52 protein-coding genes and 1 pseudogene (2 of these 53 cut by a window edge) are annotated in these 56,226 nt (G+C 69.9%); 25 read left to right on the forward strand and 28 right to left on the reverse strand.

Going from position 1 to position 56,226, the window contains the following annotated elements; all coding sequences use genetic code 11:
- The 5 genes from EXE46_RS02755 to EXE46_RS02775 form a co-directional block, all read right to left on the reverse strand.
- Nucleotides 1–435, reverse strand: partial view of a metallophosphoesterase gene (locus tag EXE46_RS02755; RefSeq protein ID WP_137686966.1) — the 5' portion only. The gene continues 99 nt to the left of window position 1, outside the view; 435 of the gene's 534 nt are visible here — the first part of the coding sequence; it begins with the start codon at nt 433–435; the stop codon falls past the left edge of the window.
- A gap of 318 nt (nt 436–753) precedes the next feature.
- The gene (locus EXE46_RS02760) at nt 754–1,737 is read right to left on the reverse strand and encodes a replication factor C small subunit (RefSeq protein WP_137686967.1); all 984 of its coding nucleotides are present in this window, start codon (nt 1,735–1,737) and stop codon (nt 754–756) included.
- 290 nt (nt 1,738–2,027) lie between these two features.
- Nucleotides 2,028–2,975, reverse strand: coding sequence for an electron transfer flavoprotein subunit alpha/FixB family protein (locus EXE46_RS02765; RefSeq protein WP_137686968.1), 948 nt, complete (start codon nt 2,973–2,975; stop codon nt 2,028–2,030).
- Entirely contained in the window at nt 2,972–3,760 is a 789-nt protein-coding gene (locus tag EXE46_RS02770; RefSeq protein WP_137686969.1) for an electron transfer flavoprotein subunit beta/FixA family protein, read from the reverse strand. Before EXE46_RS02770 ends, EXE46_RS02765 begins: the two co-directional genes overlap by 4 nt.
- 121 nt (nt 3,761–3,881) lie before the next feature.
- Complete coding sequence (locus EXE46_RS02775) at nt 3,882–5,177, reverse strand: hypothetical protein (protein WP_137686970.1); 1,296 nt, start codon at nt 5,175–5,177, stop codon at nt 3,882–3,884.
- A gap of 188 nt (nt 5,178–5,365) precedes the next feature.
- On the opposite strand from EXE46_RS02775, the gene EXE46_RS02780 reads away from it, so the two are divergent.
- Nucleotides 5,366–6,751, forward strand: coding sequence for a hypothetical protein (locus tag EXE46_RS02780; protein ID WP_137686971.1), 1,386 nt, complete (start codon nt 5,366–5,368; stop codon nt 6,749–6,751).
- A gap of 98 nt (nt 6,752–6,849) precedes the next feature.
- Entirely contained in the window at nt 6,850–7,296 is a 447-nt protein-coding gene (locus tag EXE46_RS02785; protein ID WP_137687023.1) for a type IV pilin, read from the forward strand.
- Between the two features lie 59 nt (nt 7,297–7,355).
- On the opposite strand, the gene EXE46_RS02790 is transcribed toward EXE46_RS02785, so the two are convergent.
- Entirely contained in the window at nt 7,356–8,045 is a 690-nt protein-coding gene (locus EXE46_RS02790; RefSeq protein ID WP_137686972.1) for a methyltransferase domain-containing protein, read from the reverse strand.
- 122 nt (nt 8,046–8,167) lie between these two features.
- Here EXE46_RS02790 and EXE46_RS02795 point away from each other — a divergent pair, with 122 nt between their 5' ends.
- Entirely contained in the window at nt 8,168–9,049 is an 882-nt protein-coding gene (locus EXE46_RS02795; RefSeq protein WP_137686973.1) for a DUF6663 family protein, read from the forward strand.
- A gap of 24 nt (nt 9,050–9,073) precedes the next feature.
- Here the strand turns inward: EXE46_RS02795 and EXE46_RS02800 are convergent, their stop codons facing one another.
- Nucleotides 9,074–10,048, reverse strand: a complete 975-nt coding sequence (locus EXE46_RS02800) for a C-terminal binding protein (protein WP_137686974.1) — start codon at nt 10,046–10,048, stop codon at nt 9,074–9,076.
- 220 nt (nt 10,049–10,268) lie between these two features.
- Between EXE46_RS02800 and EXE46_RS02805 the strand changes: the two genes are divergently transcribed.
- Nucleotides 10,269–10,547 (forward strand): hypothetical protein, encoded by a 279-nt coding sequence (locus EXE46_RS02805; protein WP_137687024.1) that lies wholly within the window; start codon nt 10,269–10,271, stop codon nt 10,545–10,547.
- 91 nt (nt 10,548–10,638) lie between these two features.
- On the opposite strand, the gene EXE46_RS02810 is transcribed toward EXE46_RS02805, so the two are convergent.
- Nucleotides 10,639–10,920: a helix-turn-helix domain-containing protein gene (locus EXE46_RS02810; RefSeq protein WP_008443026.1), complete on the reverse strand. Its 282-nt coding sequence runs from the start codon at nt 10,918–10,920 to the stop codon at nt 10,639–10,641.
- A 281-nt stretch (nt 10,921–11,201) separates the two neighbouring features.
- Between EXE46_RS02810 and EXE46_RS02815 the strand changes: the two genes are divergently transcribed.
- From EXE46_RS02815 to EXE46_RS02825, 3 genes are all read left to right on the forward strand, one after another.
- Complete coding sequence (locus EXE46_RS02815) at nt 11,202–11,510, forward strand: hypothetical protein (RefSeq protein ID WP_137686975.1); 309 nt, start codon at nt 11,202–11,204, stop codon at nt 11,508–11,510.
- 1 nt (nt 11,511) lies between these two features.
- On the forward strand, nt 11,512–13,332 hold the full coding sequence (locus EXE46_RS02820; RefSeq protein WP_137686976.1) for a ribosome biogenesis/translation initiation ATPase RLI: 1,821 nt from the start codon (nt 11,512–11,514) through the stop codon (nt 13,330–13,332).
- 131 nt (nt 13,333–13,463) lie between these two features.
- Nucleotides 13,464–13,730 carry an HAH_0734 family protein gene (locus EXE46_RS02825; protein ID WP_137686977.1) on the forward strand — a complete coding sequence of 89 codons (267 nt, stop codon included), beginning with the start codon at nt 13,464–13,466 and terminating at the stop codon, nt 13,728–13,730.
- Nucleotides 13,731–13,757: 27 nt separating this feature from the next.
- Here EXE46_RS02825 and EXE46_RS02830 read toward each other — a convergent pair whose 3' ends face one another.
- The 3 genes and pseudogenes from EXE46_RS02830 to EXE46_RS02840 form a co-directional block, all read right to left on the reverse strand.
- On the reverse strand, nt 13,758–14,381 hold the full coding sequence (locus EXE46_RS02830; RefSeq protein ID WP_137686978.1) for an L-threonylcarbamoyladenylate synthase: 624 nt from the start codon (nt 14,379–14,381) through the stop codon (nt 13,758–13,760).
- A gap of 127 nt (nt 14,382–14,508) precedes the next feature.
- Nucleotides 14,509–15,018: a redoxin domain-containing protein gene (locus EXE46_RS02835; RefSeq protein WP_137686979.1), complete on the reverse strand. Its 510-nt coding sequence runs from the start codon at nt 15,016–15,018 to the stop codon at nt 14,509–14,511.
- A 115-nt stretch (nt 15,019–15,133) separates the two neighbouring features.
- Nucleotides 15,134–15,382: pseudogene (locus EXE46_RS02840) on the reverse strand (glutaredoxin family protein); the annotation flags it as partial.
- 180 nt (nt 15,383–15,562) lie between these two features.
- Between EXE46_RS02840 and EXE46_RS02845 the strand changes: the two are divergent.
- Nucleotides 15,563–16,993 (forward strand): hemolysin family protein, encoded by a 1,431-nt coding sequence (locus EXE46_RS02845; RefSeq protein WP_137686980.1) that lies wholly within the window; start codon nt 15,563–15,565, stop codon nt 16,991–16,993.
- Nucleotides 16,994–17,007: 14 nt separating this feature from the next.
- Here EXE46_RS02845 and EXE46_RS02850 read toward each other — a convergent pair whose 3' ends face one another.
- A complete protein-coding gene (locus EXE46_RS02850) occupies nt 17,008–17,739 on the reverse strand; it encodes a DUF5781 family protein (protein WP_137686981.1) in 732 nt (243 codons plus the stop codon).
- Nucleotides 17,740–17,875: 136 nt separating this feature from the next.
- On the opposite strand from EXE46_RS02850, the gene EXE46_RS02855 reads away from it, so the two are divergent.
- On the forward strand, nt 17,876–18,961 hold the full coding sequence (locus tag EXE46_RS02855) for a hypothetical protein (protein ID WP_137686982.1): 1,086 nt from the start codon (nt 17,876–17,878) through the stop codon (nt 18,959–18,961).
- 46 nt (nt 18,962–19,007) lie between these two features.
- On the opposite strand, the gene EXE46_RS02860 is transcribed toward EXE46_RS02855, so the two are convergent.
- The 5 genes from EXE46_RS02860 to EXE46_RS02880 all read right to left on the reverse strand — a co-directional run bounded on the left by EXE46_RS02860 (nt 19,008) and on the right by EXE46_RS02880 (nt 28,532).
- A complete protein-coding gene (locus EXE46_RS02860; protein ID WP_137686983.1) occupies nt 19,008–19,727 on the reverse strand; it encodes a queuosine precursor transporter in 720 nt (239 codons plus the stop codon).
- On the reverse strand, nt 19,720–19,935 hold the full coding sequence (locus EXE46_RS02865) for a type II toxin-antitoxin system ParD family antitoxin (protein WP_137686984.1): 216 nt from the start codon (nt 19,933–19,935) through the stop codon (nt 19,720–19,722). Before EXE46_RS02865 ends, EXE46_RS02860 begins: the two co-directional genes overlap by 8 nt.
- Nucleotides 19,936–20,095: 160 nt before the next feature.
- Nucleotides 20,096–24,118, reverse strand: a complete 4,023-nt coding sequence (locus EXE46_RS02870; protein ID WP_137686985.1) for a pentapeptide repeat-containing protein — start codon at nt 24,116–24,118, stop codon at nt 20,096–20,098.
- Nucleotides 24,119–24,269: 151 nt separating this feature from the next.
- Complete coding sequence (locus EXE46_RS02875) at nt 24,270–24,884, reverse strand: YqhA family protein (RefSeq protein WP_137686986.1); 615 nt, start codon at nt 24,882–24,884, stop codon at nt 24,270–24,272.
- A gap of 78 nt (nt 24,885–24,962) precedes the next feature.
- Entirely contained in the window at nt 24,963–28,532 is a 3,570-nt protein-coding gene (locus EXE46_RS02880; RefSeq protein ID WP_158413922.1) for a pentapeptide repeat-containing protein, read from the reverse strand.
- A 154-nt stretch (nt 28,533–28,686) separates the two neighbouring features.
- On the opposite strand from EXE46_RS02880, the gene EXE46_RS02885 reads away from it, so the two are divergent.
- From EXE46_RS02885 to EXE46_RS02900, 4 genes are all read left to right on the forward strand, one after another.
- Nucleotides 28,687–29,268, forward strand: coding sequence for a biotin transporter BioY (locus EXE46_RS02885; RefSeq protein WP_137686988.1), 582 nt, complete (start codon nt 28,687–28,689; stop codon nt 29,266–29,268).
- Between the two features lie 3 nt (nt 29,269–29,271).
- Nucleotides 29,272–30,081: an energy-coupling factor ABC transporter ATP-binding protein gene (locus tag EXE46_RS02890; protein WP_137686989.1), complete on the forward strand. Its 810-nt coding sequence runs from the start codon at nt 29,272–29,274 to the stop codon at nt 30,079–30,081.
- Nucleotides 30,078–30,791, forward strand: coding sequence for an energy-coupling factor transporter transmembrane protein EcfT (locus EXE46_RS02895; protein WP_137686990.1), 714 nt, complete (start codon nt 30,078–30,080; stop codon nt 30,789–30,791). The genes EXE46_RS02890 and EXE46_RS02895 overlap by 4 nt, the downstream gene beginning before the upstream one ends.
- Before the next feature lie 63 nt (nt 30,792–30,854).
- A complete protein-coding gene (locus EXE46_RS02900) occupies nt 30,855–33,041 on the forward strand; it encodes a (Fe-S)-binding protein (RefSeq protein ID WP_137686991.1) in 2,187 nt (728 codons plus the stop codon).
- Between the two features lie 32 nt (nt 33,042–33,073).
- Here EXE46_RS02900 and EXE46_RS02905 read toward each other — a convergent pair whose 3' ends face one another.
- Nucleotides 33,074–33,370 carry a hypothetical protein gene (locus EXE46_RS02905; RefSeq protein WP_137686992.1) on the reverse strand — a complete coding sequence of 99 codons (297 nt, stop codon included), beginning with the start codon at nt 33,368–33,370 and terminating at the stop codon, nt 33,074–33,076.
- Between the two features lie 214 nt (nt 33,371–33,584).
- Between EXE46_RS02905 and EXE46_RS02910 the strand changes: the two genes are divergently transcribed.
- The 6 genes from EXE46_RS02910 (at nt 33,585) to EXE46_RS02935 (ending at nt 40,091) form a co-directional block, all read left to right on the forward strand.
- Complete coding sequence (locus tag EXE46_RS02910) at nt 33,585–34,577, forward strand: PstS family phosphate ABC transporter substrate-binding protein (protein WP_137686993.1); 993 nt, start codon at nt 33,585–33,587, stop codon at nt 34,575–34,577.
- A 56-nt stretch (nt 34,578–34,633) separates the two neighbouring features.
- Complete coding sequence (gene pstC, locus EXE46_RS02915) at nt 34,634–35,608, forward strand: phosphate ABC transporter permease subunit PstC (protein ID WP_137686994.1); 975 nt, start codon at nt 34,634–34,636, stop codon at nt 35,606–35,608.
- Nucleotides 35,608–37,374: a phosphate ABC transporter permease PstA gene (gene pstA / locus EXE46_RS02920; protein ID WP_137686995.1), complete on the forward strand. Its 1,767-nt coding sequence runs from the start codon at nt 35,608–35,610 to the stop codon at nt 37,372–37,374. Before pstC ends, pstA begins: the two co-directional genes overlap by 1 nt.
- A gap of 1 nt (nt 37,375) precedes the next feature.
- Nucleotides 37,376–38,212 (forward strand): phosphate ABC transporter ATP-binding protein PstB, encoded by an 837-nt coding sequence (pstB, locus tag EXE46_RS02925; RefSeq protein ID WP_137686996.1) that lies wholly within the window; start codon nt 37,376–37,378, stop codon nt 38,210–38,212.
- On the forward strand, nt 38,213–38,929 hold the full coding sequence (locus EXE46_RS02930) for a PhoU domain-containing protein (protein ID WP_137686997.1): 717 nt from the start codon (nt 38,213–38,215) through the stop codon (nt 38,927–38,929). It abuts the gene before it with no gap.
- 109 nt (nt 38,930–39,038) lie between these two features.
- Complete coding sequence (locus EXE46_RS02935) at nt 39,039–40,091, forward strand: sodium:calcium antiporter (protein ID WP_137686998.1); 1,053 nt, start codon at nt 39,039–39,041, stop codon at nt 40,089–40,091.
- 39 nt (nt 40,092–40,130) lie between these two features.
- Here the strand turns inward: EXE46_RS02935 and EXE46_RS02940 are convergent, their stop codons facing one another.
- A complete protein-coding gene (locus EXE46_RS02940) occupies nt 40,131–41,009 on the reverse strand; it encodes a VOC family protein (RefSeq protein WP_137686999.1) in 879 nt (292 codons plus the stop codon).
- A gap of 120 nt (nt 41,010–41,129) precedes the next feature.
- Here EXE46_RS02940 and EXE46_RS02945 point away from each other — a divergent pair, with 120 nt between their 5' ends.
- The 3 genes from EXE46_RS02945 (at nt 41,130) to EXE46_RS02955 (ending at nt 43,791) form a co-directional block, all read left to right on the forward strand.
- The gene (locus tag EXE46_RS02945; protein WP_137687000.1) at nt 41,130–41,549 is read left to right on the forward strand and encodes a cobalamin B12-binding domain-containing protein; all 420 of its coding nucleotides are present in this window, start codon (nt 41,130–41,132) and stop codon (nt 41,547–41,549) included.
- Nucleotides 41,550–42,737 carry a methylmalonyl Co-A mutase-associated GTPase MeaB gene (gene meaB, locus EXE46_RS02950; protein WP_137687001.1) on the forward strand — a complete coding sequence of 396 codons (1,188 nt, stop codon included), beginning with the start codon at nt 41,550–41,552 and terminating at the stop codon, nt 42,735–42,737.
- A gap of 103 nt (nt 42,738–42,840) precedes the next feature.
- Nucleotides 42,841–43,791: an alpha/beta fold hydrolase gene (locus tag EXE46_RS02955; RefSeq protein ID WP_137687002.1), complete on the forward strand. Its 951-nt coding sequence runs from the start codon at nt 42,841–42,843 to the stop codon at nt 43,789–43,791.
- Between the two features lie 18 nt (nt 43,792–43,809).
- Here EXE46_RS02955 and EXE46_RS02960 read toward each other — a convergent pair whose 3' ends face one another.
- From EXE46_RS02960 to EXE46_RS02975, 4 genes are all read right to left on the reverse strand, one after another.
- Nucleotides 43,810–44,328 (reverse strand): DUF4442 domain-containing protein, encoded by a 519-nt coding sequence (locus tag EXE46_RS02960; RefSeq protein ID WP_137687003.1) that lies wholly within the window; start codon nt 44,326–44,328, stop codon nt 43,810–43,812.
- Between the two features lie 204 nt (nt 44,329–44,532).
- On the reverse strand, nt 44,533–45,525 hold the full coding sequence (locus tag EXE46_RS02965) for a ScpA family protein (RefSeq protein WP_137687004.1): 993 nt from the start codon (nt 45,523–45,525) through the stop codon (nt 44,533–44,535).
- Complete coding sequence (smc, locus tag EXE46_RS02970) at nt 45,518–49,102, reverse strand: chromosome segregation protein SMC (RefSeq protein ID WP_137687005.1); 3,585 nt, start codon at nt 49,100–49,102, stop codon at nt 45,518–45,520. The genes EXE46_RS02965 and smc overlap by 8 nt, the downstream gene beginning before the upstream one ends.
- A gap of 18 nt (nt 49,103–49,120) precedes the next feature.
- Complete coding sequence (locus EXE46_RS02975) at nt 49,121–49,552, reverse strand: bZIP transcription factor (protein ID WP_137687006.1); 432 nt, start codon at nt 49,550–49,552, stop codon at nt 49,121–49,123.
- Between the two features lie 180 nt (nt 49,553–49,732).
- Here EXE46_RS02975 and EXE46_RS02980 point away from each other — a divergent pair, with 180 nt between their 5' ends.
- The 3 genes from EXE46_RS02980 (at nt 49,733) to ftsZ (ending at nt 52,004) form a co-directional block, all read left to right on the forward strand.
- Nucleotides 49,733–50,356, forward strand: coding sequence for a zinc ribbon domain-containing protein (locus EXE46_RS02980; RefSeq protein ID WP_137687007.1), 624 nt, complete (start codon nt 49,733–49,735; stop codon nt 50,354–50,356).
- 216 nt (nt 50,357–50,572) lie between these two features.
- Nucleotides 50,573–50,752: a ribbon-helix-helix domain-containing protein gene (locus tag EXE46_RS02985; protein WP_004595187.1), complete on the forward strand. Its 180-nt coding sequence runs from the start codon at nt 50,573–50,575 to the stop codon at nt 50,750–50,752.
- Between the two features lie 4 nt (nt 50,753–50,756).
- Nucleotides 50,757–52,004 (forward strand): cell division protein FtsZ, encoded by a 1,248-nt coding sequence (gene ftsZ / locus EXE46_RS02990; RefSeq protein ID WP_137687008.1) that lies wholly within the window; start codon nt 50,757–50,759, stop codon nt 52,002–52,004.
- Nucleotides 52,005–52,081: 77 nt separating this feature from the next.
- Here the strand turns inward: ftsZ and EXE46_RS02995 are convergent, their stop codons facing one another.
- From EXE46_RS02995 to EXE46_RS03010, 5 genes are all read right to left on the reverse strand, one after another.
- Nucleotides 52,082–53,077 carry a TIGR00269 family protein gene (locus EXE46_RS02995; RefSeq protein WP_137687009.1) on the reverse strand — a complete coding sequence of 332 codons (996 nt, stop codon included), beginning with the start codon at nt 53,075–53,077 and terminating at the stop codon, nt 52,082–52,084.
- A 410-nt stretch (nt 53,078–53,487) separates the two neighbouring features.
- On the reverse strand, nt 53,488–54,354 hold the full coding sequence (gene mtnP, locus EXE46_RS03000; RefSeq protein WP_137687010.1) for an S-methyl-5'-thioadenosine phosphorylase: 867 nt from the start codon (nt 54,352–54,354) through the stop codon (nt 53,488–53,490).
- Between the two features lie 66 nt (nt 54,355–54,420).
- Nucleotides 54,421–55,419 carry a YeiH family protein gene (locus tag EXE46_RS03005; protein WP_137687011.1) on the reverse strand — a complete coding sequence of 333 codons (999 nt, stop codon included), beginning with the start codon at nt 55,417–55,419 and terminating at the stop codon, nt 54,421–54,423.
- On the reverse strand, nt 55,416–55,568 hold the full coding sequence (locus EXE46_RS17005) for a hypothetical protein (protein ID WP_199234101.1): 153 nt from the start codon (nt 55,566–55,568) through the stop codon (nt 55,416–55,418). Before EXE46_RS17005 ends, EXE46_RS03005 begins: the two co-directional genes overlap by 4 nt.
- A gap of 78 nt (nt 55,569–55,646) precedes the next feature.
- Nucleotides 55,647–56,226, reverse strand: the final stretch of a protein-coding gene (locus EXE46_RS03010; protein WP_137687012.1) for an FAD-dependent oxidoreductase. 824 nt of this gene lie beyond the right edge of the window; only the last 580 of its 1,404 coding nucleotides appear in the window; its start codon lies off the right edge, out of view — the gene reads right to left on this strand; it ends in the stop codon at nt 55,647–55,649.

The following is a 56,226-nucleotide window of genomic DNA, read 5'->3' on the forward strand; positions in this document are numbered from 1 at the left end:
CGGCGTCAGCTCCGCGTGCGCCGGGCGGTTCCCGCGCGGCTGGGCGTGGCTCCCCGGGTTCAGTATCGGGAGCCCGCCCGAGTCGTCGAACCGCGGGCGGTGGCTGTGGCCGCAGATCACGGCGTCGCCGTCGCGGCCGCGACCGAGCATGACGAGCCCCGCGTCGCCGCTGCGATGGCGGTGCGTAACCGCGAACCGAACCCCGGCGTACTCGACGGTCCGCACCTCGGGGACCCGGTCGCGGATCGCGGCGTCGTCGTTGTTGCCGTAGACCGCGCGGAGGCTCGCGGCGGCCGACCCAAACGCGTCCAACACCGGCTCGCGGTAGAAGTCGCCCGCGTGGATCACCAACTCCGCCTCGCGGACCGCTTCGGCGGTCCGCCCCTGGAGCCGCGACTCCTCGCGTGCGTGCGTGTCGGAGACGACGACGAGCATACCACTGCTCGGTGCCGGCGTGATTTAAAAAGCGCGTCCGCCGCGGTGGCGCGTGCCTGCGAGCGGCCGCCACCGGCGGCCGCGAGTCAGCACGCGCGAGGGAGTCGGCCGACCGGAGGGAGGCCGACGAGGCTGGGGAGGCGTGAGGTGCCGTGCGGTCGCGGTCGGGTGGGACTCAAAGGGGCAGTCACCGGCGGCGAAGCCGCCGGTTGCCCGTGACGCGTAGCGCCCTCGCGGCTGGGGTTTTGGCGGTGTTCGTCATCCGTCCGCGCCGACTGTATATAGAAGAACGAGCGGAGATCCGGTCCCAGTCTATTGCTATTCGTCCAATGAGAGCGCCGCGAGCAGCGACTCCAGTTGGACCTGCTCGTTGGCGCCCTCCGCGATCCGGTAGTCGGCCTCGCCGATGCGCTCCATGAGCCGCACCGCCTCGCGCTCGCTCAGCTCGAACTCCCAGACGGAGCGGTGGAGCTGGTCGATCACGTCCCCGCCCGCCATCCCGGTCTCCGTGAGCAGCGTGTCGAGCGTCGAGCGCGCCCGCGCGAAGTCACCGTTCAGCGCGTCGGTCACCATCGACTCGATCTCCTCCGGGCGGGCCGTCGCCGTGATCGCGTACACCGCCTCCTCGTCGACGACGTCGCCGGTCGTCGCCGCCGCCTGAAGCGAGTTGATCGCGCGGCGCATGTCGCCGTCGGCCGCGTACACCAAGGCGTCGACGCCCGCGTCGGTCACCTCGATCCCCTCCGCGGACGCGATCTCGCGGACCATCCCTCCGACCGCCTCGTCCGACAGCGGCGAGAACCGGAAGACGGCGCAGCGCGACTGGATCGGGTCGATGATCTTCGACGAGTAGTTACACGAGAGGATGAAGCGAGTGTTGTCGGAGAACTGCTCCATCGTCCGGCGGAGCGCAGCCTGTGCATCATCTGTGAGTGAGTCGGACTCGTCGAGAAACACGATCCGGAAGTCGCCGCCGAACGACGAGCGCGCGAACCCCTTGATCCGGTCGCGGACGACGTCGATCCCGCGCTGGTCGGAGGCGTTCAGTTCGAGGAAGTTACCGCGCCAGTTTTCTTCCCCGTAGATTTCACGGGCGATGGCGGTGGCCGCGGTGGTTTTCCCGACGCCTGCAGGCCCCGAAAAGAGCAGGTGGGGAACGTCGTCCTGCGCGATGTAGCTCTGGAGGCGCTCGACGATCTCTTCTTGCCCGTGGATGTCGTCGAGCGTCTGCGGCCGGTACTTCTCGATCCAGATCTCCCGACCGGTGGCGGTCGCGGCCTGCTGCTCGTCGGCCTCGCTCATTGCCGGATCGGAGGGTCGGTGGGGTGATAAACGAACCGAGACCCATCGCGGTCGCGGCGGGACGCGACGGAGTCCCCGGACTCGGTGACGAGCCCCGCCCGACGATCACTCGCTCCGCGAGACGCGCTGGAGTTCGTCGGCGAACACCCAGACGCCCATCAACACGCCGAGCGGAACGACCACCTCGGCGATCTCCCGCGACACCGGCAGCTCCGCGACGTCCGGGACGCAGGCCGTCGTCGGCGCGCGTCGCGCCGTCGCAGCCGCCGTCAGAGGACCCGTCGACGGGCTCAGGCGAACTCGTCGATGAGCTCGGGCACCACGTCGAAGAGGTCGCCGACGATCCCGTAGTCGGCGATGTCGAAGATCGGCGCGTTCGGATCGGTGTTGATCGCGACGATCGTGTCCGATCCCTTCATCCCGGCGACGTGCTGGACCGCACCGGAGATGCCGACCGCGATGTACACGTCCGGCGTGACGACCTTCCCCGACTGACCGACCTGTCGGTTCTTCGGTAGCCAGCCGTTGTCGACGATCGGCCGCGACGACGACAGCGTCGCGCCGAGCGCGTCCGCGAGATCCTCGACCAGTTCGAGGTTCTCCTCCTCCTCGATGCCGCGGCCGACCGAGACGAGCACGTCGGCGTCCGCGATGTCGACGTCGCCCCCGCCGACCTCTTCGAAGCCCGTGACGCGGGCGCCCGACTCGGGGATCTCGATCTCGGCGGTCTCGACGGTCGCGTCGCCGACACCCTCGGCGGGCGGCCACTCGCCGCCGCGGACCGTGAGGACGAACCGGTCGCCCGCCACGTCGACGGTTGTCTCGACCTTCGAGCCGTACATCTCGCGGGTGACGGTGAGCCCGTCGTCGTAGGCGATCCCGACCGCGTCGGTCACGATCGGCACGCCGAGTTCCTCGGCGAGCGCCGGGGCGTAGTCGAGGCCGTTGACGGAGTTCGGCGTGACGACCGCTCCGGCGTCGAGCCGGTCCGCGAGCGTCGAGACCGCCGCCTGGTACGCGTTGTGATCGAACTCCTCGCCGTCGGCGACGGCGTGGATCGCGTCGACGCCCTCCCGGTTCAGCTCCTCGGCGAACCGGTCGACGTCGCCCGCGACGACCGCCACGTGAAGGTCGGTGTCGCGCGCGTCGGCGAGCTCCCGACCGGCCGTGATCGCTTCGTACGACACCTCTCGAAGCTCCCCGCGGCGGTGTTCTGCGGCGACGAGCACGCTCATCACGCGCCCACCCCCTTATCCCGCAGGACCTCGGCAAGACGACTCGCGGACTCGCTCGCGTCGCCCTCGATGATCTCGGCGTCCGACTCGCTCTCCGGCTCGTACATCTCGGTGATCGTCAGCGCGCTCTCGACGTCGGCGGCCTCCAGCCCGAGGTCGGCCAGATCCTTCGCGGCGATCTCCTTGCGCTGCGCCTGTCGGATCCCGCGGAGGCTCGCGTACCGCGGCTCGTTGAGGCCGGTCTGGACCGTCAACACGGCCGGGAGGTCGACGTCGGTCAGCTCCTCGACGCCGCCCTCGAGCTCGCGGTGGACGTGCGCCACGCCCGCGTCCGCGTCGACGTCGAGGTCGTTGACGACCGCCGCGTGCTCGAAGCCGATCCGCTCTGCCAGCGCGACGCCGGTCGCGCCGAACCCGGTGTCCGCCGCCTGAACGCCGCCGAGGACGAGGTCTGGCGCCTCCTCGTCGACGACCGCCTCGAACAGGTCGACCTTCGAGGCGACGTCCGCGAACCCGCCGTCGAGCGCGTCGTCCCAGACGCGGACCGCTCGGTCCGCGCCCTTCGCGAGCGCCATCCGGATCGTCTCCTCGGCGCGCTCCGGGCCGACGGTGACGGTCACGACCTCGTCCGCGATCCCCGCCTCGGCGAGCTGGACGGCGGCCTCGACGGCGTAGTCGTCCCACTCGTTCAGGTCGTACTCGAGGTCGGACTCGGCGATGTCGGTCCCCTCGATCGCGAAGTCGTCGTCCGCCTCTGCGACCTCCTTGACGGTCACCAGAACTTTCATGATCGATACTCCGTCGCTCGCCCTGTAATGGTTTTCGGAACGGGCGAGGACGGACCAGCGGTTTCCGTTCGCCCCGGACGGTTACCGGTCCGGCAGCCGCCTTCGGTCGACGTCGATTTCGCTACTCGTCGGCGTCGCCGCGACCGTGCTCGTCATCGCCGTCCCCGTCCGCGTCGTCGGGCAGGGAGATGAGGTTCTCGCGGCCCAGTCGGAGCTTCTCGACGCGCTCCTCGTCGGCCATCGCCGAGAGCAGCTGCGACACCTTCGCGTCCGACCAGCCGGTCTCGGCGACGATGTCGGCCTGCCGCATCCGGCCGCCGTTCGCGTCGAGGAGCTGCTCGACGCGCTCCTCGTCCGAGAGCAGCGAGAGGTCCGGCTCGTCGCCGTCCGTCTCGTCACCCTCCTCGGCGCCGTCACCGGCGGCGTCGGATCTGGAGGGGGCGGCGGCGCTCGGGTCGCTTTCGGTGCCCCGATCGGCGCCGTTCGGCGACGATCCGTCGCCGTTCGTGTATACGTCGCCGTCTCCTCCGGAGTTGATCCGGCGGTACCCGACGACGCTCCCGGCGACGAGGGCCGCCGCAAGCACTATGGCGGCCATCAACATCGCCCACGGCGGACCGCCGACGCCCGCGGGGCCGTACACTATCACCACGGGCTCCCCCTCCTCGAACGTCTGGGGTCCCTCGACGATCACGTCGCCGTCAGAGAGCTGCGTCACGGCGCTGCTCGGCGTGCCGGTCACGGTGTATCCCTCCGGCGTCGCTACCTCCAGCGTCTGGGTCGATTCGAGGCTGCGGAGCCACGTCTCGTTGCCCGGCGTCGTCAACACGTCGCCGAGGACGAGGCTCTCGCCGTCCTGCGCGAGGAACGCCGTCCAAGTGAACCGCAGCCGGAGCTCGCCGACCGCGACAGCCTCCTCCCCGGCGACGTCGAACTCGCCCGGGTCCTCGTGGACGATGACCTCGCGGCCGACGTCTTCGATGGCCATCGACCGGTCGACGTTCCGGTTCGCCTCGCGGCGGAACCCCTCGAACAGCTCGGCGCTCGGGCCGACCTCACCGGCGCGGAAGCGGTCGCCGGCGGCCCTGAACGCCGCCGTCTCGTTCTCGTCCGCCAGCGAGTACCGCACCGAGACGGTCCAGTCGGCGCTGCGGTCGGGATTCAGCCCGATTCGGATCTGCGTCGCCGACGGCGACGTGACTCCGTCGCCCGTCTGTTGGCGAATCGCCGTCGAGACGTCCTCGATCGCGTCGCGGACCCGCGGGTCGTCGCCGACGGCCGACGCGTGGGCCGACGGGTCGTCCGCGGAGAGGGTGGAGGGGATCGTAGCCGCGCCGGCCGCCGCGCCGCCGGCGTTCGCGACCAGCGCGAACGCGACGAGGGCGATCAAGAGCGCGCGAAGGGCGGGGTTCCGCATACGTCTCGGGTCACTCGCGCGCCGGGCAAAACGCTTTCCATATGCTATTTTTTGACACGACGTCCGGCCGAATCTCCGCTCAGCCTCGCCCGCGGAATCGACGGGCAGGGCGGCGACGCCGTCGGGGCGACTCCGACGGCCGACCGCAGTGGGTGGATTTTTTGTATCGCGGGTCGAACCCGGAGACGATGAGAGCCCTCCCGATCGCCGTGGTCGCAGTGCTGCTGCTCGTGGCCCCGGTCGCCGGCGTCACCGCCCCGGGCGCCGTCTCCCCGTCTCCGGATGCCGTCTCCCCGTCTCCGGACGCCGTCTCCCCGTCCCCGGACCCGGTGCCGTCGGCCGATTCGATCGCTTCCACCGATTCCCACCCGTCTGCCGGTCAGGAGTCTGCCGGCAGTCCGACGCCGTCCTCGGAGTCGCCGTCGACCACCGCCGGGCAGACGACGCCGCAGATCGACGCGGCGAACCTCACGCTCCGAACGCTCTCGACGCCGCCCGGGGCGGAGACGCGCGTCAGCACGTACTCTCGCGGCCCCGACCTCGGTTCGTCGCTCGGGTTCGCGACCGCCGACACCGACGCCGCCGTCGAGACCGCCGCGGTCGTCGACCGGATCGAGCGCGCCGACCGGGGCGTCGAGCGACAACAGCAGATCCTCGCTGAGATCAACCGCGTCGAGCGCGCGGAGGTGGCGCTGAACAGCCGGCAGACGGACGCCTTCCGCGCGCACGCCGCCGGAGAGATCACCGACCGCCAGCTGGTCGACGAGCTCGTCCGCGTGGCCGCGACCGCCCGCGAGTACGACGAGCGGCTCGACGCGATAGACGAGCTCGCCGAGGCGACGGACGACTTCAGCTCCCCCGGCCGGCTCGACGAGCTTCAGGTGGCGCTTCAGGTGTACGAGGGACCGGTCCGAGATCACGCGCTCGCGCTCGCCCGCGGGCAGACCGGTTCGAACGCCATCTACGTCGAGTCGAGCCGAGGCGCGGTCGTACTGGCGACGATCGTCGACGGCGAGTACGTCCGCGAGGTGTTCCGCACCGACCGCTGGGACCGCGGCGGCGGCGACATCTCGAACGACGTCGCGATAGAGGCGACCGAGGCCGCCTACCCCGAGACGGCCGCGCTCCGCGAGCCCGACGCCTTCGGCGCGGGCGCCGTCCACCGGATCACTATCCCCCACGAGTTCGGCACCCTCCGGACGTTCGTCAGCGGCGGCACGGAGCAGGTGTTCGTCGAACACCAGCGGATCGACCTGTCGTCGTTCCCCGACAGCGACCCGGTCTCGGAGGCCGGGGACGGCTTCAACGTCACCGTCGAGCGGACCTACCCCGGCGGCCCGGTGACCGTCACCGTCCTCGACGAGGAGACCGGCGAACCGGTTCCGGACGTGACGGTCACCAAGTCCGTGGGCGACGGCGACAGTCAGGCGATCGGCGCGACGAACGACGCGGGGGTCGTCCGAACGCTCTCGCCGGCGGAGACGTACCGCATCACGGTCGTCGACGAGCCCCGGGTCGTCGTCGTCGGCGATATCGAGCCCCTCCCGGTCCCTCGGCCGGTCTTTTCGGTCTGACCGCGACGTCGGATTCGGATAGCCGGCGGACGCGACTTTTTCCCCGATGCCGCCGCAGCACCGCCGTGTCACCAGCCGTTCATCGCGCCGACCGAGGGATGGCGCCCGTCGCGGGCGTGCTGCTCATCGCGATCACGGTCGTGCTGGCCGGCGGCGTCGCGGCCGCCGCGCTCGGGCCGTCGAGCACGACGGTGCCGCCGTCGGCGGTGCTGTCGCTGTCGGCGACAGACGACCGGATCGCGATCGACCACCGCGGCGGCGACCCGATCGATGTCTCGACCGTGACGGTCCGCGTCAGCGTCGACGGCGAACCGCTCGACCGCCAGCCGCCGCTCCCGTTCTTCTCGGCTGCCGGGTTCCACCCCGGCCCCACCGGCGCGTTCAACGCCGCCGGCGACGACACGCTGCGCGCCGGCGAGACGGCGGCGTTCCGCGTCGCGGGAACCAACGACCCGACGCTCGAACCGGGCAGAACGGTCTCCGTCACGATCACCGCCGACGGAGGGCCGATCGCGTCGCTGGAGACGTCGGTCGGGTCGGGGTGAGAAACAGGGTCGGCCTCGGGCGCTGCTCGACCTCCGGGCCTTCGTCGATGTCGAAGCTACTACTCGGCGCCGGCCGCGGCCGGATCCGCGTCGCGGTCGGCCGACCGGGATCCGTCGTCGTCGTCCTCGCCGCCCGGGACCCGAGCGACGGTCGTGATGGCCCGCGGGCTCTGCGGGGTCGCCCGCTGGATGTGGTGTTCGAACTCCTCGTAGCCGGCCGCCTCGAACATCCGGTCGGCCTCGTCGGCGTCGTAGAACAGCATGATCGCGTCGGCCACCCGCTGGAGGATCGGGTTGTGCGGGTAGTCGGGCCCGACGACGAGCACCTGCCCGCCCGGCTTCGCGACGCGCCGGAGTTCGCGGAGCCCCTCGACGGGGTTCGGCCAGTACTCGATCGAGCCGGACGACCACACCACGTCGAAGCTGTCGTCGCGGAACGGGAGTCGCTCGGCGTCGCCGCGGTAGAAGTTCACGCGGTCGTGTTTCCCGAACTTCTCGAAGGCCTTCTCCATCTGGTGGACGCTCTGGTCGAGGCCGTGGACGTCGTCGGCGTGTTCGAGCAGTCCCTCGGTGCCGAACCCGGTGCCACAGCCCACGTCGAGCACCGTCGGGTCGTCGCCGAACTCCAGCCACGAGAGCGCCTCCGCGCGCATCTCCTCGTTCCAGTTGAAGCGGTTGATCCGGTCGTACACCTTCGAGAGGTACTTGTAGAAGAGCCGGGCGTTCGACTTGTCCTCGAGGATCCCCATTTACCGGTTCCTTGGACCGCCCGCCCCATAACGACACGGATCCGGGGACGGAGCCCGCCCCGCGTCCGCCCGAATCGGTCCGCTTCCGACCGGCTTTTCCGCCCGCCCGCCCACCGTGAGATATGGACCCGACGACGAGCGGCCGGTTCCGCGTTCACGACCGCCGCCGCCGACCGGACATCGACGACGGCGGGGACGCGGCCGATCCGGGCTCGGTCGCCCCCGACGCGAACGAGTCGGACGTGGCCGATCCGGACGCGACCGCCGCGGACGACGAACCCCCCGATGAGTTCGTCCTCGTCGAGCTCCCCGACGGACCGGTCGATCCGACCGACCCCGACGCCGCGGACCGGTACGACCCCCTCTACGCCACCGCCGAGGGGTACGAGGGCGACCTCGCGGACGCGGTCGACGCCCTCCGCCCCGGGTTCGTCGTCGACGCGACGCTGGCGTGGACCGACGGCTCCGCCCGCTTCCGCGACGTGGATGTCGTCCGCGAGACGCGGTTCCGCTTCGCGGACGACGTCGAGGGGATGTTCGAGGCGGCCGTCGACGCGTGGCAGCAGATCCGCGCGGCGGGCGAGCCGGTCGGTTCGATCACGACGCGGTCGAACGACGGCGACCCCAACGGCGCGCTGTACCTCTTCGCCGACGCGCCCGGCAGCGACGCGTTCGCGGAGCTTCGCGCGGGACGCCTCCCGATCGAACCGCTCGTCGCCCGCGTGAACGAGTCGCGGGGCGACGGCGACCCGCGGGAGGTGTTCGTGTTGCGCCCCGCGAACCACGAGTTCGTCGCCGTCTACGTCGTCTTCGACCGCGACGGCGTCCTCGCGCAGACCGTCCGCGACACCTACGACCTCGGGGCCGGGCTCGCGGCGGGGCTCGACGCGAGCTACCCGGGCGGCGGCGAGGGCGACGCGTCCGCCGCCGACGCCTCGGACGACTCGAACGGCGACGACCCCCTCGACGAGGACGACGACTTCGACGCGCTCGACCGCCTGTAGCTCGCCGTCGACGCGCTGGCGCGCTTACAGCCAGTCCGCCTCGGGATCGACCCGGCCGTCTGGCGTCTCGCCGTTGAGGACCGCCGCCACGTCGGCCGCGCCGCTCCGGTTCAACTCGTCTCTCGCCTCCTCGCTGTACCACGCCGCGTGCGGCGTGACGACCGTGTCGTCGCGCCCGACGAGCGGATCGTCCTCGGGCGGTTCCTCGGCGAACACGTCGAGGCCCGCCGCCTTGATCTCGTCCGCCTCCAGCGCGTCGAGCAGCGCGTCGGCGTCGACGACGGGGCCGCGGCTCACGTTGACGACGACCGAGTCCTCGCTCAGCCGTTCCAGCGCGTCCGCGTCGACGATCCCCCGCGTCGCGTCCGTGAGCGGCGCGTAGACGCCGACGTGGTCGGCGCGGTCGAACAGCTCCTCGAACTCGACCTTCTCGACGCCGTCGTCGGCCATCTCCTCGGCGTCGACGAACGGGTCGTACGCGACGAGGTCGGCGCCGAACCCGGAGAGCTGTTCGGCCGCCCGCCGCGCGATCGGTCCGTACGAGAGCAGCCCGATCGTCGACGCGCTCACGCGCCGGACCGGCGCGCCGGTCTCCCAGCTCCACTCGCCGGCGACGACCGAATCGTCGTACGGCTTCAGCGAGCGCAGACAGGCCAAAAGCAGCGTCACCGAGTGGGTCGCCACCTCGTCGGTGCAGTAGTCCGGGACGCGGGTGACGGTGACGCCGCGCTCCGCGGCCGCCGCCACGTCGACGTTGTCGACGCCGACCGCCGACCGGACGACGACCTCCAGATCCAGCGCGTCGAGCGCGTCCTCGGTGACCGGCGTGTTGATGTCCGTGACGAGCGCGTCGGCGCCGGCCGCCGCCTCGATCAGCCGCTCGGTCGACCCCAGATCCGCGACCTCGATCTCGACCGGTCCGTCGACCGCGTCGGTGAGGAACTCGCGATACGTCTCCGGGTCTATCATCGGGAACGCCGACAGCACGACTCTGGGCATACCTTCCGGTCCTTCCGCGATCCACTTGACGGCTGTCACTAACGCCGTCAGGCCCTCGTACGTCCGTTTCGATCGTGATAGTAGCGTTTCTCGCCGGGATCACGTCCCTCCGGTGCCCCGTTCCTCGCGGGCCTGTCCGCTCCGCGTGTCGCGTTCCGATGGCTCTTTGCGGCCGCCGGCCGTACGCCGACCCGTGAGCGAGGAGAGTTCGAAGCCCCCGATGCTGGTTCTCTTGGAGTCGCTGTCGTTCTACCGCAACGTTCGGATCGGGGCGGCGGTCGGCGCGCTGATCGCGGCGTCGCTGTACCTCGTCCGGACCTTCGAACTGCTCGGCCCGGTGATCGATACGCGCGATTACCCGCTGTTCGGCCCGGACGTCTGGTTCCTACTGCTCGCGTTCGTCCTAGCGGCGACGTCGGCGCTGTCCGTCGCGGTCGCGCTCACGATCGGGACGGCGATCCGCGGCGCGCGCGAGGGTGAGGCGGGGCGATCGGAGTAGCAGGCGGCGAGATAGGAGTAGCCGAGCGGCGTCGCTCGAAAGCCGACCCGAAACCCGAGAAGACCGATGCCGCTAGACCAGTGCCCGCGCGTCAGTCGGCCGTACAGGAGGCCTCGCCCTCGTCGGCGGTGAATTCCTGTGCCGGCTCCGTGAGCTTGTAGAGGTTCTGTCTGGCGTCCGCGAAGTAGACGTCCTCGTCGACGACGCCGATTCCTTCGAGCCGTTCGAGCGCGTACCGGACGGTCCTGGCCGACAGCATCGACTCTTGGACGATCCCCTTCTGGGTCAGCGGTCCGTTGTACTCGAGCACCTTGAAGACGAGTTTGGCGCTCGGCGGGAGGTCGTCGAGCCCCTCCGTCTGAGTTCCTTCCATCGTTACGATTCGAAACCGCACACGCTCATAAATGTTGATGGAGCATCCCCGCTGAAACGGCGTTCTCCGGACATTTCTGCCGGTTTTCGCACCACTAACCAGCAACAATGTCTGGTTTTTGCCTGCTAGACTGACCAGTCAGTCAGCGATTCGGCTCGCGCGCGCCTCGGCCGCGGCGGCGCTCGCCGGTCGACGCCGGAACGGGTCCGGGTCGCGTCGCCCTCGCCGCGGGCGGCGGCGGGAACGAACGGCTTTTCACGGGCGCTCGCGGATCCGAAGGCATGAGCGACGATTCGGGCCTGTCAGACCACGCGCGGGGCGTGGTCGTCACGACCATCTGCTGTCTCGCCGGTATCGCCGCCGGCGTCGTCTCGGCGGTCTACGTCGGCACCGACCCCGCCGCCGCCGCGAGCACGACCGCGGTGTTCGTGCTGGGAGCGTTCGTCATCGCGCAGTACCCGATCTTCAAGGCGGTCGGCGTCGGGGACCTCGGGATCAAGGACAACCTCTACGTGGCGTTTCTCACGTTCACCCTCTGGTTCATCAGCTACACGGTCCTGCTGACGTCGGCCGTCGACCTGGGGGTCTGAGATGGCCGACGACAGTATCGCGGTCGTGGACCTCGATCGGTGCCAGCCCGACCGCTGTAACTACGAGTGTATGAAGGACTGCCCGCCCAACCGGACGGGCAAGGAGTGTATCACGGAGCGCGGCGAGGACGCCGAGGAGGGCGACCCCGACCAGATACACATCTCCGAGGAGATCTGCCTGGGCGAGACCTGCGGCATCTGCGTCCAATCGTGCCCGTTCGACGCGATCGAGATCATCAACCTCCCCTCCGAGCTGGACGACGACCCGGTCCACCGCTACGGCGACAACGCCTTCTCGCTGTACGGCCTGCCGACGCCGGAGCCGGGCAGCGTCACCGGCATCCTCGGACCGAACGGGATCGGGAAGTCGACCGCCGTCCACGCGCTCGCCGGCGAGATGGTCCCGAACCTCGGCGACCACGCCGCCGACGGCGACTGGGAGCGCGTCCTCGACCGCTTCCGCGGCACCGGCCTGCAAAACTACCTCGAATCGCTGAAGGCGGGCGACGTGACGGTCGCGCGCAAGCCGCAGTACGTCGACCAGATCCCGAACCAGTTCGACGGCAACACCCGCGAGCTGTTGGAGCGGACCGACGAACGCGGCGCGCTCGACGACCTCGTCGACCGGCTCAACATCCGTCCGGTGATGGACCAGGACATCGACTCCATCTCCGGCGGCGAGCTCCAGCGCGTCGCGATCGCGGCGTGTCTCGCGCGCGACGCCGACTTCTACTTCCTCGACGAGATCACGCCGTACCTCGACATCGGGCAGCGGATGATCGTCGCCCGCCTCATCCGCGAGCTCGCGGACGACGACGCGGCCGACCGCTCGATGCTCGTCGTCGAACACGACCTCGCCATCCTCGACCTGCTGGCGGACACCCTCCACGTCGCGTACGGGGAGCCGGGCGCGTACGGTGTCATCACCGACCCGAAGTCGGTGCGGAAGGGGATCAACGAGTACCTGAAGGGGTACCTCGACAACGAGAACATGCGCATCCGTCCCTCCGCGATCACCTTCGAGGAGCACGCGCCGCGGGTCGCCTCCCGGAGCGAGACGCTGATCGAGTACCCCGACCTGCGGAAGTCGTACGGCGACGGCGAGTTCGAGCTCCGCGTCGAGGGCGGCGAGATCAACCGCTCCGAGGTGCTCGGCGTCGTCGGGCCAAACGGGATCGGGAAGTCGACCCTCGCGCAGCTGTTCACCGGCGACTTGGAGCCCGACGAGGGCGAGCTCGACTTCGCGCTCGACATCTCCTACAAGCCGCAGTACATCGACATCGACCAGCACATGCGGGTCGACGCGTTCCTCTCTTCGATCACCGACGAGTTCGGCTCCTCCTACTGGAACACCGAGATCGCCCAGCCCCTCCAGCTGGAGCGCGTGATGGAACAGAACCTCTCGGATCTCTCGGGCGGCGAGCGCCAGCGCGTCGCCATCGCGGCGTGTCTCTCCGACGACGCCGACCTCTACCTCCTCGACGAACCCTCCGCCCACCTCGACGTCGAGCAGCGCGTGCGGGCGACGACCGCGATCCGCCGGTACGCCGAGAACCACGACGCGACCGTGATGGTGATCGACCACGACATCTACATGATCGACCTGCTCGCCGACCGCCTGATGGTGTTCGACGGCGAGCCGGCCGAGCACGGGCGCGCGGCGCCGCCGCAGGACATGCGCGACGGCATGAACGAGTTCCTCGCCGACCTCGAGATCACGTTCCGCCGCGACGAGCGCACGGGCCGTCCGCGGATCAACAAGCCGGGCTCGCAGCTCGACAGCCAGCAGAAGCGCGACGGCGAGTACTACTACTCGGGCTGATCGGGGCCCGGATCGCTCTCCGCGCGTCGCGATCGTCGCTCCCTCGCACCCGGCGACCGCCGGGCCGACGCCGACGGCCCCCGATTCGCGGTATCGAAGCGATTAAGCCCAGAACACGCGAACCCGGGCACATGCACCACCTCATCATCCGCGGCGACCCCGACATCCGGAAGGACGCGGTGATCGAGCACGACGGCGAGGAGCTGGTCTGTTTCGGCATCAACGTCCAGGGCGGCTGGCACGGTCCCGACGAGCCGCAGCTCTGGTGTACCGTCGGCACCGAGGACGAGCGCGAGGCCTACGACAAACGCGAGTACGTCCCCCACTGGCTCGACGTCGAGACGGTCGACGCCGAGGACTTGGACGTGATCAAAGCGAAGGGCGAGCTCTCCGTTTAACTCCGCGGCCGGTCTTCTCGGGCCTGCCTACCCGTCTACTGGCGGGTCCGCCAGCCACGCCTCGATGGCGCCGGCCATCGCGCCGCGGCGGTGGATCGTCCCCGCCTCGGGGTCGACGACCGTGCTCTCGGTGCCGGGCGCGTCCCCGTCGTCGATCACGACGGCGACCCCGTCGCGGATCCGGTCGTCGAGGTCGGCGGGGTCGGTGACGCTACCGGTCCCGGAGACGTTGGCGCTCGTCGCGGTGAGGGGACCGGTCTCGGCGAGGAGCGCGCGCGCGAGGTCGTGGTCGGGAACCCGGATCCCGACGCGGTCGCGGCCGGCGGTGAGCGCGTCCGGCACGGCGTCGTCAGCCTCGACGACCACCGTCACCGGGCCCGGGAGGAACGCCCGCGCGAAGGCGACGGCGAGCTCCGTCGGCCGGGTGTACCGCAGCGCGTCGTCGACGCTCGCGACGCCGAGCGAGAGGGGGTTCGATCGGTCGCGGCCCTTCAGGTCGAAGACGCGCTCGACGGCGTCGGGGTCGAGCGCGTCGGCGCCGAGGCCGTACACCGTTTCGGTCGAGTAGACGACGAGGTCGCCGCGGTCGACGGCGGCGGCCGCCGCGCGCAGCTCGTCGGATCGGTCGGTCGGGCTCGTGTCGGCGGTCACGCGCGTCCGTTCGGCGCCGAGCTGAAAAAGGATGACGAGTGGGTGCGGCCGCCGCGCCGGCCGGTGCGTGTCGGCCGGCACGCGTCGGGCGACGGAGCCGTCGCGACAGCCGCGGAGCGGGGCGGCGTCAGTCGACGAGCTCCGCGACCGCGTCGCCGATCGCCTCGGCGTCCGGGAACTCGGGATGTTCGCTCGCGACCCACGCGTACTCGACCGTCCGGTCGGCGTCGAGGAGGAAGACGGCCGGCCGGCTCTCCGTGATTCCGGTCATCCCGTCGACGTCGTGCGCGAGGCCGTACTCCTCGACCACGTCCGCGCCCGGGTCGGAGAAGATCCGGACGCCGTCGCCGCGCTCGGCGAGCAGGCGCTTGTGCGCGTACGGCGTCGAGATCGAGAGGCCGAGGACGTCGACGTCGTCGCTCCACCCGTGGTCGTCGACCGTGTTGTAGAGGTACGTCCCCTGGAAGGTGCCGTCCATGGGGTGGAACAGCAGGAGCGTCGGGCCGTCGACCACGTCGTCGAGCGCGCGATCCTCCCAGTACTCCTCGTTCACGAGCGGGCGGGTGAAGTCGGGCGCGACCTCGCCCTCGGCGACGTGCTCCGTCTCGGGCAGGGAGACGACGTCGAAGTCGACCATCTCAGGCACCCCCCTCCGCGTCGACCGCGCGACCGCCGTCGGTCGCCGCGTCGTCGGTTGCGCGGCCCCCGTCGGTCGCCGCGTCGTCGGTTGCGCGGCCCCCATCGGTCGCCGCGTCGCCGTACGTCCCCTCGAGGTACTCGACGATGTTCGCGCTCTCGGACATCGTCACGCCCGTCTCGCGGTCGACGATCGCCGGGACGCTCCGGGCGCCGGAGACGCGCTTGACGACGTTGCGCTCGGAGTGCATCGGCTCGACGTACCGGGAGCGGTACTCCACGTCGAGCTCGTTCAGCGTCCGGACCACGCGCTCGCAGTACGGGCACGCCTGAAGCCGGTACAGGGTGATCTGTGGCTCACTCATGTCCCGCGATTCGCTCGCGAGACGGGTAATCGTGTCGGCGGCGGCACGCACGTCGAGGGCGGCCTCGTCTTCGGTGGCAGCCGCGTCGGGACGCCGCGCCCTCGACGGCATCCCGCCCCTCGTCGACGGGGCTCAGCGAAGGGAACCCTTTAATCGTGGGCCGACAGAAGGCAAACGAATATGGGCTTGTGGTCGAGCACGCTGACGGCCGGTCTCCTCCAGATACAGCCGCCCGGCGACACCGTCGTCGCCGGGCTCGGCGCGCTCACGATACTCGTGTTGATCGCGCTGTCGGCCTTCTTCTCCTCGTCGGAGATCGCGATGTTCTCGCTGCCGCAACACCGCATCGACAGCCTCGTCGAGGACGGGGTCCCGGGCTCGGAGACGGTGAAGGCGCTGAAGACGGACCCCCACCGCCTCCTTATCACAATCCTCGTCGGCAACAACATCGTCAACATCGCGATGTCGTCGATCTCCACCGGGCTGCTCGTCTACCTCGGCCTCGGACAGGGGCAGGCCGTCACGGTCGCCACCTTCGGGATCACGGCGCTCGTCCTGCTGTTCGGCGAGAGCGCGCCGAAGTCCTACGCCGTCGAGAACACCGAGTCGTGGGCGCTCCGCATCGCCCGCCCGCTGAAGCTCTCCGAGTACGTCCTCCTGCCGCTCGTCGTCCTGTTCGACTACCTGACCCGGGTCGTCAACAAGGTCACCGGCGGGCGCTCGGCGATCGAGTCGTCGTACGTCACCCGCGACGAGATCCAGGACATCATCGAGACGGGCGAGCGCGAGGGCGTCATCGACGAGGAGGAGCGCGAGATGCTCGACCGCATCTTCCGGTTCAACAACACCATCGCCAAGGAGGTGATGACGCCGCGGCTCGACGTCACCGCGGTCGCGAAGGAGGACACCGTCGAGGAGGCGATCGAGACGTGTATTCAGGCCGACCACGAGCGCGTCCCCGTCTACGAGGGGAACCTCGACAACATCGTCGGCGTCGTCACGGTGCGCGATTTGGTCCGCGAACTGCGCTACTCCGAGGGGACGCCCTCCTTAGAGCGGGTCGTCAAACCCACGCTCCACGTCCCCGAGTCGAAGAACGCCGACGAGCTGCTCGCGGAGATGCAGGAGAACCGCCTCCAGATGGTCACCGTCATCGACGAGTTCGGCACCACCGAGGGGATCATCACGCTGGAGGACATGGCGGAAGAGATCGTCGGCGAGATCCTCGAAGGCGACGAGTCCGCGCCCGTCGAGTTCGTCGACGACGACGTCGCGGTGGTTCAGGGGCAGGTCAACATCGACGAGGTGAACGAGATCCTTGGGATCGAACTCCCCGAGGGCGAGGAGTTCGAGACGCTCGCCGGCTTCGTGTTCAACCGCGCGGGCCGGCTCGTCGAGGAGGGCGAGGAGATCGAGTTCGACGGCGTCCGGATCCGCATCGAGCGCGTGGACAACACCCGCATCATGTCCGCCCGCGTGACCGTCCTCGACGGCGCCGCCGGCCCGGCGGACGACGCCAGCGCCCCGGTCGAGGCCGCCGACTCGACGGACGGGGGCGACGCCTCCGGAGCGAACGCCGAGGGCGAGGCGGCCAGAAACGACGCGGAGTAGACCCGCTCCGACTTTTAAACCGCGTAGGCGCGGGCGGCCGCCACGAGCGCCTTGCGGTAGTCGCTCTCCGAGGGGTCGTGGCCGAGGTCGAGGAATCTGTTTTTGAACGCGTCGACGTCGACGGCGTCGGTGTCGCTGCCGGCCGCGCGCGCGAGGTCGTAGATGCGGTGGTCGGGGCCGGCGATGTCGTGGCGCTCGACTAACGCGAGCGCGAACGCGGCGTTGACGGCCGTGATCTCGGGGTCGGCGCCCGCCGTCACCGGCGGCGAGCCGGTCCGCGACACGTCGGGACGGTCCGCGACGGCGGCCGCCAGCGTCGACTCCAGGAAGCCGAGGAGCTTGTCCGCGGGCGCCACCGAGAGCGTGATGTCGTCGGCGTAGATGTCCTTCATGTGGTTCGCGATCTGGTAGCAGTGCGCGAGCTTGCGGCGCTCGACCTTTTCGCCGGAGAGCCCGAGGTATAACGCCTCCTCCGTCGACTGGAGGTGCGAGGGGTGGCCCTCCTCGTACCGCGCCATGTGCGCGAGCTCGTGGACCGCCAGCTCGCGCGCCATCGCGCTCGTGGCGGCCCGCCGCGAGACGTTGAGGACGTGGTGGTCGTCGTAGTGGCCGGCCCAGGTCCGCTCGTCGGGGTCCTCGCGGACCACGACGCGGACCGGCGCCTCCACGGAGCGCTCGGTCTCGAAGAGGTCCGCGGCGCCGAGAAACGGGTCGGGGGGAACGTCCCCCTGAACGCGAAGATCCATGCGTACTGTTGGCACGGGTGCGGGCGATAAGTCTCTTGCGCTCGTGGAACCCCTCGCGCGCCGACGCGGCGGCGCGCGACCGTCTCGGTCGAGAGGCCGGCGTACGCTTTTGACTCTCCTCGCCGAACGTCGGCCTATGCGCATCTACGCGGCGTACGACGACGGACTCCGCATCGTCGACCCTGAAACGGGGGCCGTCGAGACGCGTCTCTCCGGCCAGCGGGTCGAGTGCCTCTCGGTCGCGCGCGTCGAGGGGGGCGGCGACGGCGCGGGCGGACCCGGAGACGGGGCTCCGCGCGTCCTCGCGGGGACGTTCGACGCGGGGCTGTTCCGCTCGGTCGACGGCGGCGAACGGTTCGCCCGCGCGGCCGCGACGACGCTCGGTCCCGAGGGGTCCGGCCCGGAGGCGGTGACCGCGGTCGCGACGAGCGCGCACGACCCCGCGGTCGTCTGGATCGGGACGGAGCCCTCGCGCGTCTATCGCTCCGCGGACGGGGGCGAGACGGCCGAGCGCGTCGGCGGCCTGACCGACCTCCCCTCGGCGTCGGAGTGGTCGTTCCCGCCGCGGCCGGACACCCACCACGTGCGGTGGATCGAGCCCTGTCCGGCCGACCCGGAGCGGTGGCTCCTCGGCATCGAGGCGGGCGCGCTCGTCGTGACGGCCGACGGCGGTGAGACGTGGACGGACCGCCCGCCGGGGTCCCGTCGCGACACCCACGCGATGGCGACGCACCCGGACGCCCCCGATCGCGCCTACGCCGCCGCCGGCGACGGCTTCGCCGAGAGCGACGACCGCGGCGACTCGTGGCGCGTCCGCGACGACGGCCTCGACCACGGCTACGTCTGGGGGCTCGCGGTCGATCCCGGCGACCCGGACACGGCGCTCGTCAGCGCGGCCGCGAGCGCGACGGCCGCCCACCGCCGCGGCGAGGCGCACCTGTACCGTTACCGTCGCGGCGAGGAGGGGTCGAAGGAGGCGCGGGAAGAGGAGGCGGAGACGAGGGCGGCGAGCGACCCCGGCGCGTTCGAGCGCCTCGACGACCGCGGCTTCCCGACCGGCGAGGGCACGTACCGAGCGGTGTTGGCGTCCGGTCGCTCCGCCGGGGAGGTCTGGGCGCTCTCGAACCGCGGACTGTTCGTCACGCGCGACGCCGGCGACGCCTTCGAGCGGGTTCGGGCCGATCTCCCCGACCGCGCGGCGCGGGCGCTGGCGGTCGCCTGAGCGGCGGGAGGGACGGAACGAACCGGGTCGGGCGCGGGCGCTCCGGTCAGTTCCGGACCGCGCCGACGACGAGGTAGACGACCGGCGTGTCGAGGAGGGCGATCGCGAGTTTGAGCAGGTACTGGCCGAGTCCGAGCGCGAGTAGCGCGGGCGGGTCGAACACCGGCCCGACGCCGAGCACGAGCGGCGCGGCGTAGAAGGCGACGCCGACGAAGATGACGGTGTCTACCGCCTGACTCGTTGCGGTCGAACCGATGTTGCGGAGCCACAGCTTCCCCTCGCCCGTCCGGTCGCGGATCGCGTGGAAGACGAACACGTCCCAGTTCTGGCTGACGACGTACGCCAGCAGGCTGCCCGCGACGATGTTCGCCGCCGGTCCGAGCGCCGTCTGGAAGGCGGCCGACACCTCGGGGTCCACCCCGGGCGCCGCGAGCGTCGACCACACCAGCGCCAGCACGAGGAAGTTCGCGAGGAACGCGACGTTGACGACGACCTGCGTCGCCCGCCGGCCGTACAGCTCCGCGTAGCAGTCGGACGCCAGGAACGTGAGCGCGTACGCGAGCGCGGCGCCCGGCAGCAGGATCTCTGGGCCGACCACGGGCAGCGCGACCGGGAGCGGCAGCGCGAGTACCTTCGCGGCCGTGAGCTGTGCGGTCGCGAGCGCGACGGTGAACAGCGTGATCAGCGCCACCGCACCGACGGCGGACCGGTCCAGCGGATCGGTTCGGAACGGTCCGTCTCGGCGGCCCGCGGTTCGACTACTCATCGGTCCCCTCTCCCGATCCGACCGCGGTCGACGGGCGGTCGTCGTCGAGTCGGTCGTGGCGGGCGTCGATCTCGTCGAGCAGGTCGAGGTTCTTCCGGATCGACGCGCGCACCGCGTCGCTGCGGTTCACGAACTTCCCGTCGTCGCCGACGTGTTCGTCGAGGTCGGCGAGCAGTTCCGCCGGGATCTCGACGCTTATCTTGGGCACGGCGTCACCACCCCGTTCCGCGGACGCGGTTCGCGCGGGCCGGTCCGTCTCGGGTCCGCTGCTGATATGCTCTCATGGTATTACCGAGAGCATATCGACGACATCCGAGTAAAAACGCGTCGTTCGGACGGCCGGCCGCCGTCTCACCACGCGCGCCGTCTCACCACGCGACCCGTCGGCCGAGGACGAACACGACGAGCGCGATCAGCAGCGCGCCGGTGAACGCCTCGAGGCTCGCCAGCCACCGCGCCGTCGACCCGCCCGGCGCGCCGTTGACGTATTCGAGCGTGATGAACGTCGCCGTGCTGAAGTATACGTTGCGACCGAGAACGGCGATTCCCTCCGGCGTCAGAAGCTGCGTGGCGCTTTCGAGGGTCCGCGCGCCGCCCCCGTCGACGCCGGTCGGCATCAGCGTGTACACGAGTCCCCACGCGAAGATGGCCGCGAGCGAGACGTACATCACCCGCCAGAGCCGTTCGCCGTATCCGCACGTCTGGTACAGGATGGTGTTACCGATCCACTTACCGACGGCGTTGAGACGAGTGCGCGGCGACACGTCGGCCATCGACCCGACGCTCCGCCCGACCGCGATGTACCCGTTCTTCTTCCGGCGGTACAGCATCTCCTTGATGAAAAACTCCGCGGCGGCCTTCCGGTCGCCGAAGTCGCTGGCGCAGTTCTTCGCCTTCAGGTACGTGTTCTCCAGCGTGGCCGGGTTCGTCACCGCTCCGTCGCCGTCCGCCGTTCGCTCGGCGCCGAACTCGTGGATGACCCAGTCGTTCTCGGCGAGGTGCGCCTTGTGCGAGGTGAAATCGAACCCGTCGAAATCCGTGTTGCAGAGCCGGAAGTAGTCGAACAGCTCCCGGTCGCAGTGCGCGTCGTCGAACGTGACCCGACCGATCTCGCTTTCGGTACAGTCGTAGAAGACGCTCCCCGTCTCCGGTTGGCCGAGTGTCCCCCCGGCGACCGTCGCGTCCGTGAGGTCGACGAGCGTCTCCGCCGGCCCGGCCGCGTCCCCGGCGGTCGCCGAGCCGCCGGCCTCGGACTCCGTCGACTCGCTCCCGCCGACCGTCTCGATCGGTCTCGGGCGGAACCGGACCGCCTCCGAGAAGATCGCCCCCGCGAACGACCCGCCGTCGCCGAACGTCGTCTTCGCGAAGTTGGCGTACCGGAACGACACCCCGTCGAAGTCGGCGTCGCCGGCGAACGTCGCGCTCTCGAAGCTCGCGTCGTCGTCGTGCCGGTTCCGACTCCCGTGGAACTCCGAGGCGACGAACGTCGCGTCGTCGTCGAAGCGGGCGTCCGCGAACGTGCTGTCCGCGTCGAACTCGACCTCGTCGAAGTGCGCGGTGTCGCCGAACGCCGCGCTGGAGAACTCCGCGCCGGCCTCGAACGCGGTCCGCGAGAACAGCGCCGACGACGCGAACTCCGTCCGCTGGAACAGCGCCGAGTCACTGAAGACCGCCTCGACGAAGATCGCGGTGTCGTCGAACTCGACGCCGCTGAAGTCGGCGTACCGGAACTCGGCGAGCTTGAAGTCGGCGGTGTCGCCGAACCGCGCCGCCTCGAAGTCGGCGTCGTCGATGGTGTGCGCGCCGCCGACGAACTCCGCGCCGCGGAACGAGGCGCCGGCGTCGAAGTCGGCGCTCGCGAAGCTGACGTCGCTGCCGAACCTGACCTCGTCCAGCGTCGCCTCGTCCTCGAAGGTCGTCTCGACGAAGCTGGACCGGTCGTCGTACCGCGTGTACGAGAGGTCGGCCGGTCCGCGGAACGTCGCCTCGTCCGCCGCTATCCGCCCGAACTCGGCGCCGGTGAACGTGGCCGAGCCGTCGACCGTCGCGGCCGCGAGCCCGAGGTCGTCGCACTCCGTCTCCCGGAAGTCGACGCTCCCGCCGAACGCGGCCCGGGCGAACGACGCGTCTTCCTCCTCGCTCGCGCCGCCCTCGAACTCCACGCCGAAGAAGGAGGCGTCACCCCCCACCGAGCAGTCGGCGAAGCGCGTATCGTCCTCGAAGGTGACCTCCGCGAACGCGGCCGCGCCGCCGAAGGTCCCGTCGGCGAACGACGACAGGTCGCGGAACGTGCTCTCCCGGAACGTCGCGTCGCCGTCGACCCGAAGCGATCGGAAGTTCGCGTATTCGAACTCGACGTGTTCGAAGCGCACGGTCGCCTCGAACGTCGCGCCCTCGAAGGTGACGTCGTCGTCCTCGACGTTGTCGCCGCCGTCGAACTCCGCCCCGTCGAACGACGCCGGGCCCTCGAAGACCGTTCCGTCGAACGCCGCGTCGTCGCGGAAGCGAGCCTCCTCGAACGTCGTCTCCCCGCGGAAGCGCCCGCCGGTGAACACCGCCGGTCGGCCGAATCTCGACTCGTGGAAGCAGGCGGCCGCGGCGAAGTCGACCCGGGTGAACCCGGCGTAGCGAAACTGCGCCCGCTCGAAGGAGGCCTCGGCGCCGAAGGAGGCCCCTCGGAACGTGACGTCGTCGGCTTCGACGTGGTCGCCGCCGTCGAACTCCGCCCCGTCGAACGACGCCGGCCCCTCGAACGCCGCGCCTCCAAAGGCGGCGTCGTCCCGGAACCGGGCCTCGTCGAACGCGACCGCGCCGCCGACGCTCACCCCGTCGAACACCGCGTCGTCGTCGAACACCGCCGAGGCGAACGTCGCGTCTCCGTCGACGGTCGCCCCGGTGAAGTCCGCGTAGCGAAACGCCGCGGCGTAGAAGTCCGCGTCGCCGCCGAACTCCGCGTCCCGGAACGTCGTGTCGTCGTCGTCGACGTTGTCGCGTCCCTGAAACTCGACCCCGCGCGCGGAGCAGTCGCCGGCGACGTCGACGTCCGCGAAGTTCGAGTCGCCCCCGAAGCGGCACTCGTCCAGCGTGAGGCGACCGAACTCGGCGCCGGTGAAGACGGCGTCGCCGCTCACGACCGCGTCGGCGAACGTCGCCGCCCCGACGGTCAGCGACGCGGCGTTCACGAACCGAGCGCGGACGCTCCGGAAGTCGGCCGTGCCCGCCACGGCCGCGCCCTCCAACGTGAGGTCGTCGTCCTCGACGTTGTCGCCGCCGTCGAACTCCGCGCCGACGAAGGCGAGGTCCGCGGCGGCGTCGACCCCGGAGAAGTCGGCGTCGCGCCGGAAGCGCGCCTCGGTGAACGTCGCGTCCGCCTCGAAGTCGGCGTCGGTGAAGGCGGCGTCGTCCTCGAAGGCGACGTCGCCGAAGCGGGCCGCCGCCTCGAACGCGGCCCCGGCGAACGTCCCGACGCCGAACGTCGCGTGGTCGAACGCCGCGACGCCGCCGAACGTCGCCCCCTCGAAGTCGGCGTCGTCGATGAGGACGTCGGCGTCGCCCTCGAAGGTGGCGCCGCGGAACGACGCTCGCTCTCGGAAGGCGGCGTCGGCGAACTCGGCGTCGCCGGTGAAGGTGACCTCGTCGAAGTCGGCGTCGCCCTCGAAGACGCAGTCGACGAAGTCCGCGTACCGGAACCGCCCCTTCCGGAATGAGACACCGGCTTCGAAGACGGCCCGCTCGAAGCAGGCGTCGTCGTCGACGAGGTTCGCGTCGCCCCGGAACTCTACCCCCTCGAACGCCGCGGTCGACTCGAAGACGGTGTCCCGGAGGCAGGTGTCCGCGTGAAAGCGAGTCTCCCTCGCCGTCACCGCTCCGAGGAAGCGGACGCCCTCGAAGTCGACGTCGTCTTCGAAGTTCGCGCCGCCGACGTCGAACGGTCCCTCGACCACCGCGTCGGCGAACGCGCACTCCCCGGCGAGGGTCGCGTCGTCCCAGTCGACCGCGGCCAACCGGGCGCCGCGGAGGTCTATCGGCGTCCGAACGGTGGCGGCGGTCAGCGAGAACGAGCCCGAGACGGTCGCGTGCCGGAGGTCGAGCGGATGGTTGTCGGCCGCGTCGATCGCGACGCGCTCTAAGTCGACGTCGCCGAGCGCCGCTCCCACTATCCGCTTCGCGTGCTCGCCCTCGCCGCGAGCGACCGTCGCGAGCGCCTCGGCGACCGCCCGTCCGTCGACGCCGCGTGCCGCACGTTCGTCGGGCGAGAGGTGGAACAGACAGCGGTCGGCGTCCCCGTGAGCGTCGCGGGGGCACGACCACGAATCCGCCAGATGGCTCGGTCGGTCGTGCGTCGACGACCACTCGTCGGGGTCGAACCGGAACGAGCAGGACTCCGTCACCGCGTCACCTCCGGACGCCGCGGTCCCTTCGGACGTCGCGCCGCCGCCGGTCTGTTCGGCGTCGGCCGCTCCCGGAGCGACCGCGTCCCGTCACGGCCCCGCGCCGGCGTCGCCTTCCGTTCCACGTTCGGTGTCACGGCTCGCGACTCGGTTAGTGTGTCGCCCATTTGAAGAACCCGAGGCTGACGGCGAGGATCGCCGCCCCGACGGGGATGACGAGGTACAACACCGGCTCGTCCAGCTGGTCCGTGTTCCCGACGATCTGTTCGAAGAACTTGATCGAGAGGATGACGAGGACGACCTCGATGAGCTTGTTCTTGAGCTCGCCCGTGGAGTCGAACTTGAACCAGTCCGGCCGGACACCGGCGTGGTCGGCGGGTTCGAGCACGCTGATGAAGAAGTCGTAGATGCCGAACGAGAAGATCACGAGGATGATGCCGATGAGGAACGCGTCGAGCGCCTTGATGATCGGGAGGATGACCGCGGTCTGCCCGAAGTCGCCCCGGACCACGATCGCCGTGACCGCGTTGTAGGTGTTGTACGTACCCATGAAGAACATCACGAACGAGCCGACGAACGAGACGAGGACCGGGACTAACAGCAGATACCGGAGCTCGAAGAACGCGGGCTCGAAGTGCTCGTCGAGCCAGTCTTCCGCGACGCTTTTCGTCCCCTCTTCCGGTTCGGCCTCCGAGACGGATCGTTCCTGCCCCCGGTCGGCCATCCCGCCGAGGGACGTGTCGGCCGCGTGTTCGTCGTCTGCCATTGACGTGTGGCATCTACTGTCACCCTACTTTATATTTGTGTCTCCGTAACATGTCTCAGGAACTCGCTTCGCCGTCGGTCACCACGCGACGCGCCGCCCGAGGACGAACACGACGAGCGCGACGAGCATCGCGCCGAAGAACGCCTCGACCCCGGCGAGCATGCTCGCGGTCGCGCCGACCGGCTGGATGTCGCCGTACCCGAGCGTGGTGAACGTGACGAGGCTGAAGTAGAGGTTCTTCCCGAGAATCGTCATGCCCTCGACGCTTGCGAGCTGGGCCACGCCGTCGAGTCCCGAGGTGGTCAGCTCGCTCTGACCGCGGGTCCCCTCGCCGACGAGCGCGTAGAGGACTCCCCAGAAGACGACGGCGACCGCCGAGACGTACACGACCCGCCAGAGCCGCTCGCCGTACCCGCAGGTCTGGTGGAGCACGTTGTTGCCGAGCCACCGGCCGAACGCTTGGACGCGGTCGGCCGGCGCGACATCGCGCTCGCGGTCGAGCGCGACGGCTAGGTTCTTCTTCCGGCGGTACAGCATCTCCTTGATGAAAAACTCCGCGGCGGCCTTCCGGTCGCCGAAGTCGCTGGCGCAGTTCTTCGCCTTCAGGTACGTGTTCTCCAGCGTGGCCGGGCCGGGCGTGGCGTAGTCGGTGCCGTCCGGGGTCTCTTCGAGCGCGAACTCGTGGATGACCCAGTTCGTCTGTGCGAGCTGGCTTTTGTGGTCGGTAAAATCGAAGCCGTCGAAGCTCGTCCGACAGAACCGGAAGTGATCGAACAGGCCGTGTTCGCAGCGACTGTCGTCCAAGACGACCTCGCCGACGTGCGCGTCGGTACAGTCGTAGAACGCGTTGCCCTCGGCAGGCTGTTCGATCCGACCGCCGCCGATCACCGCACGGGGGAGCCGGACCAGCGCCTCCGCGCCGACCGGTCTGACCCTGAACCGAACCTCCTTCTCGAACTCCGCCTCGTCGAACGCCGCCAGTCCGTCGACCGCGACGCCGGTGAAGTCCGCCCGTCGGAACGCGGCCCGCTTGAAGTTCGCGCCGGTGGAGAACGTCGCGCCCTCGAAGTCGGCCTCGCCGTCGAACTCCGTGTCCGGGAACGCGGCGTCACCCTCGAACGCGACGTTCTCGAAGGACGCGAACCGGAACACGGCGAGTTCGAAGTCGGCGGTGTCTCCGAAGACCGCCCCCGAGAAGACGGCGTCGTCGATGGTGTGCGCGCCGCCCACGAACTCCGTGCCGGTGAACGTCGCCCCCGCGGCGAACGTCGCGCCGCAGAACCGCGCGTCGTGTTCGAAGTGCGTCGCGGTCATGTCGACCTCGCCCTCGAAGCCCGCGTCCGCGAAGGTCGCCGCCTCGTCGAACCGGACGAACGAGGCGTCGACGTCGCCGGTCACGACCGCGTCGTCGAAGACGGCCCGCTCCGTGAACGTCGCCTCGGCGAACGACGCGTCCCCCTCGAACGCCGCGCCGGCGAAGACCGCGTGAGCGAACGTGACGCGGTGGAACGTCACCTGCTCCGCGAACGTCGCGTCCTCGAAGGTGACGTCGTCGTCGCGGACGTTGTCGCCGCCGTCGAACTCCGCTCCCTCGAACGTCGCCGCCCCCTCGAAGTCGGTGCCGGCGAAGGAGGCGTCGTCGTGGAACCTCGCCTCGACGAACTCCGCGCGGTCGCGGAACGTCGCGTCGTCGAACGCCGCCTCGCCGGCGACGTCGGTTCCGGTGAAGGCGGCCGCGTCGTCGAACGTCGCCTCCGCGGCGTCCACGCGCCAAAGCGTCGCGTCCTCGAAGGAGACGTCGTCCCCGAACCCCGTTCCCACGAACGACGCGGTCCCGTCGAACCGCGTCTCCTCGAACCGCGCGGTCTCCTCGAATCGAGCCCCGTCGAAGGCGGTGGACGCGAACTGCGCGGCGAGGAAGTCGGCCGGCCCGCCGAACGCGGCGTCGGCGAACGAGACGTTGTCGTCCGCGACGTTGTCGCCGCCGCGGAACTCGGCGCCCCGGAACGACACCCGTTCGCTCGCGGTCATCGACTCGAAGTCGGCGTCGCCGCGGAACCTCGCCTCGACGAACGAGGCGTCCTCGAAGGCGACGCCTCGGAACGTCGCGTCCCGCTCGAAGACGGCGTCGTCGAAGACAGCGGGGCCGTCGAACCGGACGTCCGAGAAGGACCCCTCTCGGAACCGCGCGTGTTCGAAGTCGCCGCCGGCCTCGAAGGCGGCCCCGTCGAACGCCGCGTCGTCGTCGGTGACGTTGTCCTCCCCCTCGAACGCCGCCCCGCGACAGGAGACGTGTTCGCCGAACGTCGCGTCCCGGAAGTCGGTGTCGCCGCCGAAGCGGGCCTCGTCCAGCTCGACGCGGCCGCCGAAGTCGGCCCCCGCGAAGGAGGCGTCGCGTTCGAACCGGAGCCCGGTCAACTGCGCGTTTCCGTCGACGTCGAGGCCGTCGAACACCCCGCCTCGAAACGTCGCGTCGCGGAGGTCGAGCCGGTTCCCGACCGCGACCCCGTCGAACGCCGCGTCCTCGTCTTCCGTGTTGTCGCCGCCGCGGAACTCGGCGCCCGGAGCGACGACCGACCCCTCGACGGACGCGCCCGAGAGGTCGACGTCGGCGTGGAACCGGACCTCGGTGAACGTCGCCGATCCGTCGACGGTCACGTCGCCGAACACGGCGTCGTCGGTGAACGCCGCGTCCTCGAAGTCGACCTCCGCGAAGGCGGCGTTCCGGAAGTTGGCGAACCCGAACGTCGCGTGTTCGAACATGGCGTCGCCGGCGAACGTCGCCCCGCTGAAGTCGGCGTCGTCGACGAGGACGTCGGCGTCGCCCTCGAAGGTGGCGCCGCGGAACGACGCTCGCTCCCGGAAGGCGGCGTCGGCGAACTCGGCGTCGCTGGTGAAGGTGACCTCGTCGAAGTCGGCGTTGCCCTCGAAGACGCAGTCGACGAAGTCCGCGTACCGGAACCGCGCCTTCCGGAAGGAGGCCTCTCCGACGAACGTCGCGTGCTCGAAGCAGGCGTCGTCGTCGATCAGGTTCGCGTCGCCGCGGAACTCGGCCCCGTCGAACGAGGCGTCGTCACGAAACGCGACGCCCTCCCACGTCGCGTCCGCGTGAAATCTGGCCTCGTCGGCGGCGACGCCCGCCTCGAAGGCGGCGTCCGCGAACGCGACGTCGGTCTCGAAGGCGGTCCCGTCGAGCGACGCCTCGCCGGTGACCGTGGCGTGCCGGAGGTCGACGCGGCCGCCGAAGGCGGCCTCCGACCAGTCGATCGCGTCGACCGTGGCGTGCCGGAGGTCAACCGGCTGTTCGACCGTCGCGTCGCTCCACGCCAGCCGATCGATCGTGGCGTATCGGAGGTCGAGGACGCGGTTATCGGCGGCTTTCAGGCGCTCTCGACGGAAATCGATCGTGCCGAGGTGCGCGCCGATCAGCGTCTTCTCGCCCGCCCCGGTCGCCTCGGCCGCCTCCCGGAGCGCCCGGGTCACCGTCTCGTCGTCGACCCCCCGCTCCGACCGCTCGTCGGGTGAGAGGTGGAACAGACAGCGGTCGGCGTCCCCGCGGGCGTCTCGCGGACACGACCACACCTCCGGCGCGCTCCCCGTGTCCTCCCCCTCACGCCGCAGGGACGTCTCGAACGCGCAACGTGTCACGGAATCACATCCACCAGTCACGACCGCGTGACAGAACTTCAATATTTCCGTCCGCACAACGGCGTCTGGCCGCTCTCGAGCGCCCCCCTGTGGCGGTCCTCTGCGGCTCTCGTAAACCAGCATTCTAAAGTGGGTTTACGAGTTGGGTGGAGACATGGCAACGAACACGGAGTCCGTCGACCTCGTCGGCGACGAGGCGGCGACGAACCTCGCGCGCGCCGCGCTGTTTGCGGCCCTCGTCGGGGCGTTCGCGTACGTCACGTTCCCGAACCCTGTATCGCCCGTCGACGTGACGCTTCAGGTGCTCGGCGTCTTCCTCGCGGGGATCTTCCTCGGCCCGGTCTGGGGCGGCGCGTCGCTCGTCTGCTACCTCGCGGCCGGCGCGCTCGGCGCGCCCGTCTTCCAGGGCGGGTCGGCCGGCGTCGCCCAGCTCGTCGGCGATTCGGCCGGCTATCTCTGGTCGTACCCGGTCGCCGCAGCGGTCGTGGGCGCCGTCGTCCACCGGGGCACGACGCTCCGCGACCTCGACGCCGTCGGGCTGCCGACGCTCGTCGGGGCGATGGTCTTCGGGACCGTCGTCATCTACGGGTTCGGCGTCGCCGGGCTCGCGCTCGTCCTCTCGCTGGGTCCGATCGAGGCGGTCACCGTCGGCGCCGTCGCGTTCCTCCCGGCCGAGGCGCTGAAGATCGCCGCCGCGGTCGGCGTCGTCCGCTCCGACGCGATCGCGGCCGCCTGATCAGTGATCGACCTCGACGGCGTGACGTGTCGGTACGGTCGGTCCGGCGACGGCGTCGACGCGGACGACGGCGATTCCGCAGTCGCCGGCGATCGCGTGGGCGGCGCCGACGGCTCCGCCGCCACCGTCGCGGTCGACGACGTCACGCTCTCGGTCCCCGACGGCGAGTTCCTCGTCGTCGCGGGCGCGAACGGCTCGGGCAAGACGACGCTCGTCCGGACGTTCAACGGGCTCGTCGAGCCGGACGCCGGGACGGTCTCGGTGAACGGGACGCCGGTCGACGAGGACCTCGTCGCCGCGCGTTCGGCGGTCGGGATGGTGTTTCAGGACCCCCGCGACCAGCTGGTCGCCGCCACGATCGGCGCCGACGTCGCGTTCGGGCCGGAGAACCTCGGGCTCTCCCACGGGGAGATCGACCGGCGAGTCGCGGACGCGCTCGCGGCGGTGAACATGGCGGGCCGGGAGCGCGAGCGGATCGACTCCCTCTCCGGGGGCGAGCGCGAACGCGTCGCGATCGCGGGCGCGCTCGCGATGGATCCCGACCACCTCGTCTTAGACGAGCCGTTCACCGGCCTCGACGAGCCCGCGCGGCGGTCGGTCGTGAAGCGGCTCCGGGCGCTTCACGCCGAGGGGACGAGCGTGATCGTCGTCACCCACGACCTCCGCGACGTGACCGCGCTCGCCGACCGGATCGTCGGCCTCGCGGACGGGCGGGTCGCGGTCGACGCGTCGCCGGCCGACGCGGTCGAGTCGCTTCCCGGCCTCGACGTGCGGGTTCCCGGGGGAGACGAACTCGGGACATCGGCCGAATGACGCTCTCGTTCGTCCCCGGCGACTCGCTCGCGCACCGGCTCGACCCGCGGTCGAAGCTGCTCGTTCAGGTCGCCTTCGCGGCCGTCGCGTACGCATTCACGACCCCGCGGGGGCTCGCCCTCCTCACGCTCGTCGCCGTCGGCTGCCTGCTCGCTGCCGGCGGCGGTCCGCGCGACCTGTGGAGCTACCGCGTCGCGTTCCCGGTCCTCCTCTTCGCGCCCCTCGTCGCGGGCGCGACGCTCGGCGCGCCGTGGTTTCGGGTCGAGCGCGCGGCCGCGACCGCCCTCGCGAGCTACCGCATCCTCCTGCTGCTCGTCGTCGCGGCCGCGTACGTCCGGTCGACGCCGGTCCGGGAGTCGCGCGCGGCGCTCCAGCGGACGATCCCCGGGCGGCCGGGCGTCTTCCTCGGCGTCGGCGTCGCGCTCGTCTTCCGCTTCCTCCCGCTGTTGAAACGGGACCTCGCGGCGTCGCGGGCGGCGGTCCGGGCGCGGCTCGGCGCCGAACGCCCGCGCCGCGAGCGGATGCGGCTCGTCGCTGTCGGCGGGCTCTCGCGGGCGTTCTCGCGGGCCGACCGGCTCGGGACGGCGCTCGTCGCCCGGTGTTTCGCGTGGAACCCGACGCTCCCGCGGCTGGCGTTCTGCCGCGTCGACGCCCCGGCGCTGGCCCTCGCCGGCGCCATGTTCGCGGTCGCGGCGCTCCGGATCGCGTGAACGACGAACGATGAACGCCGTGTTGTGGCAAGCTTTAACCCGACCCTATCCGGCTGATCGATCATGACTCCCTTACAGGCGGCCACCCGGGAGACCTTCTGGACCATCGGTCCGGTGGGGAAGGCGGCGTTCTACTGGCTCGCCGCCGTCGCGGTCCTCGTCTTTCTGTACGGCGTCTACGCGCGCTTCGCGGCGTACGCGCGCGGGAGCGCGGACCCGCGAGACAGGCTGTCGGACCTCCCCGGTCGGGTCGTCGCGGCGACGAAGACCGTCCTGTCGAACGAGAACCAGTTCGACGGGGACCTGTACGCGGGCGTGATGCACACGTTCGTGCTGTGGGGGTTCCTCGTCCTGCTCGTCGCGACGACGATCCTCGGGATCGACATCGACCTCTACCGTCCGCTCACGGGCGAGTCGTTCTGGGTCGGCGACTTCTATTTGGCCTACCAGTTCGCCGTCGACGCGTTCGGCCTGCTGTTCATCGTCGGCGTCGGCATGGCCGGCTACCGGCGCTACCGGAACCGCGAGGGGCGGCTCTGGGGGAAACACACCTCGCTGGAGGACGACGCGTTCGTCTGGACGCTGTTCCTCCTCGGCGTCGGCGGCTTCCTCGTCGAGGGCGTGAGCATGGTCGGTCAGCCGCAGCGGGCGACCGAGACGGTGAGCTTCGTCGGCATGGCGCTCGCGACCGGGCTGGAGACGGCCGGGCTCACGGCCGCGGGCGCCGAGGCGATCTACGGCGCCCTCTGGTGGAGCCACTCGCTGCTCGCGTTCGCGTTCGTCGCGTGGATCCCGTACGCGAAGCCGTTCCACATGATCTCCTCGTTCGCAAACGTCGTCGCCCGCGACGAGAAGGCGGGCGCGCGGCTCCCGAACGTCCCCGCGGACCTCGACCACACCAACGCGGAGTCGCTCGACGACTTCACGTGGAAGGAGCTGTTGGACGGCGACGCCTGTACGAAGTGCGGGCGGTGTACGGACGCCTGTCCCGCCGACACCGTCGGTCGGAACCTCGACCCGCGCGACGTCATCCTCGATCTGAAGTCGTACCGCGAGTCCGTGAGCGACGACCCGGTGGCGGGCAGCGGGCGAGGTGACGGGGCGATGGCGACCGACGGCGGGACCGCCGCCGCTTCCGACGGCGGCACCGTGCCCATCGTCGCCGACGAGGGCGGCGTCATCGACGCCGAGTCGATGGAGTCGTGTATGTCCTGTATGGCGTGTATGGACGCCTGCCCCGTCGACATCGAACACCTCACTTCCTTCACCAAGATGAACCGGCAGCTCGTCGACGAGGGGGCGGTCGACTCGAACCTCCAGGACGTGTTCCAAGACGTGATGCAGCGCGGGAACACCTTCGGCGAGTCGCAGGCGAACCGCGGCGACTGGGCGGACGACCTCGAGGACGTCGAGGTCCCGGACGCCCGCGAGACGGAGGTGGAGTACCTCTGGTACGTCGGCGACTACCCGAGCTTCGACGACCGGAACAAGAAGGTCGCCCGCGCGCTCGCCCGGCTCTTCGACGAGGCCGACGTGTCGTTCGGCATCCTGTTCGACGACGAGAAGACCGACGGCAACGACATCCGCCGGATCGGCGAGGAGTTCCTCTACCTCGAACTCGCCGGTCACCACGTCGAGACGTTCGCGGACTGCGAGTTCGAGAACATCGTCTGTACCGACCCGCACTCGTACAACACCATCAAAAACGAGTACCCCGAGGTCGACTTCGCGGAGTTCGCGGACGACCCGATGATGCCGTTCGAGCGCGAGGAGCCGTGGAACGCCGATAAGGAGATCGACGTGTTCCACTGGACGCAGGTGGTCGAGGAGCTCGTCGAGGCGGGCCGGCTCGGCCTCGCCGGCGACGAGCTGGAGTACACCGTCACCTACCACGACCCCTGCCACCTCGGCCGGTACAACGACGAGTACGAGGCGCCCCGCGAACTCATCCGAGCGACCGGCGCCGACCTCCACGAGATGCCGCGCTCCCGGGACGACTCCTTCTGCTGTGGCGGCGGCGGCGGCGGCCTCTGGACCGAACACGAGGAGGACGTCAAGCCGAGCGAGGAGCGCCTCCGCGAGGCGGTCGAGGACACCGACGCGGGCGCCGCCGTCGAGAAGTTCGTCGTCGCCTGCCCGATGTGTACGACGATGTTCGAGGACGGTCGGAAGACGGGCGACTTCGAAGAGGAGATCGAGATCGTCGACGTCGCGGAGCTGCTGATCGAAGCGGTCGAGGCCGGGTCGTAGCGGGTGTCCGAACGGCGGCGACGCTCGCGGACCTACGCGCGTCGCGACCGCGCGTCCGCCGCGTCGTCGGTGCGGCGCAACAGCGCCCGGCCGGGGGCGCGGTCGCGGACCGGTGCGTCGCCGAGGTAGTCGACGAGCGCGTCTCTGAGCATGCCGACCTCCTCGTCGTCGAGCGGCGCCCCTCGCTCTATCGACTCGATCGGGCGATGGTACGGTCTGTCGTCGTCGGTCGCGGCGGTCGCGGCGTCGATCAGCGCGGCGTGGGCGACCCACGCCTCCTCCCGGGAGGTCGTCGGCGCCGGCGGCCCGTCGGTCGTGGGAGGGGTCATTCGTTCCGGTTCTCCCGGCATGGGTACTTAAAACCACGTCTCGGTTCCGCCCCGACTCGACGCCGCGACGCTCTCGGAGGCGTCGCCCGGCTCGGGGGAGTAGTATATAGTTCTATATAGTCATATGTGAAAAGCATAGCCGTACCGGGCCGTACGCGTCGCCCCATACTCCTCATAGCATACTACTTAACCGGAACTCGCCCATCCTCTGGTGATGGCTTCCAGCCACGACGCGGACGCAACGGGAATCACGCGGCGGAAATCGCTCGCGGCGATCGCCGGCGCCGGAGCGCTCGGGCTCGCCGGTTGTACGCAGAGCGGTGACGGGGGCGACGGGGGCGACGAGCTCTCCGGCCCGATCAACATCGCAGGATCGAGCACCGTCTTCCCGCTGATGAGCGCAGTCATGGAGGACTTCGCCAACGAGCATCCCGGCGTCGACCCCGACATCAGTTCGACCGGCTCCGGCGGCGGCTTCTCGAACTTCTTCTGTACCGGCGACACCGACTTCAACAACGCGAGCCGACCGATCCAGCCGGAAGAAGAGGAGCTGTGCGCCGAAAACGGCGTGGAGTTCGTCGAGCTGATCGCGGCAACCGACGCCCTTACCGTGGTCGTCAACCCCGACGCCGACTTCGTCGACTCGCTCACGACCGAGGAGCTCGCGCAGATCTGGGAGGCCGACCCCGCCCAGACGTGGGACGAGGTCCGCGACGAGTTCCCGAACGAGGAAATAAACCGCTTCGGCGCCGCCGACACCTCGGGCACCTACGACTACTTCATCGAGGCGATCCTCGAAGAGCGCGGTCACACCAGCGACTACCAGGCGACCGAACAGGACAACACGATCGCGCAGGGCGTCGCCGGCGATCAGTACGCGATCGGCTACTTCGGCTTCGCGTACTACTCGCAGAACCCCGATCAGCTGAAGGCCCTCGGCATCGACGACGGCGACGGCCCCGTCGAGCCGAGCCTCGAAACGGCCTCGTCGGGCGAGTACATCCCCCTCTCGCGCCCGCTGTTCACCTACCCGTCGATCGAATCGCTCGGCGAGGAGCACATCGCCGAGTTCGCCCGGTACTTCGTCGAGCAGACGACCAACGAGGAGCTCGTCGCCGGCGACGTGGGCTATGTCCCCGCCACCGAGGAGACGCAGGAGGAGCAGATGTCCATCCTCGAGGACGCAATCGAGCAGGCGCAGGGCTGAACCGGCGCAATGAACCGGTGTATTGATTTACGACTGCGTGCGATACCTCACCGTTCGTGACTGACAGCACAGAGAGTCCCGACCTGAGCCGGCAGGGCGGACTCACACGACTGAAGGAGGGGACCTACGGCGGGCTCTTCGCGGCGTGCGCGGTGATCACCCTGCTCACGACCGTCGCGATCTTCGTGACGCTCCTGTCGGACGCAGTGGTGTTCTTCCGTGCGACGCCGATAGCCGAGTTCCTGACCGGGATCAACTGGAGCCCGAACCCGGCCGGTGGCGGACAGGCCTTCGGTCTCGTCCCGCTGCTGATCGGGACGCTCGTCGTGACGATCACGGCGGCGTTCATCTCGATTCCGGTGGGGACGCTCACCGCGATATACCTCAGCGAGTACGCGACCCCGAACGCGCGGTCGATACTGAAACCCTTACTGGAGATCCTCGCCGGCGTCCCGACCGTGGTGTACGGCTACTTCGCGTTGGTGTACATCACACCGGCGCTGAAGGCGACGCTGTTCCCGGAGATGAGCACGTTCAACGCGCTCTCCGCGTCGATCATGGTCGGGATCATGACGATCCCGATGGTGTCGTCGATCTCCGAGGACGCGATGAGCGCCGTTCCGGACGAACTGCGGCAGGCCGGCTACGGGCTCGGCGCGACCAAGTTCGAGGTGTCGACCGGGATCGTCGTCCCGGCCTCTATCTCCGGAATCGCCTCTTCGTACATCCTCGCCGTCTCCCGAGCGATCGGCGAGACGATGATCGTCGTCGTCGCGATGGGCGCACAGGCACGGATGCCCGCGATCCGAGAGGCTGCGTTCGGTATCCCGTTCATCAACCCCGCCGACGTGCTCTTGGAGTCCGGGATGACCATCACCGTCGCGATGGTACAGATCACCGGGGGCGACCTCACCGGCGGCACGCTCCCGTACAACTCGATGTTCGCGCTCGGTCTCACGCTGTTTGTGGTGACTCTCGTAATGAACGTGATCAGTGACATCATCGCGGAGCGGTACCGGGAGGAGTACTGATGGCGACGGACAACGCCAACGCCGACGGGTTCGGCGAGGTCAGTCGAGTTCGGGGTATCGTCTTCGAGTACCTCTCGCTCGGCGCCAGCGTCTTCGGTCTCGTCGCGCTCGGCGTGTTGCTCGTCTACGTCTCGATCGACGCCTTCGACCTAGCGAACGCGAGCCCCGTGTGGCTGTTGACCTACTTCCTCACGCTCGTCGTTCCGTTCCTCGCGTTCTGCCTCTACAGCGCGAACGACCCGGCAGTCACGCGCCGCGCGCTCGGCGTGCTCGGCGGCGGACTCGTCGCCGTCGCCGCCGTCTTCACCGCGATCGAGACGCTCCTCGTGCCGATCCCGCGGCTCAACTGGCAACTGGCGTACCTCTTTGTCGTCGGCGCACCGGTCACCGCGTACCTCACGTACGTCGGCAGCGGCGAACGGGTCGGCGCGGTCGGGTTCGGCTTCCTCGGCCGACTGCTCGGCGGCGCCGCCCTCGGCCTCGCGGTCGGCACGCTCTTCTTGGTGTTCGACTCGCTCGTCTGGTTCCTCGCGTACACGCTCGGCGTCGTCCCCGCCGTCGCACTGTACGCGTTCGGGAGCGCCCGATCGGTGCCTCAGGCACAGACCGCGGCGCTCCCGGCCGGACTGTTGGGCGTCGTCGCCGCCGTCTTCCTCCGCGGGGTGGTCCCGACGTACCCGTCCGACCTCCTCATCTACCTCTGGACGATCGCGATCCCGGTCGCTGCCGCCGGGGCCTTCGCCGTCGCCGAGCGCAGGGGTCGCACCGCCGCGGCCGTCGTCGCCGGCGTCCCCCTCGCGCTCGCCGCGGCCGGCGGGTTCGCGGCCGCTGGCGCCGGACTCCCGGCGCCCACGGTCCTCCTCGTCCTCGTGCTGACCGGCGTGCCCACGGCGGTGTACGTCTCGCGCGTGGTCGACGCCGGCGAGGGCCTCGTCGGATTCGCGCTCCCGGTCCTCCTCGTCGGCGGCGTCGTCGCCGGCGCGCTGATCGTTGAGGCGTTGGGCGTCCCGGCGCCGGACCCGTGGCTCGACCCGTCGTTCCTCACGGAGGCGCCCTCGCAGACGCCGACCGAAGCGGGTCTCTACCCCGCCATCGTCGGCTCCGTCATCATCATCGCGATGGTCGCGGTGCTGTCGTTCGCCCTCGGCGTCGGTACGTCGGTCTTCCTGGAGGAGTACACGCCCGGAAGCGGCCCGCTCGGCACCCTGACCCGGATCATTCAGGTCAACGTCGCGAACCTCGCGGCGGTCCCGTCGGTCGTCTACGGGCTCCTCGGACTGGGGCTGTTCGCGAACCTCCTCGGTCTCGGTATCGGAACGGCGGTGACCGCCGCCCTGACGCTCTCGCTGCTCATCCTCCCGATCACGATCATCTCCGCGCAGGAGGCGATCCGGTCGGTGCCCGACGACCTCCGACGGGGGTCCGACGCGATGGGCGCGACGCGCTGGCAGACGACGAAGAACGTGGTCTTGCCCGAGGCGATGCCGGGGATCCTCACCGGAACGATCCTCGCGCTCGGCCGCGCCATCGGCGAGACCGCGCCGCTGATCATGATCGGTGCGGCGACGACCGTGTTCAGAGCGCCGGACAGCCTGTTCAGCCGATTCAGTGCCATGCCGATGCAGATCTACGTGTGGGCCGGATTCCCGCAGGCCGACTTCCGGTACGGCGTCGTGGCCGCCGGCGTTATCACGCTGCTCATCATTCTCGTCGGCATGAACGGGACGGCCATCCTGCTGCGGAACCGCGCGGAACGGGGGAACTAACATGAGTAACACCACATCCGACGACTCGCTTATCACGACGGAGGTACAGACGGAATCGAACGACGAGAGCGCCCCGCCCGCCGGCGCCGGCACCGCGGTCGCCGCGCGGGACCTGAACGTCTACTACGGCGACGAACAGGCCATCGACGACGTGTCGATGGAGATCCCGGAAAAGCGCGTGACGGCGCTCATCGGCCCCTCTGGCTGTGGCAAGTCCACGTTCCTCCGGACGATAAACCGGATGAACGACATGATCGAGATCTGTCGCGTCGACGGCGAGGTGGAGTTCGGGGGCAAGAACGTCTACGACGACGACGTCGACCCCGTGGCCCTCCGTCGCAAGATCGGGATGGTGTTCCAGAAGCCGAACCCGTTCCCGAAGTCGATCCGCGACAACGTCGCGTACGGCCTGAAGATACAGGGCTTCGACGGCGACGTCGACGCCCGCGTCGAGGAGTCTCTGAAGGGCGCGGCGCTGTGGGACGAGGTGAAAGACCAGCTCGACTCCTCGGGGCTCGAGCTCTCCGGCGGGCAACAGCAGCGGCTCTGTATCGCCCGCGCCATCGCCCCGGACCCGGAGGTCATCCTGATGGACGAGCCGACCTCGGCGCTCGACCCCGTCGCGGCCTCGAAGATCGAGGACCTGATCGACGACCTCGCCGAGGAGTACACCGTTATCATCGTCACGCACAACATGCAGCAGGCGGCCCGGATCTCCGACAGGACCGCGGTGTTCCTCACCGGCGGCGAACTGGTCGAGTACGACGACACCGCGAAGATCTTCGAGGACCCCGAAGAGCAGCGCGTCGAGGACTACATCACGGGGAAGTTCGGGTAGATGCCCCGCGAGAACTACCGGGAGCGCCTCGACGAGCTCCGGGACGGGGTGGTCGCGATGGGCGAGACCGTCTGCGACCGGCTCGACGACGCGATCGAGGCGGCGGTGACCGGCGACGACGAGCTCGCGCAGTCGGTGATCGGGACCGACCACGAGGTCAACGAGACGTACCTCGCCCTCGAAGACGAGTGTACGGAGCTGCTGGCCCTCCAGCAGCCGGTGGCCGGCGATCTCCGGCTCGTCGCCGCCTCGTTCAAGATCATCACCGACCTCGAACGCGTCGCCGACCTCGCCACGAACCTCGCGGCGTACGGCGGTCCCGACGGCGGCGTCCACCCCGCGGTCGACGTCCGCGCCCTCGGCGAGGCGGCCCGCGAGATGGTCGCCGACGCGGTCGCCGCCTACGCGGCGCGCGACCCCGACGCCTGCCGCGAGATCGCGTCCCGCGACGACGCGTTCGACGACCGCTGTCGGCAGGCGAGCGAGGCGGTCGTCCGCGACCTGCTGGAGGCCGACCGGGCCCGCACCGAGGCGTGCGACGCCGACGGCGACACGGACGGTGGCGCGACCGACGGCGAGGCGCTCGAAGCCTCCCTCGACGACGTGTCGCAGGCGCTGCTCGCGGTGCGCGACCTCGAACGGATCGCGGACCACGCGGTCAACGTCGCGGCGCGGGCGCTGTACATGATCGAAAACGACGACGAGCTGATCTACTGAGGGCGGGCGCGGTCGGCACCGCAGACGCCACCGGCTGGCCGTATCGCGGCGTGAGGGGGCTCGACCGCTTCCGGAATCACTAATCCGCTGGTGCGCGTATCGGTACCTAGTGACGTTACTTGCGGAGCTCATCGGTGACCAGTCGCTGCCCGTCTGGATCGCGCTCGGTCTGATCGGGTTTCTGCTGACTTGGAAGGGCGCGAACGTCGTCGAGTCGACGACCTCGAAGATCAGCGACCACTACGGCGTCTCGCAGGCGATTCAGGGCGGACTCATCGTCGCGGCCGCGACGTCGTTCCCCGAGCTCGCGATCATCGTGATCTCCGTGCTGGTCCTGGGCGAGTTCGGCGTCGGCGCCGGCGCGCTCATCGGGACGGCGGTGTTCAACATCTTAGTCATCCCCGCCGCGGTCGCCGTCACGAGCGGCGACACGGCGACGACGCGCGGGATCGTCTACCGCGACGCCATCTTCTACACCGTCGCGGTCCTCGCGCTCTTCGGCGTGATCGCCCTTGGCGTCCTCGGGACCGACGGGAGGGAGCTCGCGCGCATCACCCCGCAGATGGGCGTCGGACTCCTCGTGTTGTACGGCGTGTACGTCATCCTGCTCGTCGGCGGCAAGAGCGGCGCGTCGGACCGGAAGCGGACCGAGTCGACGAACGTCCCGAAGCAGCTCGGGCTGTTCGCGGGCGGACTGGCCGTGGTGCTGGTCGGCGTCGAGTCGATGATCGGCATGACGCTCGAAGTCTCCGACGCGCTCGGCGCGCCGCCCTTCCTGATCTCCGTGACGGTGCTGTCGGTGCTGAGCTCGTTCCCGGACCTGCTCGTCGGCGTGAAGATGGGGGAGGCGGGCGACCAGCGGGCGGCGGTCGCCAACGTCTTCGGGACGAACACGTTCAACCTCGTCGCGGCGCTGCCGATCGGGGTCATCCTCGCCGGCGGGGTGTCGATCGGATTCCTCACGTCAGTCCCGCTGCTGTTGTTCCTGTTTTACACGACGCTCGTCGTCGTGGTGCTGTCCGCGACCGACTTCGAGATCTCCACCGAGGAGGGGTACGTGTTCCTCGCGATGTACGCGGCCTTTCTCGCGTGGATGACGGCCGAGGCGTTCGGCGTCACCGCGCTGCTGACGGAGTCGACGCTCCGGACGATCGTCGGGTGAGCGCTTCACGGGCCGCCGCCGACGGTCTCCGGCGACCGGCTACGCCGTCCGAACGCGAACTTCGATCCCGTCGGCGTCGGTGACGGCGATCCCGTCTCCGCGCTCCGCGACGGCGAACTCGGCGTCCGCCTCGGCCGCGACGGCGTCGAGCCGCGCCCGGACCGCGTCCAGCGCAGCCGCGTCGGGGACGATCACCTCGAACCACGCCAGCCCGCGTCCGGCGGCGGGCGTCGTTCGCCCCCGCCACGTGTTCGCGCCGAGGTGGTGGTGGTAGCCGCCGGCCGCGACGAACCGGACGTCCGGCCCGCGCGTCCCGACCTCGAACCCCAGTCCGTCGACGTAGACGGCCTCGAACGCGGACAGCGAGGCCACTTCGAGGTGGACGTGGCCGACGTCCGTGCCCGCCGGGACGCGGTCGACGAGGACGGCGTCCGCGCCGTCTCCGGCGGCCGCGGCGACCCCCTCGACGTCGAGCGGTTCGGTCGCCATTCGGGGCGTCCCGTCGGCGTCGGTCGGCCACTCCTCGCGGGGGCGGTCGCGGTAGATCTCCACGCCGTTCCCCTCGGGGTCGTCGAGGTACAGCGCCTCGCTCACGAGGTGGTCGGAGGCGCCGTCGAGCCGCCACCGCTCCCGCACGCGCGCCAGCGCCTCGCCGAGCGCGGCCCGAGAGGGGACGCGGAACGCGGTGTGGAAGAGGCCGGCGTCGCTCCGCTTCCGCGCCGGGCGATCGGCGTCGCGTTCCAACGCGAGCAGCGGCGTCTCGCCGACGCCGAGCGTCGCGCGCTCGTCGCCGCGGTCGAGGACCGCGAGGCCGACCACGTCCCGGTAGAACGCCGTCGTCTCGTCGAGGTCGGCGACCCGGAGCGCCGTGCGGCCGATCCGCGTCTCTGCGGGCAGCCGGTTGCCGTCATCGTTCATCGGCCGTACTACGTCCGCCCGCGCGTTCAACGCGTCGGTCGCGGATCCGGCCCGGCGGCGCCCGCCGGAACCATCCCAATCTTCCGTTAGAATCAAACGGACACGCGACCCACTTCGGGTATGAGCGCCGAACAGCAGGAGCGCGCCGTCCGGTGTCTGGTCGCGAAGGTCGGGCTCGACGGCCACGACCGGGGCGCACACGTGATCGCGCGGGCGTTCCGCGACGCCGGCTTTGAGGTCGTCTACTCCGGCCTCCACCGGGCGCCGGACGACATCGTTCAGGCGGCGGTGCAAGAGGACGTCGACGTGCTCGGCATCTCGATCCTCTCGGGCGCGCACAACACGCTCGTCCCGAAGGTGATCGAGGGGCTGAAGGAGTACGACGCGTTCGACGACACGCTCGTCCTCGTCGGCGGGATTATCCCGGACGAGGATGAGGCCGAGCTGAAGGAGCTGGGCGTCGCCGAGGTGTTCGGCCCCGGGACGCCGATGGAGGAGACGATCGAGTTCATCCGGAACAACGTCCCGGAGCGCGCGTAGATGGCCGGGCCGGACGCACCCGCGTTCGCGGACGCGCCGACGCTCTCGGACGCGGACGCGGCGCTCGTCGAGGACCTCCTCTCGGGGAGCCACCGGGCGCTCGCCCGCGTCATCACCAAGATCGAGAACCGCTCCCCGGGGTACCGGGCGATCGTCTCCGCGCTCCACGAACACACCGGCGGCGCGGACGTGATCGGGGTCACGGGCTCGCCGGGCGCCGGGAAATCGACGCTGGTCGACAAGCTCGCCGCCGCCTACCGCGACCGCGGCGACACGGTCGGCGTGATCGCGGTCGACCCCTCCTCGCCGTACACCGGCGGGGCGGTCCTCGGCGACCGGATCCGGATGGGGTCGAACGTCGGCGACATGGACGTGTTCTTCCGGTCGATGAGCGCGCGCGGCCAGCTCGGCGGCCTCTCGACCGCCACCGCGGACGCCGTCAAGGCGCTCGACGCGTTCGGGAAGGACGTGGTCGTCTTGGAGACCGTCGGCGCCGGCCAGAACGAGGTGGACGTGGTCCGCACCGCCGACACGGTCGCGGTGCTCGTCCAGCCCGGCTCCGGCGACGACGTCCAGACGCTGAAGGCCGGCATCCTGGAGATCGGCGACGTGTTCGTCGTCAACAAGGCCGACATGGACGGCGCGCAGCGGACGGTCGCCGAACTGGAGGAGATGGTCCACCGGCGCGAGGGCGGGACGACGGGTCGCGACGCCGGCCACCACGGCGCGGCCTCGATGGCCTCGACCGGCGCGGGGGGCCACGGCGAGGGCGATCACACGGCGGACCACGGCGACGGCGCGACGGACGCCGAATCCGGGGGCGCCGACGCGCACGGCGACGGGGCGGACGACTCGTGGACGCCCGAGGTCTTGGAGACCGTCGCGAACACCGGTGAGGGCGTCGACGCGCTGATCGAGGCGTTCGACGCGCACGCGGCGTACCTCCGGGAGTCGGGCGAGTTCGCGGCCACCGAACGACGCCGCTACGCCGAGGAGATCCGGACGCTCGTGCGCGCGGACGTGGGCGCCCTCGCGACCGCGGAGATCGAGCGCCGGGGCGGGATCGACCGGCTCGCGGAGCGCGTCCGCGACCGCGAGACGGACCCGTACGCGGTCGCGGAGGCGATCGTCGGCCCGATCGCCGACTGCGTCGAGGGGGCGACCGGCGACGGTGAGCGCGACGACTGACGCCGGGTACGACGACTGACGAGGCCGTACCCGGACCTCCCGCGGGACCGCTCCGACCGCCGCGTCCCACGAGTATAAGTCGCCAGCGAACCAACAGTTTCCCATGAAGCTCAGGAACCTCCTCGGCGGCGCCCTCCTCGGCGTCGGCGCGCTCGCCGCTCTCAACACTGGCCTCCGGTACGAGGGCGAACTGGAGTCCCCGCTCGACGGCGACGACGGCGTCTTCCGCTGGCGCGGGATGGACGTCGCGTACACCGAGGCGGGCGACCCGGACGACCCCGACCTCCTCTTGCTCCACGGGATCAACGCCGCCGGCTCCTCCGGGGAGTGGCGCGCGGTGTTCGACGACCTCGCCGACGAGTACCACGTGGTCGCGCCGGACTTCCCCGGATACGGGCGCTCGGACCGGCCGCCGCTCCGGTACTCCGCCGCGCTGTACGAGGACTTCGTCCACGACTTCCTCGCGGAGTTCGACGAGCCGGCCGTCGTCGCCTCCTCGCTGTCGGCGGCGTACGCGGCGGCGGCCATCGACGACGGCGCGGCGGGCGGCGTCGAGCTGAGCGGCTTCGTCGCCGTCTGCCCGACGGCGACCGCGGGACCGAGCCCCGCGAAGGGGTGGCTCCGGGAGCTGTTCCGCGCCCCGCTCGTCGGCCAGGTGCTGTTCAACGCCATCACGGCGAAGCCGTCGATCCGGTACTTCAACGCCGACCACGGCTACGACGACCCGGCGAACCCGAGCGCGGAGTGGATAGATTACGAGTGGCGCACGACCCACGTCGAGAACGCCCGCTTCGCGCCCGCCTCGTTCATCTCCGGGACGCTCAACAGCGAGATCGACCTCGCCGCCGCGCTCGCCGGCCTCGACGTCCCGCCGACGATCGTCTGGGGGCGGGAGGCGACCGTGAGCCCGCTCACGGAGGGGCGCGAGCTCGCGGACGCGGCCGACGCGCGGCTCGTCGTCTTCGACCGGGCGCGGCTGCTCCCGCACGTCGAACACCCCGAGCGCTTCGTCGAGACCGTCGAGGAGGCGCTCGTCGCGGGCGCGACGGCTTAGGCTCTGCCCCGACTCGCGCTACTCGTCGCGGCGCACGTACAGCGTCTTCTCGCAGGCCGCGTGGACCGTCCCCTCGTCGTCGACGAGCGAGACGAGGTACTCGCGGTCCGTCGACTCTCCCGGACCGAGCGCGTCGCGGATCGCCTCCGTCTCGGCGACCGGCAGGTCGAACTCCGCGTACAGCGTGTCGCGTCCGGGTTCGATGAACTCCAGCGCGGCCGACTTGTCCCAGACCGTGAACCCGTCGCCGAGGATTCGGCGGAGCATCGTCATGTACACCGGATCGATCGCGCCGTAGATGCTACCGCCGAAGATCGTGCCGACCGCGTTCCGGGTGCGCCAGTTGAACGGAACTCTGATCCGAACGTAACGCCAGTCCGCGGCGATGTGGTCGACTCGGGCACCCGTGCCCCGGTACGCGGGGAGGAGGTTGAAGCCGAGCCGCCAGAGCCGGGTTCGACGGCTCTCCGCCGGCGGGTCCTCACGCAGGGGTCGCGGGTCCGGGTCGCGGTCGACCCCGGTCGGGGAATCGTTCACGCCGATCCGGGACCGCCCGTCGACAAACCGGTGTCGGAACCGGCGACAACCGGCCGGGTGTTGTCGGTTTCGGACGCTCGCTTACAGCCGCGACGGAGCGAAAGTCGACCCGTTCACACGGGCTCCGACGGCGCGTACCGGGAGATCAGTAGGCGCGAGGGAGTCCGATGGCCGTGTCCGAACGACCGTGCGCTGGACGGCACGTCAGTCCGCGATCGCTTCCGACTCGCCGGTCATCGCCGCGGGGTCTTTCACCCACAGATCGCCGAACAGGTCGTCCTGCTGGAGCCGGACCGAACCCCGGTGTGCCATGAAAAGCAGCGCGAGGTACGTCATGAACGGGCGGCCGCCCGCGGTCTCGATCTCGGCGAACAGCACCTCCGTGCGCCCGCGGTCGAAGTGCGTTCGGAGGGCGTTGTCGATCTCCACTATCACCTCCTCGATGTCCTCGTCGTGGGTTCGGTCCGTCGCCTCCCCGGCGGTCGGCTCGCCGTCCTGTCGGAACTCGTCGCCGGCGTGGTAGTCGAGCGTCTGCGTACCGCGGGCGTGGCCGTGCGGCGACTCCGAGGTGTCGTACTGACGGGAGTCCTTCCACCACGAGCCGCGCTCGGCCTCGCGCAGTTCGCGGACCAGCTCGTCGAGGGTCTCCGGCGATCCGCGGGTGTTCTTGCGGTCGAGCCGGCGGTCCATCTCCGCCTCCAGCTTATCGACGGGATCGAACCCGTCGGCGGCCGGGTCGGGGGCGCCGCCCTCCATCGCGACCTCCCACGGCTCCGGCTCGGGCTCGTCGTCCTCGTCGTCGTCCGCCAACATCCCGTCGCTTTTCATCCGGAGCAGGACGCTGGCGTAGAACAGTGCCCGCCCGGTCGTCCGCAGGTCCGTCTCGTCGAGCTTCTCTAAGAAGGCGTCCGTCACCTGAACGATGTCGATGTCCCACGGCTCGATCTCGCCCTCCTCGGCGAGCTGGACGAGGAGCTCGACGGGCTCGACCTCGTCGTCGTCGGCCTCGTCCGCGGGCGCGACGTCGGGCACGTCCGGGTCGGACGCGGCCGGAGCGGGCTCGCCGGTCGGGCCGACGTCCTCGTCGTCGGACGGCTCGTCGGCGAACGGGTCCGCGCCGTCGCGCTCGCTCGTCAGGTCGAGGTCGGGGACGCCGCCGGCGTCCCCGCCGGACGCTCCGTCTCCCCGCTCAGTCATCCGCACTCACCTCCTCCTCGTCGGCGTCGTCGCCGAACTGCATCCCGGTCACCGCCGAGAGGTTGTCGCCCTGCATCGTGACGCCGATGGCGCGATCCGACCGCTCCAGAAGCGCCGAGCGGTGGCCGACGACGACGAACTGCGCGTCCTCGGCGAGCTCCTCGATCATCTCGCCGACGCGCTCGGCGTTGACCGCGTCGAGGAACGCGTCGATCTCGTCGAGCGCGTAGAACGGCGCGGGGTTGTGTCGCTGGACGGCGAAAATAAAAGAGAGCGCGGTCAGCGACTTCTCGCCGCCGCTCATCGCGTCCAGCCGCTGGACCGGCTTGTCCGCGGGCTGTGCCTTCATCGTCAGTCCCTCCTCGAACGGGTCCGCGGGGTTCTCCAAGACGAGCTCGCCCGTCCCGGCCGAGAGGCGAGCGAAGATGTCCTCGAAGTGGTCGTTGATCGACTCGAACGTCGCCATGAACGTCTCCTTCTTCGCCGCCTCGTACCCCTCGATGCGCTCCTCGATGGCGTCGCGCTCCTCGACGAGGACGTCTCGGCGCTCCCGGAGTTCGTCGAGCGCCGCCTCGACCTCCTCGTACTCGTCGATCGCGAGCATGTTCACCGGTTCGAGCGCCTCCATCTCCGACTCCAGATCCTCGATCCGCGTCTCAACCTCGTCGAGGTCGGGAATCTCGTCCGCGTCGTAGGCGCCGACCTGCGACTCCAGCTCGTCGATCTCCCACTCTAAGCGGTCGCGGCGGTCGGTCAGGTCCGACAGGTCGGACTCCGCCTCGGCGACGAGCGACCGCTGCTCGTCGCGCTTCCGGGTCGCCTCGCGGATCTCCTCGCGGAGCGTCTCGCGCTCGCCTTTCAGTTCCGCGAGCTCGTCTTCGAGGTCGGCGATCGCCTCCTTCTTCGTTTCGAGTTCGGCCTCCTTCTCCTCGATCGCGGCCTCGTGGTCGGCGATCGCTTCCTCCGCCTCCGCCTTCGCGTTCTGCGCCTCCTCCACGTCGTCGTGGAGGTCGTCCAAGGCGTCCTCGGCGTACCCCTTCTCCAACTCCAGCTCGTTGATCCGGCCGTCGAACGAGCTCATCCGGTCTTCCAACTCGTCGATCTCCGCGCGGATCTCGTCGGCGCGCTCGGAGAGCTCCGGGATCTTCGAGTCGGCGAGTTCGGCCTCGATCTCGTCGATCTCCGCTTCGAGTTCGTCGATCTCCCCGTCGGTCTCCGCGAGCTCCTCGTCGAGCGCCGTCATCTGTTCGTCGACCGACTCGCGTTCGGCCTCCAGCTCCTCCAGCTCCGCCTCCAGCTCCTCGATCCGCGCTTCGGCCTCCGCGAGGTCGTCTTCGGCGCGCTCGACGTCCGCCTCCAGCGACCGGACGCGCTCGGCGGCGTCGGCCTTGCGGTCGCGCGCGTCCTCGATGTCGTCGTCGAGCGCGTCGATCTCCGACTGGACCGACTGCCGTTCGTCTTCGAGCTCGGAGATCTCCGTCGCGAGCCGCTCCAGTTTGCCGCCGCCGGACTTCGTAAAGGAGTAGCGGGAGCCGCCGCCGGACCCTCCCGTCATCGCGCCCGACTTCTCGACGAGGTCGCCGTCGAGGGTGACCATCCGGTAGTCGCCCATCAGCTCCCGGGCGGTCGACATATCCTCGACGACGAGCGTCGAGCCGAGCACGTACGAGAAGATCGACTCGTACTCCGCGTCGTAGTCGACGAGGTTCCGCGCGAAGTCGACGACGCCCGGCAGCGAGGGCTTCCGCGGCAGGCTCCGGTCGTCCATCTTCGTGATGGGGAGGAACGTCGCCCGCCCCGCGTTGCGCTGTTTGAGGTAGTCGATGCAGGTCGAGCCGACCCCGTCGTCGTCGACGACGACGTTCGCCAACCGCCCGCCCGCGGCGGTCTCGCAGGCCTCGGCGTACTCGGCCGCGACCGAGCCGAGCTCGCCGACCGCGCCGTGGACGCCGTCGATGCCGCCGTTCTTCACCTCGGTGACCGCGCGGGGCCAGGAGGCGTCGCCGCGCTGGTCGGCGGCCGCCTCCAGCTTGGCGTACTCGTTCTGCTTCTCGCGGAGGGTGTCTTCGATCTCGCCCAGCCGCTCTTCCGTCTCCGCCTTCTCGGCGAACAGGTCGGCGACCGCGTCCTCGATCGTCGCCTGGTTCTTCTCGGCCTTGTCGAGCTCGCTTTTCAGCTCGGAGATCCGCGCTTTGTGTTCCGGGAGCGACTCGCGGGCCTCCTCCAGCTCCTCGCGGGCCTCGCTCACCGCGTTCGACCGCCGGCGGGCCTCGTCGAGCAGCCGGTCCTTCTCACGTTGCGTCTCGTTTTTCTCCTCGCGGAGCGCCTCGATCGCCTCCTTCTTCTCCGCGAGGTCGGCTTTCAGCTCGTCGAACTCCGTGTCCGCGCCCTCGATCTCGGCCTCGACGTCGGCGAGCTCGGAGCGCTTCGTCGCGAGCTCCGACTTCACCGACGCCTTCTCCACCTTCGTCTCGCGGATCTCGCCCTCGAGCTCCTCGATCTTCTCCTCTTTCCGATCGATCTGGACGAACGCCTGTCGCCGGTCGTTCTCGGCCGACTCGGCTCGGGACTCGGCCGACTCGATCCTGTCTTCCAGCCGCGAGACCTCGCCTTTGATCTCTTCGATCTCCGAGCGGATCTGGATCTGTTCCTCCTCTCCCTTCGTCTCGATCTCGTGGTTGAGGTCCGCGAGATCCTCTTCGAGGCGGGTGAGCTTCCCCTGTCTGGCGTCGAGCTCCTCGCGGAGCTCGTCGAGGTCCGTCTCGGCCTCGTCGATGTCGCCCTCGACGCCCGCGAGCGCCTCCCGCTTCTCCTCTAACTCGGAGGCCTTGCGGAAGCCGCGGTACTCCTCCAGCTCGTCGCGGAGCTCCCGGTACTGGAGGGCCGTCTCGCGCTCGTCGGCGAGCTGGTCGAGGCGGTCCTCCTTCTCGCCGATGCGGAGGTCCGCCTCGCCGATCCGGTCTTCGACCGTGTCGAGCTCCTCGTAGGCGGCCTCCTTCTTCTCGTCGAACTCCGCGACGCCCGCGATCTCGTCGATGATCCCCCGGCGCTGGTAGGGGGTCATGTTGATGATCTCGGTGACGTCGCCCTGCATCACCACGTTGTACCCCTCCGGCGTCACGCCCGCGGCCGCGAGTAGGTCCTGAACGTCCGAGAGGTTCACCGAGCGACCGTTGAGGTAGTAGTAGGAGTAGTAGTTGTCCTCGGTCTCTTTGACGCGTCGCTTGATCGTGATCTCGGAGACGTCGCCGACGTTCTCCGTGCCGGCCGCGGAGACGACCTGCGATCGGTCGAGGGTGCCGTCCTCGTTGGAGAGCACGACCGTCACGGAGGCCTCGTTCGGCCCGTCAGCGGCCTCGCCGTCGTCGTGTCCGGGGTTGTAGATGAGGTCGGTGAGCTTCTGGGCGCGGATCCCGCGGGTGCGGGCGAGGCCGAGCGCGAACAGCACCCCGTCGATGATGTTCGACTTTCCAGAGCCGTTCGGGCCGGTGACGACCGTGAAGTCCTCGTAGAAGGGGATCCTCGTCGTCCGCCCGAAGCTCTTGAACCCGTCCAGAACGACTTCAGTGATGTGCATGTGGTCGGAGGCGACGGCTTACGCGACGATGATGTCGTCGCCCTCGCTCGACTCGCCGTCGTCCTCGCCGTTCGCGGCGTCGGAGTCGGTCTCGGCGTCGTCCCCGGCCTCGGCGTCCGTCGTCGCCGACTGCCCGGGGACGACCACGCCGTCCGTGTCGGTCGCCGGGTCGTCCGTCGGCTCGATGACGTCGACGTGGTCGTCGGAGTGGGTCGTCCGCTCGCCGCCGGACGCCCGCTCCGCGGGGTCGTCGCCCGACGAGCCGTCGGCCGTCGCGTCCGCAGCGTCGCCCTCGGAGCCGGTAGTCGCCTCCGTCTCGACCGCGACCGACCGCTCGTCTTCCAGCTGTCGGACGCGCTCTTTCATCTCGACGAGCTCCTCGGTGAGTCCGTTGACCGCCGCCTGTAGCTCCGCGACCTGCCGTTCGAGGTCCTCGACGCGGTTACTCATTATACACACGCATGCTCGCGCGACGCGTATAAATCTGCGTCAGACACATGTGTGACCAAACCGCACGATCGTCTCGCCCCCCACGATTCCGACCGCCGCTCGCCCGAACGTTTCGACTCCGTGAAACGTGTCAGACGACAGGGGGAAGATACTTGTACTGACCGGGGATACCCCATCGGTATGAGCAAGATCACCTTCCGGGCGGACGACGACCTCGTCGACCGGCTGGAAGCGTGTGACGCCTCCAAAAGCGAGGTGATGCGGGAGGCGCTCCGGACCCATCTCGACGGGATGGACGGCGCGTCCGACGCGTCCGACGCGTCCGACGCGTCCGACGCGTCGGCCGGGAGCGTCGACGACGTCCTCGCAGACCGCGTCGACCAGCTGATCGCGGACCGGCTCGACGCCGCGCTCGACGAGCGGCTCGGTCCGACGGCTCCCGCCGAGACGGGAGCGTATACGCCCGGAAACGCCGGTGAAATCAACGTAAACGTCACGCTCGACGCCCCGAGCGCCGATTCGGACGATCGGGACGACGACGTGCGTGTGACGCGTGAGACCGACGACGACACGGAGCCGGGTGCGCGTAAGACGAGTGCGAGCCCGGGCGCGAAAACGCGTGAAAACGCCTGCGGCGGATGTGGCGAAATCGTCCCTTCTGACCACGTATACTGCCCGAACTGTGGTGAAAAACAGTCCCATCGAGCCTTCTGTGAGTGCGGCGACGAGCTCCGCACCGACTGGGCGTTCTGCCCCGGCTGCGGGCGTCGAACCCCGGCGGCCGACGTTCTGAAAGACACGTAACCGTCTGTAGGGCGCTGTATACGCTGGATTTCGGGCGTTTTCACACTCTGTCTTACACTCACCGGTAGTTTTATATTGGTAGCCTCGGTGACTTCATTTGCGTAAGACGGTCGTCTTACAGCAGACGTCCGATGCGGGGTGACACCTCGCAGTCGGGCGGTTTCGCGCTGTAAGACACACGCGTCGCGTGTTCGCCGTCTTACCGGGGGAATACCAATGGAGCGTGTGACACTACGAATCCCGAAACAGCAGATCGACGAGGTCGAACAGATGGTGGAGACGGGCGAGTTCCCGAACCGGAGCGAGGCGATCCGGTCGGCCGTCCGCGACATGCTGAACGAACAGGACGGCGAGCGCGACGAGCGCGGCCGCAACCGCAACTGGGCGAAGGTGTAAACTGATGCAAGATCTCGTTCAGGACGCCCTCGACAACGCGGAAGCGGAACAGCGCGACATGGATGACGTCGACATGGGCGACGACGAGTTCGGGGACCCCCGGATCGTCATCGTCGGCGCCGGCGGCGCCGGCAACAACACGGTCAACCGGCTGTACAACATCGGCGTCGACGGCGCGGACACCGTCGCCATCAACACGGACAAACAGCACCTCAAGATGATCGAGGCCGACACCAAGATCCTCGTGGGCAAGTCGCTCACGCAGGGGCTCGGCGCCGGCGGCGACCCCAAGATGGGCGAGCGCGCCACCGAGATGGCTCAGGGCACGATCAAGGAGGTGCTCGGCGACGCGGACCTCGTCTTCGTCACCGCCGGGATGGGCGGCGGCACGGGCACCGGCGCGGCGCCGGTCGTCTCGAAGATCGCCAAAGAGCAGGGCGCCATCGTCGTCGGGATGGTCTCGACGCCGTTCAACGTCGAGCGCGCCCGCACGGTGAAAGCCGAGGAGGGGCTCGAAGACCTCCGCAACGAGGCCGACTCGATCATCGTCCTCGACAACAACCGCCTCCTCGACTACGTCCCGAACCTGCCGATCGGGAAGGCGTTCTCCGTGATGGACCAGATCATCGCGGAGACGGTGAAGGGGATCTCGGAGACGATCACCCAGCCGAGCCTCATCAACCTCGACTACGCGGACATGTCGACGATCATGAACCAGGGCGGCGTCGCGGTCATGCTCGTCGGCGAGACGCAGGACAAGAACAAGACCCAAGAGGTGGTCAACGACGCGATGAACCACCCGCTGCTCGACGTCGACTACCGCGGCGCCTCGGGCGGGCTCGTCCACATCACGGGCGGCCCGGACCTCACGCTGAAGGAGGCCGAGGGGATCGCGAACAACATCACCGAGCGGCTGGAGGCGAGCGCCAACGTGATCTGGGGCGCCCGCATCCAGGAGGAGTACAAGGGGAAGGTGCGCGTCATGGCGATCATGACGGGCGTCCAGAGCGCGCAGGTGCTCGGCCCCTCCACCCAGAAGCAGGCCGACAAGTCCCGCGCCGCGGTCAACGCCGACGACCTCGGCGACTCGCGCTCGCGGGCGGCCGAGGCGAACGAGGCCTCGGGCGGCGCGGGCGGCGCAGGCAACACCGGCGAACCGGCGGTCTCCGGCGGGACGGAGCGCGGCGCGTGGGAGTCCGACGGCGGCAGCGACCCGATCGAGAAGAACAACGGGCTCGACGTCATCCGCTAAATCGGACCCGTTTCCCCGGAGAACAGGCGACGAATCCGCTTTTCCGACGCGGTACGCGGAACGGATTTTTTGGCCGCTCAGACCGCTTCTATCGACTCCAACAGTCGGCACTTCCGACAGACGTCGCGACTCGTCTGCGAGCCGCAGCGCTCGCACTCGGAGAGGCCGGCGGGGCCGGCGTCGTCCTCGCCGTCTCCACCCTCGCCGTCCCCGCGATAGGCGTCGGCCGCGAGCGCGGACAGCTCCTCGTAGCCGGCCATGATCGAGTGGCGCGCGCCGGGGTGGTTCTCCTCTAAGGCGTGGATCGTCGACTGGATCTCCCCGCGGTACGCCTCCTCGGCGTGGGGGCACTCGGCCATGTGGGTGGGGAGGTCGCGGACGTGGCAGTACAAGGCGATCTCCTTTTCGGGCACGTCGCGGAGGGGTTTGGCGCGCGGGACGAACGCGTCGGTCTCGGCGCGCTCGTCGAAGGGGCCGAGCGAGGCGTCGAAGTGTTTCGCGACCTGTCGCACGTCGCCTTCGAGGAAGTTCATCATCGCGGTCTGCGCCTCGTCGTCGAGGTTGTGACCGGTGAGCAGCTTGTCGGCGTCGAACTCCGCGGCGTAGTTTTCGAGGAGGTCCCGGCGGAACACGCCGCAGTACGCGCAGGCCGCCATGTTTTCCGGGTCGTCCTCGACGACGTCGTCCATGCGCACGTCGAACTCCTCCTCGTAGGAGACGAGCTCGTGGCGCATCGAGAGCTCGTCGGCCAGCTCCACGCAGGCGTCGACGCTCGCGTCGCGATACCCCTCGATCCCCTCGTGGATCGTCAAGGCGAGCATTTCGACGCGGGGGTCGCGGCCGAACACGTCGTCGAGAATCTGCGTCAGCGCGACGCTGTCTTTCCCGCCGGAGAGCCCGATCACCCAGCGGTCGGGATCGTCCGGCGTGGCGTCCGGATCGAGGAGGTTGTCCTCGCGGACCCGACGCTTCACGCGCTTCTCGACCGACTCCCGGAGGTGGTCGCCACAGAGGTGCGCCCCGGAGTAGGCGGCGTGGTGGATCGCGTCGGCCCCGCACTTGTCGCACTCCATCGGTGTCGGATTGCGGTCGCGCGGGGATACCCGTTTCGGGCCGCATATGTGAGCGCAGTCGTGAGGTTGTACGTGACTGACCGGTGAACGGCAGCGAACTCAGCCAAAGCCCCAGCCGCGAGGCGGGCGCACGCTCGCTGTGCTCCTCGTCACTCGCTTCGCTCGTTCCTGCGGTGCTTGCTTCCCCTGCGCCCGCCTCGCGACTGCCCCTTTGAGTCCCACCCGACCGCACCGCACAGCACCTCGCGCCTCCCCAGCCTCGCCGCTCGCGCTCCGCGCTCGCGGCGTCCCTCGCGCGTGCTGCTTCGCAGCCGCCTTCGGCGGCCACTCGCAGGCACGCGGGGAGGCGCGACGCGCCTCTGGCAGCCGGCGGCGTAGCCGCCGGCGACGCCACCGCACCGCGGAGTTGTTTATAAGTAGTCGCCGAGCAGCGGCTCGACGCGTTCCTTCGTCTCCGCGGGGATCGCCTCCGTCGGCGTGTTGACGGTGCCCTCCAGCGCGGTGTGCGCCTCGCACTCCAGATCGTCGGGGAGGGTCCGCACGGCCTCCTCGACGGCGGCCTTGATCGCGGCCTGGTTCTGCTCGGCGTTTTCGAGCACCTCTTCGAGGGTCACCTCGCTGTCTTCCTTCCAGACGTCGTAGTCGGTGACGCCGGCGATCGTCGCGTACGCGATCTCGGCCTCTCGGGCCAGCTTCGCCTCCGGGATCGCTGTCATGCCGACCAGGTCCCACCCCTGGCTCTTGTAGAACTCCGACTCCGCCCGCGTCGAGTACTGCGGTCCCTCGATACAGACGTAGGTGCCGCCCTTCACGACGCCGGTGTCGTCGGGCGCGGCCGACTCCGCGGCCTCGGTGAGGTGGTCGACCAGTTCGGGGCTGTACGGGTCGGCGAACGGCTGGTGGACGACGACCCCGTCGCCGTAGAAGGAGAGGTCGCGGCCCTTCGTCCGGTCGTAGATCTGGTCGGGGACGACGAGCGTGCCGGGCTCTAGCTCCTCTTTGAGGCTCCCGACCGCGTTCGACGCGAAGATGTGGGTGACGCCCGCCTTCTTCAGGGCGTACATGTTGGCGCGGTACGGGAGGTCCGTGGGGGAGACGCCGTGGTCCGAGCCGTGGCGCGGGAGGAACGCGACCTCGCGGCCCGTGTCGCCGAACTCGCCGATCGTCACCGCGTCGCTCGGCTCGCCGTACGGCGTGTCGAACTCGACCTCCCGCACGTCGTTGAGGGGGAGCGCCTCGTAGATGCCGCTGCCGCCGATGAATCCGATGGTTCCCATACCCCGAGTGCGCCCGCTCGCTACTTATAAGGAGTGAACCCGGTCGACGCCGGACCGGCCGGACGCTCACAGCAGCCAGCGCACCGCCGCGAGCGCGACCGCGCTCACGGCGAGGAGGTGGACCAACACCGCGCCGACGGGCGCGGCGCCCACCGCGCGCATGTCCTCGACGCGGATCGAGAGCCCGAGGCCGACGAACGCCAGCGTGAACAGCGCGTCCGAGACGCGCCCGATCGACGCCAGCGCCGCCGGCGAGAGCAGCCCGCTGTTGGCGACCGCCGCCACGATCAGGAAGCCGAGCAGGAACTTCGGGAACTCCGCCCAGAGGCGGCGGACGCCGGGGTCCGCGGCCGAGCGCGCCGTGTACGCGACCGAGTACGCGACCGCGACGCCGCCCAAAAGCGAGTTGCGCGCCAGCTTCGTCACGGTCGCCCACTGGCCCGCCTCGGGCGAGTACGCGAATCCGGCGGCGGCGACCGGACCGGTCGAGAACATGCTCACGCCCGCCCAGACGCCGAACTGACGACCGGTGAGGCCGAGCCACTCGCCCGCGAGCGGAAACGCGACGAGCGTCGCGGCGTCGAAAAGCAGGATCGTCGCCGCCGCGAAGGTGATCGCGGCCCCGCGCGCGTCCAGCACCCTCCCGATCGCGACGACCGCGGAGACGCCGCAGACGCTCGCGCCGGCCGCCAAAAGCGAGGAGGTGGGCGATCCGATACGGAAGAGCCCGCGGGCGACGATCTCCGAGAACAGGAGTCCGCCCGCGACGAACGCGGCCACCAGCCCGAGGACGGTCGGGCCGGCGGCGAGGAACTCCTCGACCGCGACCGCCGCCCCGAGCAGCACGATCCCGGTCTCCAAGAACAGCTTGTCGACGCTCGCGCCCGGCTCCGCGACTTCCGGGATTCCGACAGTGTTCCCGATTCCGACGCCGAGCGCGACGGCGACGACGAGCGGCTGGAGGCCGGGAACCGCGTCCGCGACGAGCGTCGCCGCGACCGCGCCGCCCGCGAGCAGCGCGAGGCCCGGGAGATACGTCCGCACCGCCTCGGCGATCCCCGTCACAGCGCCTGCCCGACGAGATGGACGGCGACGATCCCGAGCCCCAACGCGAGCGCCTGCCACCCCCGGTCGAGCGCGGTCCAGCGGTCGACGACCGCGGTGCCGGTCGCTCGGCCCTCGGAGCTCTCTCCGCCGTCGCCGTTCGATGCCATAGCGGCGAGTCGACTCGGGCGGTACTTACGGGTGTCGCTCGCGCGAGACCCGTTCGGTCGTCGGCCTCGGCGGGGATCTCAGTCGTCGGCCTCGGCCGCGACCTCGCCGTCGGCGTCCGCCTCGTCCGCTCCGTCGGCCTCCGCGTCGTCCGGGCGCGGGAAGTTCTCGATGGTCGCGTCGCGGAAGGCCGCCTCGTCGAACTCGTACTCCTCGTCGAAGAAGTCGAGGACCGTCTCGATGTCCGTCATCGCGTTCTTCAGCGCGGTCGACGCGCCCGGCGAGGGCGTGATGTTGAACAGGATGCCGTCCTCGACGATCTTCGCCTCGCCCATGTCGAGCTCCTTGTTCTCGGTGTCGACGATCTGGGGGCGCACGCCGCCGTACCCCTTCGCGCGGTCGATGTCGTCGACGTCGACGCTCGGCACGACCTTCTGGACGTTCGGGAGGAACGCGCGCTTCCCGACCGCGGGGAGGTCGTACACGAGGTTGCGCACGACGTACGGGAAGAGGATCTTGTCCGAGAGGATGTTGACGTAGCTCAGCACGGAGTCGGGGTTGAAGCCGAACACGTCGACGAAGTCGCTCACCGTCGAGAGGTGGCCGCGTTCCAAGGCGGGCACGAGCTTCGCCGTCGGTCCGAACCGGGTGACGCTCCCG

Origin of the sequence: Halorubrum sp. GN11_10-6_MGM, assembly GCF_005435165.1 — an archaeon.
Classification (GTDB): Archaea; Halobacteriota; Halobacteria; order Halobacteriales; family Haloferacaceae; genus Halorubrum.

Coding starts and splice junctions, on each gene's coding strand:
- EXE46_RS02760 (WP_137686967.1), bottom strand. CDS start 1,737: ATGAGCGAGGCCGACGAGCAGCAGGCCGCGACCGCCACCGGTCGGGAG.
- EXE46_RS02770 (WP_137686969.1), bottom strand. CDS start 3,760: ATGAAAGTTCTGGTGACCGTCAAGGAGGTCGCAGAGGCGGACGACGAC.
- EXE46_RS02775 (WP_137686970.1), bottom strand. CDS start 5,177: ATGCGGAACCCCGCCCTTCGCGCGCTCTTGATCGCCCTCGTCGCGTTC.
- EXE46_RS02780 (WP_137686971.1), top strand. CDS start 5,366: ATGAGAGCCCTCCCGATCGCCGTGGTCGCAGTGCTGCTGCTCGTGGCC.
- EXE46_RS02785 (WP_137687023.1), top strand. CDS start 6,850: ATGGCGCCCGTCGCGGGCGTGCTGCTCATCGCGATCACGGTCGTGCTG.
- EXE46_RS02790 (WP_137686972.1), bottom strand. CDS start 8,045: ATGGGGATCCTCGAGGACAAGTCGAACGCCCGGCTCTTCTACAAGTAC.
- EXE46_RS02795 (WP_137686973.1), top strand. CDS start 8,168: ATGGACCCGACGACGAGCGGCCGGTTCCGCGTTCACGACCGCCGCCGC.
- EXE46_RS02800 (WP_137686974.1), bottom strand. CDS start 10,048: ATGCCCAGAGTCGTGCTGTCGGCGTTCCCGATGATAGACCCGGAGACG.
- EXE46_RS02805 (WP_137687024.1), top strand. CDS start 10,269: ATGCTGGTTCTCTTGGAGTCGCTGTCGTTCTACCGCAACGTTCGGATC.
- EXE46_RS02810 (WP_008443026.1), bottom strand. CDS start 10,920: ATGGAAGGAACTCAGACGGAGGGGCTCGACGACCTCCCGCCGAGCGCC.
- EXE46_RS02815 (WP_137686975.1), top strand. CDS start 11,202: ATGAGCGACGATTCGGGCCTGTCAGACCACGCGCGGGGCGTGGTCGTC.
- EXE46_RS02820 (WP_137686976.1), top strand. CDS start 11,512: ATGGCCGACGACAGTATCGCGGTCGTGGACCTCGATCGGTGCCAGCCC.
- EXE46_RS02825 (WP_137686977.1), top strand. CDS start 13,464: ATGCACCACCTCATCATCCGCGGCGACCCCGACATCCGGAAGGACGCG.
- EXE46_RS02835 (WP_137686979.1), bottom strand. CDS start 15,018: ATGGTCGACTTCGACGTCGTCTCCCTGCCCGAGACGGAGCACGTCGCC.
- EXE46_RS02845 (WP_137686980.1), top strand. CDS start 15,563: ATGGGCTTGTGGTCGAGCACGCTGACGGCCGGTCTCCTCCAGATACAG.
- EXE46_RS02850 (WP_137686981.1), bottom strand. CDS start 17,739: ATGGATCTTCGCGTTCAGGGGGACGTTCCCCCCGACCCGTTTCTCGGC.
- EXE46_RS02855 (WP_137686982.1), top strand. CDS start 17,876: ATGCGCATCTACGCGGCGTACGACGACGGACTCCGCATCGTCGACCCT.
- EXE46_RS02860 (WP_137686983.1), bottom strand. CDS start 19,727: ATGAGTAGTCGAACCGCGGGCCGCCGAGACGGACCGTTCCGAACCGAT.
- EXE46_RS02875 (WP_137686986.1), bottom strand. CDS start 24,884: ATGGCAGACGACGAACACGCGGCCGACACGTCCCTCGGCGGGATGGCC.
- EXE46_RS02885 (WP_137686988.1), top strand. CDS start 28,687: ATGGCAACGAACACGGAGTCCGTCGACCTCGTCGGCGACGAGGCGGCG.
- EXE46_RS02895 (WP_137686990.1), top strand. CDS start 30,078: ATGACGCTCTCGTTCGTCCCCGGCGACTCGCTCGCGCACCGGCTCGAC.
- EXE46_RS02900 (WP_137686991.1), top strand. CDS start 30,855: ATGACTCCCTTACAGGCGGCCACCCGGGAGACCTTCTGGACCATCGGT.
- EXE46_RS02905 (WP_137686992.1), bottom strand. CDS start 33,370: ATGACCCCTCCCACGACCGACGGGCCGCCGGCGCCGACGACCTCCCGG.
- EXE46_RS02910 (WP_137686993.1), top strand. CDS start 33,585: ATGGCTTCCAGCCACGACGCGGACGCAACGGGAATCACGCGGCGGAAA.
- pstA (WP_137686995.1), top strand. CDS start 35,608: ATGGCGACGGACAACGCCAACGCCGACGGGTTCGGCGAGGTCAGTCGA.
- pstB (WP_137686996.1), top strand. CDS start 37,376: ATGAGTAACACCACATCCGACGACTCGCTTATCACGACGGAGGTACAG.
- EXE46_RS02930 (WP_137686997.1), top strand. CDS start 38,213: ATGCCCCGCGAGAACTACCGGGAGCGCCTCGACGAGCTCCGGGACGGG.
- EXE46_RS02940 (WP_137686999.1), bottom strand. CDS start 41,009: ATGAACGATGACGGCAACCGGCTGCCCGCAGAGACGCGGATCGGCCGC.
- EXE46_RS02945 (WP_137687000.1), top strand. CDS start 41,130: ATGAGCGCCGAACAGCAGGAGCGCGCCGTCCGGTGTCTGGTCGCGAAG.
- meaB (WP_137687001.1), top strand. CDS start 41,550: ATGGCCGGGCCGGACGCACCCGCGTTCGCGGACGCGCCGACGCTCTCG.
- EXE46_RS02955 (WP_137687002.1), top strand. CDS start 42,841: ATGAAGCTCAGGAACCTCCTCGGCGGCGCCCTCCTCGGCGTCGGCGCG.
- EXE46_RS02965 (WP_137687004.1), bottom strand. CDS start 45,525: ATGACTGAGCGGGGAGACGGAGCGTCCGGCGGGGACGCCGGCGGCGTC.
- smc (WP_137687005.1), bottom strand. CDS start 49,102: ATGCACATCACTGAAGTCGTTCTGGACGGGTTCAAGAGCTTCGGGCGG.
- EXE46_RS02975 (WP_137687006.1), bottom strand. CDS start 49,552: ATGAGTAACCGCGTCGAGGACCTCGAACGGCAGGTCGCGGAGCTACAG.
- EXE46_RS02980 (WP_137687007.1), top strand. CDS start 49,733: ATGAGCAAGATCACCTTCCGGGCGGACGACGACCTCGTCGACCGGCTG.
- EXE46_RS02985 (WP_004595187.1), top strand. CDS start 50,573: ATGGAGCGTGTGACACTACGAATCCCGAAACAGCAGATCGACGAGGTC.
- ftsZ (WP_137687008.1), top strand. CDS start 50,757: ATGCAAGATCTCGTTCAGGACGCCCTCGACAACGCGGAAGCGGAACAG.
- EXE46_RS02995 (WP_137687009.1), bottom strand. CDS start 53,077: ATGGAGTGCGACAAGTGCGGGGCCGACGCGATCCACCACGCCGCCTAC.
- mtnP (WP_137687010.1), bottom strand. CDS start 54,354: ATGGGAACCATCGGATTCATCGGCGGCAGCGGCATCTACGAGGCGCTC.
- EXE46_RS17005 (WP_199234101.1), bottom strand. CDS start 55,568: ATGGCATCGAACGGCGACGGCGGAGAGAGCTCCGAGGGCCGAGCGACC.